The organism is Robbsia andropogonis (genome assembly GCF_000970345.1).
GTDB lineage: Bacteria > Pseudomonadota > Gammaproteobacteria > Burkholderiales > Burkholderiaceae > Robbsia > Robbsia andropogonis.
In genome coordinates this window covers 1-57,671 of sequence record NZ_LAQU01000021.1, presented here as the reverse complement: position 1 = coordinate 57,671, position 57,671 = coordinate 1, and the positions used below count along the sequence as shown (strand labels likewise).

48 protein-coding genes and 2 pseudogenes (1 of these 50 running past the window's edge) are annotated in these 57,671 nt (G+C 58.2%); 36 read left to right on the top strand and 14 right to left on the bottom strand.

Translation table 11 applies throughout. The annotated features are described in order from the left end of the window. The 5 genes from WM40_RS17935 to WM40_RS17915 all read left to right on the top strand — a co-directional run. On the top strand, positions 1-443 hold the final stretch of the coding sequence (locus tag WM40_RS17935; protein ID WP_082102915.1) for a cytochrome c. It extends 2,326 nt beyond the left edge of the window; 443 of the gene's 2,769 nt are visible here — the last part of the coding sequence; its start codon lies beyond the left edge, outside the window; it ends in the stop codon at positions 441-443. 31 nt (positions 444-474) lie between these two features. Continuing rightward, positions 475-978 (top strand): MarR family winged helix-turn-helix transcriptional regulator, encoded by a 504-nt coding sequence (locus WM40_RS17930; RefSeq protein WP_390174018.1) that lies wholly within the window; start codon positions 475-477, stop codon positions 976-978. A gap of 100 nt (positions 979-1,078) precedes the next feature. After that, complete coding sequence (locus WM40_RS17925) at positions 1,079-3,052, top strand: hydantoinase/carbamoylase family amidase (protein WP_046153576.1); 1,974 nt, start codon at positions 1,079-1,081, stop codon at positions 3,050-3,052. Between the two features lie 49 nt (positions 3,053-3,101). Beyond that, positions 3,102-4,325 carry an FAD-dependent monooxygenase gene (locus WM40_RS17920; RefSeq protein ID WP_046153575.1) on the top strand — a complete coding sequence of 408 codons (1,224 nt, stop codon included), beginning with the start codon at positions 3,102-3,104 and terminating at the stop codon, positions 4,323-4,325. Between the two features lie 33 nt (positions 4,326-4,358). After that, entirely contained in the window at positions 4,359-4,796 is a 438-nt protein-coding gene (locus WM40_RS17915) for a DUF3830 family protein (protein WP_024904577.1), read from the top strand. A gap of 145 nt (positions 4,797-4,941) precedes the next feature. Here WM40_RS17915 and pcaG read toward each other — a convergent pair whose 3' ends face one another. Both pcaG and pcaH read right to left on the bottom strand, forming a co-directional pair. Next, positions 4,942-5,583 (bottom strand): protocatechuate 3,4-dioxygenase subunit alpha, encoded by a 642-nt coding sequence (pcaG, locus tag WM40_RS17910; RefSeq protein WP_024904576.1) that lies wholly within the window; start codon positions 5,581-5,583, stop codon positions 4,942-4,944. A gap of 6 nt (positions 5,584-5,589) precedes the next feature. Continuing rightward, positions 5,590-6,291, bottom strand: a complete 702-nt coding sequence (gene pcaH / locus WM40_RS17905) for a protocatechuate 3,4-dioxygenase subunit beta (protein ID WP_024904575.1) — start codon at positions 6,289-6,291, stop codon at positions 5,590-5,592. Between the two features lie 229 nt (positions 6,292-6,520). Here pcaH and WM40_RS17900 point away from each other — a divergent pair, with 229 nt between their 5' ends. The 3 genes from WM40_RS17900 (at position 6,521) to pcaDC (ending at position 10,427) form a co-directional block, all read left to right on the top strand. Further along, entirely contained in the window at positions 6,521-7,447 is a 927-nt protein-coding gene (locus tag WM40_RS17900; protein ID WP_024904574.1) for a LysR substrate-binding domain-containing protein, read from the top strand. Positions 7,448-7,780: 333 nt separating this feature from the next. Then, positions 7,781-9,172 carry a 3-carboxy-cis,cis-muconate cycloisomerase gene (locus WM40_RS17895; RefSeq protein ID WP_046153560.1) on the top strand — a complete coding sequence of 464 codons (1,392 nt, stop codon included), beginning with the start codon at positions 7,781-7,783 and terminating at the stop codon, positions 9,170-9,172. Between the two features lie 37 nt (positions 9,173-9,209). Further along, complete coding sequence (pcaDC, locus tag WM40_RS17890; protein ID WP_046153559.1) at positions 9,210-10,427, top strand: bifunctional 3-oxoadipate enol-lactonase/4-carboxymuconolactone decarboxylase PcaDC; 1,218 nt, start codon at positions 9,210-9,212, stop codon at positions 10,425-10,427. 11 nt (positions 10,428-10,438) lie between these two features. Here the strand turns inward: pcaDC and WM40_RS17885 are convergent, their stop codons facing one another. The 5 genes from WM40_RS17885 to WM40_RS17865 all read right to left on the bottom strand — a co-directional run bounded on the left by WM40_RS17885 (position 10,439) and on the right by WM40_RS17865 (position 16,157). Next, positions 10,439-12,058, bottom strand: coding sequence for a DHA2 family efflux MFS transporter permease subunit (locus WM40_RS17885; RefSeq protein WP_046153558.1), 1,620 nt, complete (start codon positions 12,056-12,058; stop codon positions 10,439-10,441). Positions 12,059-12,427: 369 nt separating this feature from the next. Next, a complete protein-coding gene (locus tag WM40_RS17880; RefSeq protein ID WP_024904570.1) occupies positions 12,428-12,631 on the bottom strand; it encodes a cold-shock protein in 204 nt (67 codons plus the stop codon). A 640-nt stretch (positions 12,632-13,271) separates the two neighbouring features. Continuing rightward, entirely contained in the window at positions 13,272-14,252 is a 981-nt protein-coding gene (locus WM40_RS17875) for a threo-3-hydroxy-L-aspartate ammonia-lyase (RefSeq protein ID WP_036011482.1), read from the bottom strand. 61 nt (positions 14,253-14,313) lie between these two features. Beyond that, positions 14,314-15,666, bottom strand: coding sequence for an EAL domain-containing protein (locus tag WM40_RS17870; RefSeq protein WP_413783813.1), 1,353 nt, complete (start codon positions 15,664-15,666; stop codon positions 14,314-14,316). Then, entirely contained in the window at positions 15,648-16,157 is a 510-nt protein-coding gene (locus WM40_RS17865; protein ID WP_046153556.1) for a hypothetical protein, read from the bottom strand. The genes WM40_RS17870 and WM40_RS17865 overlap by 19 nt, the downstream gene beginning before the upstream one ends. Before the next feature lie 93 nt (positions 16,158-16,250). Here WM40_RS17865 and WM40_RS17860 point away from each other — a divergent pair, with 93 nt between their 5' ends. From WM40_RS17860 to WM40_RS17755, 22 genes and pseudogenes are all read left to right on the top strand, one after another. Continuing rightward, complete coding sequence (locus WM40_RS17860; RefSeq protein WP_052738393.1) at positions 16,251-17,300, top strand: LysR family transcriptional regulator; 1,050 nt, start codon at positions 16,251-16,253, stop codon at positions 17,298-17,300. Between the two features lie 462 nt (positions 17,301-17,762). Further along, positions 17,763-20,555 carry a sugar ABC transporter gene (locus WM40_RS17855; protein ID WP_157685842.1) on the top strand — a complete coding sequence of 931 codons (2,793 nt, stop codon included), beginning with the start codon at positions 17,763-17,765 and terminating at the stop codon, positions 20,553-20,555. Further along, on the top strand, positions 20,545-24,786 hold the full coding sequence (locus WM40_RS17850; RefSeq protein ID WP_082102913.1) for a tetratricopeptide repeat protein: 4,242 nt from the start codon (positions 20,545-20,547) through the stop codon (positions 24,784-24,786). The genes WM40_RS17855 and WM40_RS17850 overlap by 11 nt, the downstream gene beginning before the upstream one ends. Positions 24,787-24,855: 69 nt before the next feature. Continuing rightward, complete coding sequence (locus WM40_RS17845; protein ID WP_236693580.1) at positions 24,856-25,407, top strand: penicillin-binding protein activator LpoB; 552 nt, start codon at positions 24,856-24,858, stop codon at positions 25,405-25,407. Positions 25,408-25,448: 41 nt separating this feature from the next. Beyond that, positions 25,449-26,891, top strand: coding sequence for a PelD GGDEF domain-containing protein (locus tag WM40_RS17840; RefSeq protein WP_024904563.1), 1,443 nt, complete (start codon positions 25,449-25,451; stop codon positions 26,889-26,891). Then, positions 26,884-28,017, top strand: coding sequence for a hypothetical protein (locus tag WM40_RS17835; RefSeq protein ID WP_024904562.1), 1,134 nt, complete (start codon positions 26,884-26,886; stop codon positions 28,015-28,017). Before WM40_RS17840 ends, WM40_RS17835 begins: the two co-directional genes overlap by 8 nt. Further along, a pseudogene (pelF, locus tag WM40_RS17830) lies at positions 28,014-29,543 on the top strand (GT4 family glycosyltransferase PelF); the annotation flags it as partial. The gene WM40_RS17835 and the pseudogene pelF, both read left to right, overlap by 4 nt. Before the next feature lie 405 nt (positions 29,544-29,948). Further along, a pseudogene (pelG, locus tag WM40_RS17825) lies at positions 29,949-31,321 on the top strand (exopolysaccharide Pel transporter PelG). A gap of 70 nt (positions 31,322-31,391) precedes the next feature. Next, on the top strand, positions 31,392-32,309 hold the full coding sequence (locus WM40_RS17820) for an endo alpha-1,4 polygalactosaminidase (RefSeq protein WP_024904559.1): 918 nt from the start codon (positions 31,392-31,394) through the stop codon (positions 32,307-32,309). Positions 32,310-32,715: 406 nt separating this feature from the next. Beyond that, positions 32,716-32,898 carry a Flp family type IVb pilin gene (locus WM40_RS17815; protein ID WP_024904558.1) on the top strand — a complete coding sequence of 61 codons (183 nt, stop codon included), beginning with the start codon at positions 32,716-32,718 and terminating at the stop codon, positions 32,896-32,898. A gap of 71 nt (positions 32,899-32,969) precedes the next feature. Next, on the top strand, positions 32,970-33,512 hold the full coding sequence (locus tag WM40_RS17810; RefSeq protein ID WP_157685841.1) for an A24 family peptidase: 543 nt from the start codon (positions 32,970-32,972) through the stop codon (positions 33,510-33,512). A 19-nt stretch (positions 33,513-33,531) separates the two neighbouring features. Then, complete coding sequence (gene cpaB / locus WM40_RS17805; RefSeq protein ID WP_046153554.1) at positions 33,532-34,518, top strand: Flp pilus assembly protein CpaB; 987 nt, start codon at positions 33,532-33,534, stop codon at positions 34,516-34,518. Positions 34,519-34,905: 387 nt separating this feature from the next. Continuing rightward, the gene (locus WM40_RS17800) at positions 34,906-36,231 is read left to right on the top strand and encodes a type II and III secretion system protein family protein (protein ID WP_046153568.1); all 1,326 of its coding nucleotides are present in this window, start codon (positions 34,906-34,908) and stop codon (positions 36,229-36,231) included. A 10-nt stretch (positions 36,232-36,241) separates the two neighbouring features. Continuing rightward, positions 36,242-36,652, top strand: coding sequence for a CpaD family pilus assembly lipoprotein (locus WM40_RS17795; protein WP_046153567.1), 411 nt, complete (start codon positions 36,242-36,244; stop codon positions 36,650-36,652). Positions 36,653-36,758: 106 nt separating this feature from the next. Next, a complete protein-coding gene (locus WM40_RS17790; RefSeq protein ID WP_046153553.1) occupies positions 36,759-37,982 on the top strand; it encodes an AAA family ATPase in 1,224 nt (407 codons plus the stop codon). After that, a complete protein-coding gene (locus tag WM40_RS17785; RefSeq protein ID WP_236693578.1) occupies positions 37,982-39,553 on the top strand; it encodes a CpaF family protein in 1,572 nt (523 codons plus the stop codon). Before WM40_RS17790 ends, WM40_RS17785 begins: the two co-directional genes overlap by 1 nt. Next, complete coding sequence (locus WM40_RS17780; protein ID WP_046153552.1) at positions 39,550-40,533, top strand: type II secretion system F family protein; 984 nt, start codon at positions 39,550-39,552, stop codon at positions 40,531-40,533. Before WM40_RS17785 ends, WM40_RS17780 begins: the two co-directional genes overlap by 4 nt. Further along, on the top strand, positions 40,530-41,498 hold the full coding sequence (locus tag WM40_RS17775) for a type II secretion system F family protein (RefSeq protein WP_046153551.1): 969 nt from the start codon (positions 40,530-40,532) through the stop codon (positions 41,496-41,498). The genes WM40_RS17780 and WM40_RS17775 overlap by 4 nt, the downstream gene beginning before the upstream one ends. Then, positions 41,495-42,421, top strand: a complete 927-nt coding sequence (locus WM40_RS17770; protein ID WP_096349197.1) for a tetratricopeptide repeat protein — start codon at positions 41,495-41,497, stop codon at positions 42,419-42,421. The genes WM40_RS17775 and WM40_RS17770 overlap by 4 nt, the downstream gene beginning before the upstream one ends. Continuing rightward, positions 42,418-42,933, top strand: a complete 516-nt coding sequence (locus tag WM40_RS17765; RefSeq protein ID WP_046153549.1) for a TadE/TadG family type IV pilus assembly protein — start codon at positions 42,418-42,420, stop codon at positions 42,931-42,933. Before WM40_RS17770 ends, WM40_RS17765 begins: the two co-directional genes overlap by 4 nt. Next, positions 42,930-43,616 (top strand): TadE/TadG family type IV pilus assembly protein, encoded by a 687-nt coding sequence (locus WM40_RS17760; protein WP_024904547.1) that lies wholly within the window; start codon positions 42,930-42,932, stop codon positions 43,614-43,616. The genes WM40_RS17765 and WM40_RS17760 overlap by 4 nt, the downstream gene beginning before the upstream one ends. A gap of 3 nt (positions 43,617-43,619) precedes the next feature. Next, a complete protein-coding gene (locus WM40_RS17755; RefSeq protein ID WP_052738389.1) occupies positions 43,620-45,452 on the top strand; it encodes a vWA domain-containing protein in 1,833 nt (610 codons plus the stop codon). 87 nt (positions 45,453-45,539) lie between these two features. Here WM40_RS17755 and WM40_RS17750 read toward each other — a convergent pair whose 3' ends face one another. Further along, positions 45,540-46,280, bottom strand: coding sequence for a TerC family protein (locus WM40_RS17750; protein WP_024904545.1), 741 nt, complete (start codon positions 46,278-46,280; stop codon positions 45,540-45,542). A gap of 308 nt (positions 46,281-46,588) precedes the next feature. On the opposite strand from WM40_RS17750, the gene WM40_RS17745 reads away from it, so the two are divergent. Further along, on the top strand, positions 46,589-46,759 hold the full coding sequence (locus WM40_RS17745; RefSeq protein WP_024904544.1) for a Flp family type IVb pilin: 171 nt from the start codon (positions 46,589-46,591) through the stop codon (positions 46,757-46,759). A gap of 45 nt (positions 46,760-46,804) precedes the next feature. On the opposite strand, the gene WM40_RS17740 is transcribed toward WM40_RS17745, so the two are convergent. The 3 genes from WM40_RS17740 to WM40_RS17730 all read right to left on the bottom strand — a co-directional run bounded on the left by WM40_RS17740 (position 46,805) and on the right by WM40_RS17730 (position 49,869). Then, positions 46,805-47,575, bottom strand: a complete 771-nt coding sequence (locus tag WM40_RS17740; protein WP_024904543.1) for an SDR family NAD(P)-dependent oxidoreductase — start codon at positions 47,573-47,575, stop codon at positions 46,805-46,807. A gap of 72 nt (positions 47,576-47,647) precedes the next feature. After that, complete coding sequence (rhaT, locus tag WM40_RS17735) at positions 47,648-48,706, bottom strand: L-rhamnose/proton symporter RhaT (protein ID WP_024904542.1); 1,059 nt, start codon at positions 48,704-48,706, stop codon at positions 47,648-47,650. 260 nt (positions 48,707-48,966) lie between these two features. Further along, positions 48,967-49,869 (bottom strand): amidohydrolase family protein, encoded by a 903-nt coding sequence (locus tag WM40_RS17730; RefSeq protein ID WP_046153548.1) that lies wholly within the window; start codon positions 49,867-49,869, stop codon positions 48,967-48,969. Between the two features lie 698 nt (positions 49,870-50,567). Between WM40_RS17730 and WM40_RS17725 the strand changes: the two genes are divergently transcribed. Continuing rightward, entirely contained in the window at positions 50,568-50,780 is a 213-nt protein-coding gene (locus WM40_RS17725) for a hypothetical protein (protein WP_024904540.1), read from the top strand. A gap of 161 nt (positions 50,781-50,941) precedes the next feature. After that, positions 50,942-51,166 carry a hypothetical protein gene (locus WM40_RS30225; RefSeq protein WP_236693577.1) on the top strand — a complete coding sequence of 75 codons (225 nt, stop codon included), beginning with the start codon at positions 50,942-50,944 and terminating at the stop codon, positions 51,164-51,166. Positions 51,167-51,180: 14 nt separating this feature from the next. Here the strand turns inward: WM40_RS30225 and WM40_RS17720 are convergent, their stop codons facing one another. Together WM40_RS17720 and WM40_RS17715 are read right to left on the bottom strand one after the other, a co-directional pair. Continuing rightward, complete coding sequence (locus WM40_RS17720; protein WP_024904539.1) at positions 51,181-52,047, bottom strand: NADPH-dependent oxidoreductase; 867 nt, start codon at positions 52,045-52,047, stop codon at positions 51,181-51,183. An 81-nt stretch (positions 52,048-52,128) separates the two neighbouring features. Next, positions 52,129-53,028 carry a LysR family transcriptional regulator gene (locus tag WM40_RS17715; RefSeq protein WP_046153547.1) on the bottom strand — a complete coding sequence of 300 codons (900 nt, stop codon included), beginning with the start codon at positions 53,026-53,028 and terminating at the stop codon, positions 52,129-52,131. Positions 53,029-53,253: 225 nt separating this feature from the next. Here WM40_RS17715 and WM40_RS17710 point away from each other — a divergent pair, with 225 nt between their 5' ends. From WM40_RS17710 to WM40_RS17700, 3 genes are all read left to right on the top strand, one after another. Then, a complete protein-coding gene (locus WM40_RS17710) occupies positions 53,254-54,453 on the top strand; it encodes an alpha/beta fold hydrolase (protein WP_081765046.1) in 1,200 nt (399 codons plus the stop codon). A 48-nt stretch (positions 54,454-54,501) separates the two neighbouring features. After that, on the top strand, positions 54,502-55,881 hold the full coding sequence (locus WM40_RS17705; RefSeq protein ID WP_046153545.1) for an MFS transporter: 1,380 nt from the start codon (positions 54,502-54,504) through the stop codon (positions 55,879-55,881). A 263-nt stretch (positions 55,882-56,144) separates the two neighbouring features. Next, a complete protein-coding gene (locus WM40_RS17700; RefSeq protein ID WP_313905206.1) occupies positions 56,145-56,939 on the top strand; it encodes a hypothetical protein in 795 nt (264 codons plus the stop codon). Positions 56,940-57,015: 76 nt separating this feature from the next. On the opposite strand, the gene WM40_RS17695 is transcribed toward WM40_RS17700, so the two are convergent. Beyond that, positions 57,016-57,671, bottom strand: a 656-nt coding sequence (locus WM40_RS17695) for a GNAT family N-acetyltransferase (RefSeq protein ID WP_046153544.1), incomplete at its 5' end; no start/stop codon positions are given.

Sequence of the window (57,671 nt, the reverse complement as noted above, 5' to 3'; positions counted from 1 at the left end):
CGTCGGAGGCGGCGGTGGAACGATCAGCGACAACGACGCTGGCGACGCCCACCGATAGGGTTCGACCCTCGCGCACCATGGTGTCGCACGCTGCGTTGCAATCCGGAAAGCGTGTTTTCGAGGCCGCGTGCGCCGTCTGCCACGTGCCGCAAACGGGGGTCGGTCATTTCGGCGTACGTCCCGAAATGCATTTGAACAGCAGTATCCAAGCAGATAGTCCCGATAACCTGCTACGCGTGATTCTCGCGGGTATAGACGTGCCGGCCACACCGGAGCTGGGTTTCATGCCCGGCTTCGCGGATGCCTATGACGACACGCAGATTGCCGCGCTTGCCGGCTATCTCCGGGCGGAACATGCGCCAACGCGGGGCGCCTGGACGGACCTGCGTGCCGCTTCCGCGCGCGTACGTGCCGCGTTGATTCACGAACACGCAACGCGGTAGATCCACCACGTCGATCGACTACAATCGCGCCATGCAGACCGAATCCTCTCCCCGCTCCCTTTTTCCGTCCGATGCAGAACCGGATCGCCCCGATGCCAAGATGCCGGCGGACTACGACGTGCAGCAGCAGATCGGCCATCTGTTACGCAAGGCCTATCAACGTCACCTCGCGATCTTCAGTCAAAACATCGCAGATCCACAACTCACCGCCGTGCAATTCGCGGTGCTGAGCGCCAGCCGGCGCATGGGGCCGTCATCGATGAGCGACTTGGGGAAGGCGACGGCGATCGACGCGGCGACCGCACGCGGCATCATCGAGCGACTGCGCGCCCGTGGCCTTATCGCGCTGCGTACCGATGCGTCGGACCGGCGCAAGACTGTCGTCGAACTGACCGAGGCCGGCGTGCAACGGGTGGCCGAGGCAACGCCATCGGCCGCGCGCATCAGCGAACTGACAATGGCCGAACTGACTGCGGTGGAGCGAGTGGCGGTGCTGTTCCTGCTGAGAAAACTCGCCGGGGGCGATGCGGGCTGATGTTCCGCACCCCTGGGCGCGCGTTTTCAGCAACACCAATGCAGTGAGCCTGACGCCAGGGCCGCGCTTGAGCGATAATGCGGCGCAGCGGGGGAAGGCCATGATGAAGCGAAAAATCACGATCGAACAGTTGAATGCGGAGGACGACGACGGGTTCCTCGTCGCATTGCAAGGGTTGTACGCCCACAATGAATGGGTCATTCGTCGCATCTCTGTGGCGCGCCCGTTTGTCAGTGCGCCTGCGTTGCTGCACGCATTGTGGCGCTGCGTGTCGACCGCCACCGAGGACGAGCAGTTGACCGTGATTCGGGCACACGCGGACCTTGCGGACGGGGCGGCGACGCTGGATGACGATTGGACCGTGCCCGCCACGGCCGCGAGATCGACTGTCCATGATGGAAATCCGGATGTGCCAGGAGACGCTTCCGCCGCTGCGAAAGCGCGGCGCGAGGCGTTGGCCGCGGAAAAGCGGGCCTATCACAAGCGATTCGGTTTTCCGTTCGTCCTGGCCGTGGAAGGTCATGACAGCCGTGCTGCTTCCGGGTGGTCTGACGGCGCGGGGCAAGGATCACGGGACGCGGAATGGACCGCCGGCATATCGTTTGACTCGGTACTCGCGACGCTGCGGCGACGGATGCGTGCGCAACGTCGCGATGAACTTGCGGAGGCCGTCCGCCAGGTCAATCGCATCGCCGAATTGCGGCTGAACCACTTGCTTGGCCGTCAGGCGTTTCATGGCCGGGAGGTCATGCGCTGGTGCGAATTGCTGGCCGAGCATAGCGAGGACCGCCCCGGCGACGGAGCGGATGGCACTCCGGTACTTACCTGTACCTACCTGACTCCGACGCATCGCGCCTGTGCCGTCTTGATCATGGGGTGGATGCTGCAAGCCGGCATGCAAGCGCATGTCGATGTATTTGGCAACGTCATCGGCCGATATCGGTCGTCGGTGGCGGGGGCGCGCACGCTTATCACGGGCTCGCATTACGATACGGTACGCAATGGCGGCAAGTATGACGGTCGCGTGGGCATCCTGTTGCCGATATCGCTGATCGCCGAAATGCATCGGCGCGGCGAACAATTCCCGTTTCATATCGATGTGATCGCGTTCGCCGAAGAGGAAGGCGTCCGTTTCAAGACGTCGTTTCTCGGCAGTAGCGCGCTGACCGGCAATATCGACGATACGGTGCTTGCGCGCGCGGACGAAACCGGTCAGACGCTGCGTGATGTCATCGTCACGCACGCGGCGCAACTTGCCGAGGCGGGGCGGCCGAACGGTCGCGTTATCGATGATCCCGCTACGTTGTTGCATCTGGCGCTACGTGAAGCGAAGCGAGATCCGGCCACCCTAGTGGCGTTCCTGGAAGTGCATATCGAACAGGGACCCGTACTGTTCACCGAGCAATTGCCGGTAGGCGTGGTAACGGCGATATCTGGTAGCAAGCGCTATTTGGTACACCTGACCGGCGTGGCCGGACATGCCGGTGCCATGCCGATGGATTTGCGGCGTGACGCCGCTGCCGCGGCAGCGGAAATCACCCTGTATGTAGAGCAGCGCTGTAGCGGTGTGCCGACGTTGGTCGGGACGGTGGGACGGTTGGAGGTGCCGAACGGGTCGGTCAATGTGGTGCCGGGCCGCTGTTTGTTGTCGGTCGATATCCGCGCGGGAGACGACGTGGTGCGCGATGCCGCAGTGTCGGATGTCATGACACGGATACAGGCAATTTGCAATCGCCGTGGTGTGCTTGTGGAGACGGAACTGATATTGGCATCGGACACGGTGCCGTGCGCGGCGGGGTTGCAGTCCCGGTTTGGCCGGGCATTGGATCGACTGGGCGTGCCTGTGCGTTACCTGCCGTCGGGGGCGGGGCACGATGCGGTGGAAATGAGCCGCATCGCGGATGTCGGGATGTTATTTGTTCGTTGCGGTAACGGCGGTATCAGCCATAATCCACTGGAGACCGTGTCAGCCGAGGATCTCGATCTTGCGGGCGAAGCGTTTCGGGACACGGTGGATGGCCTGGCTGCCGAGGAATGGCGGAGTGTGGCGGAGCTGGATCGCATTCGAACCTGATCCGTCGCGTTGTTTTCGAGACGTTGCATTGATCGTGAGAGATGCCGCAATGGATACGAACAAACCACTCGATATCATTATCGCGGGAGCGGGCATCGCCGGGTTGAGCGCGGCGCTCGCATTACGCCGCGCAGGTCACTTGGTTCGTGTTTTCGAGCGCACCCGTGCGCTGCAGCCGATTGGAGCCGCCATCTCCGTCTGGCCGAACGGTGTGAAGGTGCTGCGCGCGCTCGGCTTGGGCGTCGGCATGGACGTCGCGGCAGGCACGATGAACACGATGAGCTATCGCGATCAGGGGGGGCATCTGATGACGCGTTTCGCGCTGCGGCCTCTCTACGAATCGGTACACGAGCGCGCCAAACCTATTGCGCGTACCGCGCTGCAGCGACTATTGCTCGAAGCGGTGGATCCGGCGCATGTGGTGCTTGGGGCGGCATGCGTCGGCTATTCGCAGGACGCCGATGGTGTGACCGTGACGCTGGACGACGGGGAAATGCACCGCGCGGACGTGTTCGTGGTGGCGGACGGCAATCGGTCCGGATTGCGCGACCAGGTGGCTGGCGTGCCGGTCCCGCGACGCTATCGGGGGTACGTCAATTGGAATGGGCGCATTCCAGTGTCGCGTGACCTGGCGGAGCCCGATGCGTGGGAGCAATTTGTTGGGGAAGGCAAGCGGGTGTCATTGATGCCGATGGGAACCGGAGGTCACCCTGGAGGACGCGGGGGGGCAATCGGCGAGTTTTACTTCTTTTTCGATGTACCCATGACGGAAGCCGAGGCGGACATGCCGGCGGAGACGGATCCGGAGCAACATCGTCGCGCGTTGGAAATGCATTTCGCGGGTTGGGCGCCGCAGGTGAAGCGTTTGATAGAGCGGCTCGACCCCGAGACGATTGCGCGGGTGGCGATTTATGATACGGACCCGGTTCCCCGGATGAACGACGGTCGCGTGGTCATGATCGGCGATGCGGCGCATGCGATGGCACCGGACCTCGGCCAGGGCGGTTGCCTCGCAATGGAGGATGCGTGGCTGCTGGCGCGAGCGTTGGACGCGGGACGGCACGATGACTTGCCGGAGGCATTGCAGATATTTGCGCAAGCACGCTTGCCGCGCGTCAGGCAGGTGATTGAGCGCGCCCGCGCCCGCGCCGCATTGCTTCACGGGAGCGACGCGACCGCGACACAAGCCTGGTACGATGAGTTGCGTACGGAAAGCGGCGAAGGCATCATTGCCGGGTTGCATAAAACAGCGGTGTCCGGCCCGTTTGGCTAGGCCCGCGCTCGATACGAACACCACACCACTACCATGACCCGAATCAAGATCACCTCTGGCGACGACGTATTCATTGCTGAAACCCACCCCGATGCACCGCATACGGTCAAGGCCTTCCTATCGTTGCTACCGTACGAACAAAAGCTGATCCATGTCCGGTGGAGCGGCGAGGGTTGCTGGGTACCGCTGGGTGATTGGAAACTGGAACTCGACGGACAGCCCGTGGGTTTCGAGAATCACACGAGCCATCCGTCCGTCGGCGACGTGTTGTTCTATCCGGGCGGCTATAGCGAGACCGAAATCATTCTTGCATATGGTTCCTGCTGCTTTGCCAGCAAGCTAGGGCAACTGGCCGGCAATCACTTCCTGACCATCGTCGAAGGCAAGGAGAAGCTGCGTGACCTGGGCGTGCGCACGCTATGGGAAGGTGCTCAGCCAGTTCGCTTCGAATTGGCGAACGCCGACGAATAAGGCGGTGCCCCACGCGCCGACGCGAGTCGTCCGGGGGTCTTGAATAAAAGGAAAGGGGCCGGGACGCATGATCCCGGCCTCTTTCCTTTCATCATGCTATCTCTCGCCACGATAGGCCATGAGCGAGATAACCGACGTTGTCGCGTTACAGGTCGAAAAACACGGTTTCCCCATCGCCTTGCATGCGGACATCGAATCGATAGGTCTTCTTGCCGGAAATCGGTTCGCGCTTGGCGATCAGTGTCGCACGGCGTTCGGCGGGCACCGTGCTCAACACCGGGTCATTGCTGTTCGCGGCCGCTTCGTCATCGAAGTAGATGCGCGTGAACGCATGCACCAGCAGACCGCGCATCAGCACGATGACATTGATGTGCGGCGCGTCTCCCGCGACGGCAACGCCTGGCTTCAACGTGTCGATCGTATAACGTGCCTTCGGGTCCGTTCCGGTACCAACGCGACCGAAGCCGCTGAAGCCGGTTTCAGCGGCTTCCTGCGGCGTGCCGATATATCGACCTTCGCTATTCGGTTGCAGAAATTCCAGCAGGGCATCAGCGATGGGCACCCCGTTCGCATCGAACACCTGTCCCGTGATCGTGATGTGTTCGCCCTTTGCCTCAGGCTGGGCGATGACGGGCGTGAACAGGCTTTCGAAGCCATAGTTATACTGCGTCGGCGTCAAGCCATAGGCAAAATACGGACCGACAGTCTGCGACGGTGTCTGCTTGAGCGGATGATCCGACGTCGTGCTGTGCTTGGCCGAGGTGGCGTTTTGTGTGGTTGTGGTCATGTCGGCTTACTCCATCGGCGTTTGTTGCGGACCGCGCAGGACGATATCGAATTGATATGCCAGGGCGAAGTCGGGCTCCGTCGTATCCAGATCGAAGCGTGCGACCAGCCGGTCGCGATAGGCTTCCGGCGTACCTTGATAGATAGGATCGAATGCAAACAGCGGATCCCCCGGAAAATACATCTGGGTCACCAGCCGCGAGGCAAAGTAATCGCCGAACAATGAAAAATGGATATGCTGCGGGCGCCACGCATTCGGATGGTTGCCCCACGGGTACGCGCCCGGCTTGATCGTCATGAAACGGTAGCGTCCATCGTTGTCGGTCATGCATCGCCCGGCGCCGAGGAAATTCGGATCGAGCGGTGCACCGTGCTGATCCACTTTGTGCACGTAGCGTCCGGCGGCGTTCGCTTGCCAGACTTCGACCAAGGTGTTGCGGACTGGTTGGCCGCCTTCGTCCAGCACACGTCCCGTGACAATGATGCGTTCGCCGAGAGGCTCACCGTTACGGGCCGCGTTGCGCGTCAAGTCGTGATCGAGCGCACCAAGCCGTTCAGCGCCATAGACCGGCGCACGCAGGTCACGCAGTTTCGCAGGGAGCGGAATCAACCCGTGGCTCGGCGCGCGCAGTGCGGTTGAGCGATAAGGGGGCGTGGAATACGCGGGCTGCGTTTCCCAATCGCGTGGGGTGATCAATACCGTGGACATGTCATGTCTCCTATTATTGGGGGCGCGTCGTGTATCCGAGCAGCGGAACGGTGCCGCTTATTGCGGGGTTTTTAATCGGCGCTGCAATGTCGACACTGTATGCTTAACTGATTCGCATGCAAAATGGTGTTTTTTCAGGGTTATCCAAACCGGCGGTTTCAGGGTGTTAACCCTTATATCGCAACCTATTCCCTTTAAAGCCACCCTGTTTCAAGTCGAAGCCGTTTTCATGAATACGCTCAATCGTATCAAGTTGCGTCATCTCCAATGTTTCCTGGCCGTCTTGCAACAGGGCAGCCTGCAGAAGGCCGCCGATGCCTTGTCGATCAGCCAACCCGCGGCCTCGAAGACTTTGACGGAGTTGGAAGACGCGCTGGGGGTATCGCTGTTTGCCCGCGGCCGTAACGGCGCGACCCCGACGCCGACGGCCATGGTCTTTCAACGACACGCCGCCGCCTGCATGATCAGTCTTCAGGATGGCGTGCATGCGGCGATGCATGCAGCGGATCTCGGTCCCGAACGCCTCCGGGTGGGTGTTTTGCCCACACTCGTCAGTGACTGGGTGAGTGACGCGATTTGTCGTTTCGGCGAAGCCTGGCCGCATGTCACGTTGTCACTGACTACCGGCACCAATCGCATGCTGTTGGACAGTATGCGCGACGCGGAGCTCGATATGGCGCTGGGGCGTATTGCTGATCCGGCGGCCATGGCCGGGCTCAATTTCGAATTCCTGCGCAGCGAGCCGCTGTGCGCGTGCGTGTCCCCGACGCATCCATTGCTATCGGAAGGCCGTATCACGGCCACGCTATTGCAGCGCCATCCGTTGATATTGCCGCCAGCGGGCACGTTGATAAGGGAAGCGGCCAATCGCATCCTCGCAACGCTGCAGGATGGCGCCGCGCTGGCCAATGGGCCGAATATCGAGACAGTATCGGTTTCGGTAGGTCGCCAGCTGACTCGCGAGCATCATTTTGTCTGGTTTGTGCCCCATAGTGCGGTGAGACTAGATGTGACACGGGGTGTGCTCGCCACCCTTCCGATTTCCACCGCCGGCTCCGAAGAGCCTGTCGGGATGATCTTGCCAGTGGATCGTCAAGCTCCCGCTGCATTGCTGGGCTGGCTGAGCTGCCTGCGCGACGCTGCTAAATTAAGATAGCGCGAATGGGTAGTGCAGTGTGTTTCGGCATGCCGGATGCAAGCGTTCCGGTCGGAACGGCGAGCATCTGGCCAGAAAAGCGGACCGATGACGCACCTCGCTGGCGTTGCGGTACGTTTGCTTGATCCACCGATGCATTTCATGCGATTGCCCGACATCGGGCTGTGCCAAGAGGCGGTGCCTATGGTTTACCCGTGAAACGGGAAAAATCACGGTGATTCTTCTCCTTGCACGATTGCGTCCGTTGACAACGGTCTTGGCGGACCCCTACTATAAAAAACTTGTTCGCTTAAAGAATATACGTTCGCTGTTCGAACATACACGAGTTTATTCATGCATCCGATATCCGAGACTCCGCATTCCGGTAAGGCAAAAGCCAGCGGGCGCCTGACCGACACGCTTTACGGTGGCCGGGCGCTGCTGCCGATCTGGGATGTCGAAGCCACGCTACAACGCATGCTTGATGTGGAAGCGGCGTTGACGCGGGCCAGCGCGGAAGTCGGTGTCGTGCCACGATCGGCGGTAGAGCCGATTGCCGCCGCGTGTCGTGTCGAGAACTTCGACATACCCGCACTGCTGGATGCCAGCGCGACGGCCGGTAACACAGCCATTCCCTTGGTCAAACAGTTGACAGCGGTGGTCAAGGTCCGCGACGCGGATGCTTCGCGCTTCGTGCATTGGGGCGCGACGAGCCAGGACATCATCGATACGGCGACCGTCCTGCAGGCACTGGAAAGCTGTGACGTGATCGACGCCGCGTTGCAGCGCCTCAGCCACCAGCTCGCGACGCTGGCACGCGCCCATCGTGACACGCCGCAAGTCGGGCGAACGTGGCTGCAGCAGGCACTACCGATCACATTGGGGCTGAAGTTCGCGCAAGCGCTCGATGCGATGTTGCGCCATCGCGCCCGGCTCGCAAGCGCTCGCGAGCAAGTGCGCGTGTTGCAGTTCGGGGGGGCCGCGGGGACGTTGGCCAGTCTTGGGGCGCTTGCGCAGCCGGTGCTCGTCACCTTGGCGCGGATGCTTGATCTGCGGGTGCCGGATGTGTCCTGGCATACTCAGCGCGATCGCTTGGCCGAGTTGGCATGCGGCTGGGGCATGCTGACAGGGAGTCTAGGCAAACTTGCCAATGACGTCGCCTTGCAGATGCAAACCGAGATAGGTGAATTGGCGGAGCCTGCCGGCGCGGGCAAAGGCGGTTCGTCGACGATGCCCCATAAGCGCAATCCTGTCGGCTGCGCTGCGGTGCTGACCGCGGCGCACCGGGTGCCGCCGCTGGTGGCTACGATGCTGGGTGGCATGGTGCAGCAACACGAGCGGGCCTTGGGGGGATGGCAAGCCGAGTGGGACGCGCTCCCCGACATCGCACGGCTGACCAGCGGCGCGCTGGATGCGACAAACGCGATGCTTGATGGGTTGAATGTGGATACGGCGCGGCTGTCGGCGAATCTGGAGCTGACCCGCGGTTTGATTCTCGGCGAGGCGGTAATGCTGGCGTTGGGCGAGCGCCTGGGCCGAATGGAAGCGCATCATCTCGTGGAAGCCGCTTCAAAAGCGGCGGTAGCGCAAAAGCGGCCACTGCGTGATCTGCTACAGGAGCAGCCGGAAGTCCGCGCACAATTGTCCGAGTCGCAACTTGCGCGGTTGCTGGACCCGGCGCACTACACGGGCCAGGCCGGCGCGTTCGTCGATGCCGTGCTCGCCCGATTTGACGCTGCAAACTGATACACCAACATTCGCATATTCTGACTGGAGACAATCGATGGAGCCAAACGCGACGGATCGCGCGACACCTCAGGTGCAAGACCAATGGGCGGACGTCAATGGTGTGCGCCTGCGCTATCGTGTCGAAGGACCCGACGGTGCGCCGTGGTTGACGTTCTCTAATTCATTGGGAACGGACTTGACGATGTGGTGGTCACAAGCCGATGTGCTATCGCGTTATTTCCGCGTGCTGCGCTATGACACGCGGGGACACGGCCAGTCGAGCGCGCCGCAGGGCCCCTATACGATCGAGCAATTACGCGACGACGTCATCGCGCTATGGGATCATCTCGGCGTGACGCGTAGCCATTTTTGCGGTATCTCGATGGGAGGGTTGACCGGGCTTGCGTTGGCGATCCATCATCCGGATCGCCTGGACCGACTGGTATTGAGCAACACCGCGGCGAAGGTCGGCACGGACGCATCCTGGCAAACGCGTGTCGATACGGTGCGGGAAAAGACGCTGGCGGGGTTTGCCGATACGATCCTGTCGCGATGGTTCACGGAAGGGTTTCAGGCCGCGCATCCTGAAGCATTGACACCGTTGCGTGCCGTCCTGAAGTCCACGTCGCAGGACGGCTATTGCGCGAACTGCGGCGCGCTGGCGAGCGCAGATCTGCGTGAGCAGGCGGCCTTGGTCAAGACACCTACGCTCGTCATCGCCGGCACCTATGATTTATCGACCAGTGCCGAGCAGGGCCGTTGGCTGCATGCGCAGATAGCAGGCGCGCGGTACAAGGAGCTGGCAACCGGCCATATTGCCAATATCGAGCAAGCCTCTAACTATACGCAAGTGCTGCTGGACTTTCTCGATCGTGGCGCCTTGCAGGAAAAGACCCGCTACCAAATGGGACTGGCGGTACGCCGTGAAGTCCTTGGTTCGGCGCACGTCGATCGATCGCTTACGCATCTCACACCGTTCAACGAGGAATTCCAGGATCTGATCACCCGCTACGCATGGGGCGGCATCTGGACCCGCGACGGCTTGCCGCGGCATACCCGCAGTCTGTTGACCATTGGGTTGATGATCGCGTTGAACCGGGGCGAGGAGTTGGCGCTACATCTGCGTGCCGCGCGCAACAACGGCGTGTCGCGCGAGGAGGTCAAGGAGGTGTTATTGCAGTGCGCGATTTATTGCGGCGTCCCTGCTGCAAACTCGGCCTTCCATTTGGCCGAAAAGATCTGGCAGGAGCAGGACCAGCAGGCCAACGACTGAAATCGGGCCAGTTAGTGCGCACCAGCCGCGGTATCCGTGCTGGCCGCGCTGCCTGAACGGTAACGCTTGGTGATCCAGATAAGCGGAATGATCGCCAGGAAGATGATGGCCGAGATGAAGAAAATATCGTTCAAGCCCATCATCGCGGCCTGCGCCGTCAGATTGAGATCGAATAAACCCCGTGCTTGTGCTTCGTTGATATGTAGCAGTTGCTGCGACTGTTGCAACGATTGCTGGAATGTCGGGTTATAGATGTTCGCCTGTTCGGTAAGCCGCTCATGATGGAGGGCGATACGATTGTTCCACTCATTGCCTGCGAGCGACGTGCCCACCGCACCGCAGAAGACCCGCACGAAATTCGACAGGCCTGCTGCCGCTGGAATGCGGCTTGGCGGTAAGCCGCTCAACGCGATCGAGGTCAACGGGACAAAGAACATCGCCATTGGGATACCCTGCAACAAGGTGGGCAAGACGAGATGGAACGTATCCACCTCCAGCACGTAGTTCGCGCGCATGAAGAAACAGATCGCGAACCCGACGAACGCCGCCGTCGCAATGATCCGGGCGTCCATTTTAGGTAGCACCTTGCCGATGATAGGGGACATGATCAAAGCAAAAATCCCCAAGGGCGCGGTCACCAGTCCGGCGTCCACCGATCGATAATTGAGGTACTGCTGCATCCATTGCGGCAGTAACACGAGATTACCGAAGAACACGCCATACGCAACACCCACAGCCGCGGTGCCGCCAAAGAAGTTTCGACCGCGGAAGAGCCGCAGGTCCACTACGGGATTCTTTTCTGTCAGCTCCCATACAACGAAGAACGCAAACCCAATCACCGCGCAGATAGCCAAAATGCGGATCACGGGGGAGGCGAACCAATCGAGGTCCCGGCCTTTGTCGAGCATGATCTGCAAGGATGCGACCCAGGTGATCAACAATGCCAGACCTATCAGGTCAATAGGGACTTTGCGCGTGGGCGTATCGCGTTTCCGGTACAGCATCCACGTTACACCCGCCGAGAAGATGCCGACGGGGATATTGATATAGAAAATCCAGGACCAGCTATAGCTGTCCGTAATCCAGCCGCCCAATGACGGTCCCGCAATAGGGCCTACCACCGCGGTCATTCCCCATAGCGCAAGCGCCATGGACGATTTCTCCTTGGGATAGGAGCTGAGTAGGATTGATTGCGACATCGGGATCAGCGGTCCGGCGACGGCCCCCTGCAAGATACGCGCCGCCAACAGGACGGGCAGGTTCGGCGCCAGACCGCATAGCCAGGAGGAGATCACGAACAGCACGATCGAGCCGACGAAGAGCTTGACCTGTCCAAGCCGTTGCGTGAGAAAGCCCGTCAAAGGAATAGAGACGGCATTGGCGGCGGCGAATACCGTGACTACCCACGTACCTTCGTCCACGGAAACACCGAGATTGCCGGAAATGGTCGGAATGGCGACGTTCGCAATCGATGAATCGAGCACGTTCATGAACGTTGCCAACGCGACCGCGAGGGTGGCCAAAATAAGCTTGCCACCGGTAAACGGGGCAGGCGCGGCAGGTGTCTGGGCACTGGCATGCGAAGGCGAACCGACGCTTGTCGAGGGAGATGTGGGAGGAGATACGCTCATGAATGTCGATCGGCCACGGAACGGCGTAAGTGTGACAGCTTTGGCGCATTGCTGCTTGGCACCAGCAGGCTAACGTCCCAGAAGAACAGAGAGATGCAGCGAGGCGGGTATGACAGGATGGTGAAAGCGGTGGGAGATTTGAAGGGTGACGCGAGGGTAAGGTGCTTTCGCGGTAATGAGTGCGCTCATGCGGGAGCCATGATGAGCGGTACCAACGGATGACGCACTGCAGCAGCGGTGCCACCCCTCACCCATCGGACCCTGAAGGCGTTACTCGGCGGCGAGTCGTAACGGTAAACCGCAAGCAACTCGCAGGAAGGTGTCCACCACAAGCGGACCTTCAGGGCGGGCTGTCCGGACGTATCGGGTTCAGATCGCCTGGATGTTCGACGCTTGCTTGCCCTTCGGGCCTTGCTTCACGTCGAAGCTGACCTTCTGGTTTTCCTGCAACGACTTGAAGCCGTCAGCACGGATTTCCGAGAAGTGCGCGAACAGATCTTCGCCACCATCGTCAGGCGTAATGAAGCCGAAACCCTTCGCGTCGTTGAACCACTTAACAATACCGGTTGCCATGTTTCATCCAAGTTGTGCATTGAGACGGACAGCGCGGAACAATCGATATGGAAAGCGCGCCGCCACAAAATGAGTACTGCGTGTGTATTGTTGGCAAATGTCTTTGAGACGTCAATAAGAAAATGCGACGAACCATGACACGTGTAGTTGGCCTAGCGGTATCAACGGTACGAATCTCGTAGGACGATTCGTACAATCATTCCGTTGTTGTCACGTAAATCAATGAATAAATTGAGATAAATATCTTTAAAGATTTTGTCTCCAGCGAATGGTGGGGACATATCATTTTTTCCGAAATGCAAAGATCGGTGAGGGATTTGTTAATTTTTTTGGGAATCGAGGACTGAACCATGACGCGAGACGGTTTGCGGAAACAAATCTCCAGCGCATGTGGCTTTTAAGAACGATACGGCAAGACTTGAAATAGTGTCCTGATGATGACGACTGTCAAAAAAACGGTGAATGGCGAATAACAGCGCGAGTGGTAATGTCGTCTGGATGCAATTTCTGGTAAGTCTGTTCGCCCTGACGCCTCCAGGATGCGTCCAATGCACGGTAAGAAAAGATTGGCGCCGGACGGCATGCATCTGCTTTTCGTCGGCGTGTTGGGGTGTTGGTGACTTTAAAAGCGGCGCAAGTATTATTGTGCGAGAAGCGCGCAGTAGCGCTGCATGTCCACGTTGCCGCCACTAAGGATGATGCCTACGCGCTTGCCGGCCCATTGCGCTTTCGCGGCAAGGGCGGCCGCATAACCCAGGCAACCCGTCGGTTCGACGATCAGCTTCATATAACTGCCGATCTCCCTCATGGCCGCCACCAATTGTGCGTCGCTGGCCGTGAGCACGTCATCGACGTTTTGACGTACCAACGCGAACGTGTACTGGCCCAGATGCTGAGTTTGGGCACCATCGGCAATTGTTTTCGGTGTATCGATATGAACGATCCGGCCGGAGCGAAATGATTGTTGGCCATCATTGCCGGCTTCCGGTTCCACGCCGAACACCTTGCATTGTGGTGCGAGCGCCCGGGCCGCAAGCGCGCTGCCGGACAGCAGGCCGCCGCCGCCCATGCAGACGAACAAGGCGTCCAGTGGGCCGACGTCTTCAAATAACTCTTTGGCGGCTGTTCCCTGCCCGGCAATGACGTCTGGATGATCGTAGGGCGGAATCAGCGTGAGGTTGCGGGCGGACGCCAGGGCGCGACCGATGGCTTCCCGGTCTTCGGTATAGCGATCGTAGAAAACGACCTCCGCGCCATAGCCTTTCGTCGCCGCCACCTTCACTTCAGGAGCATCCTCCGGCATGACGATCGTCGCGGGAATGCCAAGCAACTTCGCCGACAGTGCGATTGCTTGCGCATGATTGCCTGAGGAGAAGGCGATCACGCCGGCACGGCGTTGTGCGTCGTTGAATCGGGACAGGGCATTGAAGGCGCCGCGGAATTTGAAGGCCCCGATCCGCTGTAGGTTTTCACATTTGAAAAACAAGTGCATGCCTGATCCCTCGTCCAGGATACGTGACGTCATGACCGGCGTGCGATGCGCATGGCCGGTAATACGGTTGCTTGCGGCGACCACGTCGTCATAGGTCGGGAGGGTGATGGAAGCGGGGGAGTCGGGCATGATGGGCGTCATCGGCAAGTGGGTCGGATTGCCGATTGTAGACGAGTCACATCGTATTGTTCTATGCCAACGACGCGTGGATGCTCGCCGTGGTGGGTTCGTTCTTCGGCGGTTGGCAGTGACAATGTGCGGCGATATGGGCTGCCGGCATGGCGCGTGCAAAGAGCCAACCCTGTCCCAGTGGCGGCGGATAGAGATGCTGGAACCACACCGCCTGCGGGGCGTGTTCTATCCCCTCGACGATCAAGTCGAGTTTCAGCGCCGCCACCATTGCGGCGATACGCGAGGCGACGACGCCGAGCTTTTCGTCTTCCGGCAGCCCACGGCAGAAAGACTTGTCGAGTTTGACCGCGGTGACCGGTAGCGACGACAGGTAGGACAGGCTGGAATATTGCGTGCCGAAATCGTCGATATAAACGGCGTGTCCGTTATCGCGAAGGCGTTTGATGCCACGTGCAAGTACCGAGTGTTCCGCGGTGGTCCGCTCGGTGATTTCGAAAGCGATCGATGAAGGTGCGACGTTGGCGGCAGCCAGCCGCAGCGCGACCCACGCGGGGAAACTGGCCGTCAAGACATCGGTTGCGGAGATATTGATCGCGACTTTGAAGTCGGGGCGGGCGCGTAGCGTGTCGCCCAGTTCATCGAGAACTCGCGTCACCACATAGCGTGAAACTTCCTGGATAAAGCCTTCGTCCTCGGCAAGCTGAATAAAAAGGTCCGGATTGATGTGGCGGCCATTGGTTTCGGTCCAGCGCAGCAACGCCTCCGCCCCGACCCATTGACCATCGGCAAGTCGCACGACGGGCTGGTATTCAAGTGTCAACTTGCCGTGCTTCAAGTCACGTCGCATCCGCCGTGCCATTGAATTCGCGCGGCGCATCGCGGAACACAGCCCCATGCCGATGCCGAAACCGGCCATCATCCCCAACGTCAGGAAGCCCAATAGTTCGGGACTCAAGCCGAGGCCGGACGCGGAAGATGCATCGCGCATGCGCGCCAGAATACATTCGTCGCCCCCCTGCGTGCAGCGTACTTCGAAGCGATGGTTCGCAAGGCGAACCGGTGTCTTGTCATGCAGCACGATGCCGGACGGCAATGCGCTGACCTCGGAGCTGGTCAACAAAAAACGTTGCGTGCCTTGAATACTGACGCCCATATAGTCGACACGCGGGTCGACGATGACGTCGTACGCGGGGTAATGGATAGCGATCGCGGCGTGCCCCTGCCGGATTACAATGGCTTGCGCACCGCTCACACCGTCAACGTTCGGGTTCAGCAAAATCTGCTGTCCCTTGCTGTTGACGAAATCGACAGTGGGAACCGTTATGGGATCATCAGCGCGGCCATCCGTGGATGTGCAGATGATTTTGCCGTCTCGCTCTCTGGCGGCACTCTTCAGGAACCGTGACTCCAGAACAATCGCACGGAGATGCGCAATGTCGGCATCGGAGCAAAGGGGGCGGGATACTGGTTGATGGCTGCCAGCGCACGGTCTGCTTCAGCGCCGATCTCCTTTACGCGGCGTAGCCATAACTGCGCGAGCACGCCAGCTTCCGTACGCTGTTGGGCGACGGCGGTCGTCTGGCCAATGCCAGTGCCGATGGCCGCACCGGCCAACGTGCAAAACACGACGATCAGTATTGATCCGATCATCGCCGGAGTACGCAACAAAAGCGGGCGGGGCATGCGACAGGGCGCGACGATAGGTGGGGAACCCGCACAGGCATCGAGCACACCGGTAAAAAGATGGCTGTCATCGCGCCTGGGCGGATACGCGCTACAAAAACATGCAATCCAGCGCAATCGCGCCGGGTGCAGCCGAATTCTACCTGTATCCCCACCTGGGGCGGTGTAATCCATCACATTTTCCTTGCTGAGCGTTGACTCGCCGCGACGACGATCCATTCCGCGCGCCTGTCATGACTTCACCGACGCGGATACGCTACACTCACGCACACGGCGCCATCCTGTCAGGCACCGTTTTGGGCATCTTATAATTTGACGAAGCGGCATGCCGTGGGGGTGTTGGCGTGGACGCTCGCCTGGCGCGTATTCCGGGACGCCGCGCGACGTACATCGGATGTGAACAAGGGAACGTTGGTGGCTATCAATTTGTTGAACGCGATGCAGGTTTTTGTCCGTGTGGCGGAGACGGGCAGTTTCACAAGGGCTGCCGATGCGTTACAGATGGAGGTGCCCCGCGTCACCCGGGCCGTGCAGTCGCTGGAAGCGCACCTCAATACCCGCCTGCTGAATCGTTCGACCCGCCATGTCAGCGTGACCGAGCATGGCAAGCGCTGTCTTGCGCATTGCCGCGCTGTTCTGGAGCACCTGCACACGCTAGAAGACGAGATGATCGACGCGGATGCCTCGCCGCGAGGGGTTTTGCGGGTCGACTTGCCGGCAATCGTGGCACACCACATCGTCATTCCCGCTTTGCCTGACTTTCTTGCGCGTTATCCCGACTTGCGTGTCGAGTTAAGCACGACTGATCGGCGCGTGGATTTGGTCAAGGAAGGGCTCGATTGCATTGTTCGGACGGGCATGCTAGATGACATTGATCTGGTGGCAAAGCCGCTCGGGGCGGCGACAACCCTGGTGTGCGCGACACCGGACTATCTGGCCCGGCATGGCACGCCTCTGACGCTTGCCGATCTGGCGCATCATCGCGCGGTGAATTATCGGTCGGCCCAGACAGGGCGGATTCGTCCATGGTCCTTGCGCGATGACGCCGGTGCCGATGTCTTGATCGATATGAAGGATGCCGTGGTCGTCTCGGATGCGAATGCATTTGCACAATGCGCCTTGTCTGGCTTGGGGTTGGTCATGACGTCCTTGTTCTCCCTGCAAAAACACCTGGACGATGGCACGCTGCGTGAAGTATTAAGCACATACCGGCCACCGCCGCGGCGTATGTGGCTGCTTCGCGCGCCGGGTACGCCGCTGCGTAAAGTCGTGGCGTTTTCTGATTGGCTAAGCGAATTGTGTCTTGGTATCCCTTCATTGCAGCCGCCGCCGGGCATGACGTCGACGTCCACGTTGCTTTGACGTTCGACATTCTTCATGCCTTTTGTCATGAACGTCGTTGTGTCGTCTACCCTCGTGATAACTGACAAGCGTGTGTTTGACCATGGTGCCGGGGGAGGAGTGGAACAACGATGTTGTCTCGAAACGACGACAGTTTGTTTGCCGCATGCTGCCATATCCGCTCGGACGACGCATAATCGATGCGTCTACAAAAATTGGTAACGAAGGGCGGCGCTCCGATATTGACCGGTGGTCGATCGGACGTGTGATACGGGGTGATGGGCGCGTTGCGTACCCTACCGCGTGCTGCGCAAGGGGTCATGGACCGGGCTCTTGAACAGCGAATATCGTATGCTGGATGTCGCTCCGACTTTGTACCTCGACGAACCACGCATCGGGCTCTAACACGTGGCAGAGAATCATGCTTTACAGGTCCGCCAGGAATGGCGGGCGATCGGTCCTAGCCGGCACCGGCCCATCCAGATGGCATCTTTCTGGACACGCGGCATCTTGCTGGCACTCGCGCTCACGTTTCCGTCTGCGTTCACAGTGGCCGCCACCGACGGCAATCAAACGTTCAATGCAAACGGCGGTGTGACGACCGGAGGGTCGACGACCGTAACCGGCCCCCTGGCAACGCCGAATATTGCGTTCTACTACGGTGCGCAGGCGCCAGTCGGAATGCTGCAGGCTTTCGATGCCGTCGTGCTCGATCCGCGTAATGCGTTTGACCCCGGCACGCGCCCTTTGCCGCACACGACATGGATCGCCCGTGTGTCTCCAAACTCGTCCGCCGCGTCGGGCGCGGATGCCGCGGCGTTGATACAGAATGTCCTTCAGCCGTTGTGGCAACGTGGATTTCGCGGTTTCATGCTGGATGACACGGTGGGCGGCGACGTTATCGCACGCGTTCACGCGCAGTATCCAGATGCCAAGCTGATGGTGGCAGGTGATGAAGCGGTCACGCGCGCGGCCGGGTATGCGGCGTCGCTGTATGCCGTGGTAGGCCCGTCGCTGATCCTGGAGGTGGATCGCGGTGGCGCATTGGTTCCGGTGTCCGATGACGCGCGTGCGCAGCGCCTCGCCGCATCGCGCGCGTTCACCGCAAAGACCGGTGTGCCGGTCATCGATGTCGAATTTTGCGACGGACCGGATCGTGACTGCGCGCGTCGTGTTGCAAAACAGGTGGTTGGCACGGGTGGCTCCCCCTATGTTACGGATCGTGCGTTCGATGTAGTGGGTATGGGCCGCATCGAGGTGATGCCGCGCAAGGTTCTGGTCGTTCAAGACCGAAATACCAATGAGGCGCTGGATCTTGCTGTACGTGTTCACAATATTGCCGCGCCGCTGAATTACCTTGGCTATGAAGCGGAATACGCGGATCTGGATAAACCGTTCCCTGAGAATGTCAATCCGGATCGTTACGCCGGTATTGTTGTCTGGATCGACGATGAGAACGTACCGAATGTGCAGGCGTGGCGTGAATGGATTGGCGGGCGTATTGATGCGCATGTACCGATCGCCTTTTTGGGACGATTCGGTTTCAACTTGAATGATGGTGCGGGGCAGGCGTTGGGCTTACGTTCCGTGCAAGGTCCTTTCACTGCCCCGGTCAACGTGGTGCACAGTGATCCGTTGGTGGGCTTTGAGATTCAACCAAATGTTGATCCGCGGGACATTCAAGGGGTGCGGATCACGGACCCGCAAGGACAGTCGTTACTGCGTTTGAATGTCAACGGCCAGCAGGTCGATGAAATCGGGATGATGCCGTGGGGCGGATATGCACTCGCGCCCTATAAAGTGGTGTCACTGAATGGTATCGAGTTGCAGCGCTGGGCCATCAATCCCCTCAGTTTCCTGACACGTGCCCTGCGGTTGCCGACGTTGCCGTCGCCGAGCCTGACCACCGAGAATGGCTTGCGACTGCTCATGACGCACGTCGATGGAGACGGTTTCGCCTCGCGGGCCGAATTCCCGGGCCCTGATTATTCCGGGCAGGCGTTGTACGACCGTATCTTCACGCGTTACAAGATACCGATGTTGCTATCGGTGATCGAGGGGGAAGTGGGGCCCACGGGGCTCTATCCGAAGATCTCGCCTCGATTGGAGCAGATCGCGAAAGCGATGTTCGCCTTGCCGAATGTACAGATCGGCAGCCACACATACTCGCATCCATTCCAGTGGGACGAGGTCGATGCGGAGACGGGCGCCAAGACCGATGCCGGCGGTGGCGACGCGGCTTTCTCACTGAATATCCCGAACTATACGTTCAACCTGGATCGCGAGATTGGTGGGTCGATTGATTACATCAATACGCGTCTCGCACCACCCGGAAAGAAGGTCGAGGTACTGCAATGGTCCGGCGATTGCCACCCGCCAGCGCTGGCGATTCGCAAGGTGTACGAAGCCGGAGTCTATAATTTTAACGGCGGCGATACCGTCATTACGAAATCGGCGAACAGCTGGACCAATATCTCACCGGTAGGTGTTGACAAGGGGCCGGGTGCTTACCAGGTCTATGCGCCAAATCAAGACGAAAATGTCTATACGAATGACTGGCAAGGGCCGTTCTATGGTTTTTCGCGCGTGCTCGAAACGTTTGCAATGACCGATGCACCGCTGCGTTTCAAGCCTATCGATATCTATTACCACATGTACACCGGCACGAAGGAGGCATCGCTTCATTCGTTGGAACAGATTTTCGATGCCGTGCTGAAGCAGCCAGTACTGCCGGTGTATGTGACGGAATATATCCAGAAAGTGCTCGACTGGCGTTCCTTCGCCGTGTCGCGCGATGTTCAGGCGGATGCAACCGGTCAAGCGGCATGGCGATTCCGTGGTAACGGTGCCGTGCGCGAGGTGCATTGGCAGCCGGGCGGCGCGCCGGATCTGCGCCATGCTTACAACGTGACCGGCTATGCGCCCGGCCCGGACGGCATCTACATCCATATAGAGGATGGCGATGCGCGCGTGGCGATCAATCCGAACGCGTCGGCGCGACCGACCCAGCCTTATATTTCGTTCGCCCGGGGGTTTGTGAAGGATGCTGTCGTGCGGCCTGACGGCATGCGGTTTTCTTTCGCGGGGCACTATGAACCCTATATCCGAGTTGAAAACGCCGGTCAGTGTTCGGTAACGGTAAACGGACAACGTCGTGACGCGCGGCGCGAAGCGGGCACGGACGGCTTGGCCGGTAGTGCGTTGCGGATCGACCTGCCGGCGCAGTTGCCGGAGAAGATGCAGTACGACCAGGTAGATTTGCACTGTGGCCGCTAAACGTCTGCGCATCGCGCCTACCTGGCTTGTCGGTGTGATGTCGGTTTCCGTCGTCGGCTTGCTCTATGTCGCGCATCCGCGGGGCGGTATCCAGGCGCGTCTGGCGGCGACCGATTCGCCTACGGCGCTAAGCATCGCGTATCTCGAAGCGTTGCTGCGTTCGAAGCCCACCGACGTCGATTTGCTGACTTTCCTCGGGAACCAGTATTACGAGGTAGGACGTGACAACGATGCGCGGAATATCGCCAATCGGCTGGCGACCATGCCTGGTGACGGGGTCAAGCGCACCGCCGTGCTGTTGAAGATCGCCGTAGATGTCCGGACTGCCAACGCGTTGAAGGAAAGCGATCCGGGGCGAGCCGTGAAGTTGAATATCGTGCGCCAGGAGCTGGCGGATGCCGCGCGACTGAACTGGTCGACGCCGGAACTGCAGCGTCTGGCGGCGACCGCGGCGTCGACGAATGCGCAGCAGGTGGCCAAGCAGTTATATGCCCGCCTCGAAAATCAGGACAAGGCGAATGCCCAGCGCTGGAACGCCGAGGTGATCCGCTATGCCATGTTCGACGGCGACTATCGTACCGCCGCCGACGGCTGGTTCCGCGCGCAGCAGCGGGCGACGGATGTCAACGAGCAGCGCCGCTGTTTCATCGCCGGCATCCGTGTGCTGCAGTCCGGCAATATGCTCGACGCTGCATTGGGCGCTGCTGACCGCTATGGCGGTGCATTCATGCACGATCGGCAGGTGCTTATCGTGCTGTTGAATCTCGCGCGCGCGGCCCGGGCGACCGATCGGGTCGACCGATATGCGAAGGCCCTGGCCGGATACGCGCAGGCGACCCCTGCACCGGATGCGGCATTGCTGGCCGCCGCGCCGGAGATAAAAGATGATGGGCACGGCAGCCGGATTATTGTCATGTCCGGCGCGTGGTATGACGCGCTCGGCTTGGCCAGACCCTCGCTGCATGCGGCGCGTGAGGGCGGGTATCTGGACGGCACGCATCCTGCCGGCTACCGTGTGCGCGCGCGCTCGCCTGCGGCGCCTCGCACGGCGATGGACGAGGCAGAAGGGGCGATTGTCCGGGTACAGTTTGTCGTGGACCCGCGTGACCCGAACCGAATCCGGGCCGCGACCAATACGTCGTCGGATGGCCCAGTGAAGCCGCAGGCCGCATCGGCGGTGCCCGGCGTGCCGCCGGCCAACACGGGGGCGACCAAGCCCACGGCGGCGTCGGACGCGGCGCAGTCAGGAGTGGGACATGAGGGCGATGTGCCCTCCCTGCTGTACCAATCGTTCCTTGAGGCAAGCGATTTGGCCAGTGCGCAACGCCTTGCCAACGAACAGCTAGCAAAGCATCCGGATGATCCGATCTGGACCCGTCGCCTGGCGCAGGTTGCCGAATGGAACCGTGCGCCAACCGTTGCGTTGCAGATGTGGATGGCTTACGCGGAGCGTACGCAGGACCCCGAAGGCTGGCAGAACGTCCTGCGCCTAGCACCGATGCTGAATGACGATCATGCCTATCTGGCCGCGGTAACCCGGGCATCGAACGCCCGTCCTGACGACTTGAAACTGCTGGATGCGGTTACGGCGACCTATGAGCGACTGGGTCGTCCCGACGATGGCATTGCGTATCTGAAGGCCCGGATGAAAGTACGGCGTGGCGCGGCGTTGATTGCCGTGGAGAGCCGGATGGCGACCCTGCAGACGCGTGCGGGTCATGACGACGACGCCATTGCGACGTATCAGGATCTGTTGCGCCGCGACCCCGCGAATGCGGAACACGCGTTGCGCATGGCCAACCTGCAGTATCGTCACGGCGATTACGCAACCGCGTTGCAGACATTGGTGTCGGTGCGCGGAAATATTGCCGCCAACGATGACAATGCCGCCCTCTATTGGCGGGCAGTGGCGGAACTCGCCCGACTCCAGCAAAAGGATGAGATTGCCAATGACGCGTACCGACGTTTATTGGCGACCGGCAAGGTGGTGCCGGATGATCTTGCCGCGATGACGTTCTTCTACGATCCATTCCCGATCGATGCCGCGCGCACCGCGGAGGCACAGTATCGTTTGGATCACTCGTCGCAATCGTTGCAGGCGGCGTTGCATTACTACACGGATGCCCGGGCGCTTGACGCTGCCAGGGATCTTCTCGACGGCATTGCGCCCGATCGTCTGCCGCCGTTGGAGAGCGATCCGCAATTCCTGCGCGTGCGCTCCGATTACTATCGGGCGATCGGCGCACCGGACAAGGCATTGGCGGATCTCGATCGCGCCGTCAAGCTGCCTGGTGCAACGCAGGACGTGCAAGTGTCCTGGCTCTGGTCGCTCGTTGACTACGGCACGAATGACGATATCCGTCGTGCATTGGCTACCTGGCCGGATGGCGTTCAGTCCGCGCCACCATTGTGGGGACCATTTGCCGCTGCGCAATTGCGCTTGAATCGCCCCGATGCCGCGTTGCGTTATTTCCGCTTGCAGGCGGCATCGATGTCGCGTGATCCGCTGTGGCTGATGGCGTATGCGGAGGCGTTGGACCAGGCTGGTCACGACGAGCAGGCCTGGACACTGCGCCGCACGGTGTGGCGCGGCATGCGTGATGCCATGGCAAAAGGTGGCGATGGTTCCGGCCCGCTGGGCGTGCAACGTACCGCGACGGACGCTGGTGGGCGGCCAACGTCGGGACGTCTTGCCGCAGAAGCCGAGGCGCGCGAACAGATCATCGGCCAGCAGGCCTCGCTGGCCGCGATTTTTGAGAATGCCGATGCGTCGCGCGCCTTGTTGCGCGATGTGCTGGACAGCGACGCCGGTCGCCGCGACATGACAGGCCAGGCGAATGCGGCACGCGCGTCGATGATCGGCGATCCGCCGGGGTTGGCGCCCTTACGCGCGGCGCTGCGTGGTACGGGGTTCGCCGCCGCCGATGCAGCGACCGACGTCGGCGCCGCTGGCAAAGACGTTGCCAGCGACAAGTTAACGTCGTCGGTGGCAAAGGATGTGGCACTGGCATGGGCCTTGTCACATGAAGGCAATGGCATTGCACGCCGCTGGCTCGCGCGACAGTACGCCGGTGCGTTGATGATTCCGCGGGAACAGGCGATGGCCATTGCGCTGGCCGATGATGACAAGCCCCGCATCCAGCAGTTATTGGATCAGGGAAAAGGTAATTTGTCGGTCACTGGCGCCATTGACGCGGCCATCGCGCTGGATCGTCCGGCGCAGGCGGAACAATTGGCCTATCGGGGGCTCGATGGCGCGTCGGCGTCGGACGTGTTGCACAACCGTTTGCTCGATACCGCGATGAACTGGCCGCAGTCGTTGAGCGCCGGTGTCGACAGCACGACGGCGCACCCTTTGGATACGATTGAACAGCGCGCGTCGGGCAGTGTGAAGATTGGCGAGCATTACATGGTAGGCGTCGACAACGTCCAACGTTTTCAACGTTCGGCCGACAGCACGCAGTTGACCAACGTTCCAGGCCTCGATACCACCACGAGCGTGTATGTGCGACGCCAGACGCAATCGACGGCTGTGCAAGCAAGCGCAGGGGTTCGCCATGGCGCGTCGACCGTCTATCCGATGTCGGTGTCGGCCGAGGTGAACCGGGGCGGCGTCTTGTCCGGCCAGGTCAGCCTTGGGCGGGATCAGGCGGCAAACGAATCGCAAATTCTATCGGTGGGGGGCGTCAAGGACAATGCCACCGTCAGTGCTCGGTGGAATGCGACGAACCGGATTTACGCATCGGCCACGTTCGAAGCAGCGCGTTACTACAGTCAAGCCCGGAATAATGTGGGTAGCGGCACCAACGTGTCCGCGGAATTGGGATATCGCGTCCGGACGACCTATCCTGATTACACGGTGCGTGTGATCGGTGTGCGGGGGGACTATCACGCGAGCGGATCGCCTGACGGCTTGTTGGGTCGCTTGATCCCGTCGGATGCCGGCACGCCGACGTCGGCCACCGTGATGCCGCAGAGTTATACGCAATACGGCGCCTTCATCGGCTTTGGCACCGATGCGCGCGACACGTATTCGCGGTCGTGGCGTCCGTACGCCGATATTGGCATCGTGCACGACTCGAATCAGGGCTGGGGCCCTCAGGCAAGCGTGGGTATCGGCGGATCAGTATTTGGCGGCGATCGGCTGGTGTTTTATTTCTCGCGCCAGCAGGTATCCGGTGTGGGTACGGCGGTGACGCTGATGGGCGTCAACTATATCTATTTTTATTAGGCGTGACGTTGTTGAGGTAGGCGACAGTACGTAACGACCGTAAGTGACGACAAGCGAGGAAGTCGAGACATGATGACGAAACTGATGCAGCGCGGCGCACAGGCCGCAACGGTGATAATGCTGGCCGTCGCGTTGGCGGCGTGCGGAACCGTGCGGCAAAGTGGTGCGCCGGCCCTGAGCGGCAGTGACCAGATCGTGCTGGCGACGATGGCAAACTTTACGGAGACGCCCGATGCCGGACATAGCGCCGAGTCCATTACGGCCAATGCGCTGCGGGCATCCGGTATCGACGTGCGCCTTGCGCCGGTTGCAACGGGCAATGGCAGCGCCAGTGCATTGTTCACGGCAAGCGCCCGGGCGGATGTCGAGCGTACGATGACGTGGGCACGTACGCAGAAGGCACGTTATGTATTGAGTGGCGCGGTGGAAGAGTGGCGTTATAAGACCGGCGTGGACGGCGAGCCGGTCGTGGGGGTGACATACGAACTGACCGATGTGGATTCCGGCAAGGTGGTCTGGAGCGCCACGGGGACGAAGAGCGGCTTCAGCCGTTCGAGCCTGTCGACGGTTGCCACGCGCTTGATCTTCAAGACGCTGGCGCCGCTGGCGCGGCAACGCTGATCGGCGACACGGCAGGTTCCAACGGAATAGACGGATACATCATGGCCATTCCCACGCCACAGCAGGCGTCCAAGGGCGAAGGGCGCACCGCAGGTGCCGCCGACGCACCCACGGAGGGTAGCGCGCTGCGAAAGACCGGCGCCTTCGGTAACGTCGGCCGCATCCGGCGCATGATCGCGCCGGCGGTGCAGCGTCCGTTCGCGTTGGTGGAAAGTGCCGCCTTCATGCTGATCGTCCTGACGATCCTGGCCATGCTGCGTCCTCATGATCCGCTCGCCCTGGCTGCGGCATTCCCGTGGATATGGTTGGCGCCAATGGTGCTGGCGTTGCGCTATGGCACATTGCTCGGGCTGTTCGGAGGGGCCTTCATGCTGGTGGAATGGGTGTTGATAGGACACTCGGGTGTAGGAAGCGGTGCGTTCCCGGTGGGATTCTTCGCCGGTGGGATGGTGCAGGTGATCGTCGTCGGCCATTTCGGTGATACGTGGGGTGCCCGTGCCATCCAGGCCGGTGCGAAAAACGACTATCTCAGCGATCGACTCGTCGCGCTGACGAACAATCATTACTTGTTGCGGATGTCGCACGATCGTCTCGAAAAGGACCTGCTGTCGCAGCCAACGACCTTGCGCGACTCGATCGTCGAGCTGCGGAGGATGTCGGTGCAAGGCGGCTTGCAAGACCCCGGTGAAAGTAAGATGTCGGCCGAACAGTTGATGCGGTATATCGCGCCGATCTGTCGTCTCGAACAGGCCGCGTTTTATACCGTGCGCAATGGCCGTGTCAGCACCGTCGCGATGGCCATCGTGGGCGATCCGTTCGACCTGGTGCCCGGCGATGCACTGATCACGCATGCATTGGAGAACGGCGCGCTCGCCCATTTGAAAATGGACGAGGGGGAATTGCCTGATAGCCTCTATTTGGTCTGTGCGCCGTTGTTGGCGGCCGACGGCTCGATTCGTGGTGTGTTGGTGATCAGACGGATGCCATTCCTGTCGCTGACATTTGACAACCTACAGTTGATCCAGGTATTGCTTGGTTATTTTGGCGATGGTCTGGAGCATGCCGAACTGGTGCGCCACGTCATTGACGTGGTGCCCGATTGTCCTGTGGAGTTCGCGCTCGAATTAAGCCGCCTCGGGCGAATGGCGGCGCGTACCGGCGTACATTCATCACTGGTATCGTTGACGTTCCCGCGGACCGAAGCCAGCGACTCGCTGTTCGAGCATGTTTCGCGCCGACGACGGGCGTTGGATGTTTTCTGGGAAATCCAGACGGCCGAGCACTCGATCGTCGTAAACCTGATGCCGGTCACCGACATGGGCGGCATCAACGGGTATCTGGCGCGGATCGAATCCAGCTTGCGCGCGCAGTTTGCGATGGACCTTGAAACCGCGCGTGTCGCCGTGCACACACAGTTGCTCGGAGACTTGGACCCGGCGCTGGCTTTACAACGTATTCTGACCCTCAGCGGCGTTGATGACTAAGCCAACCCCTACCGATCGGGCCACCGGAGAAGCTGGGGCACCTGCTCCGTCTGAGACAGGGCATCGTGATGCCAACGACCCAGTCGGCACCGCGCATGCCGAGGAAAAACGTGCCCGGCGCATATTGCTTTTCGTGTTGGGTTTTGTCGGCACGATCATCGCGCAATCAGTTGCTGTCTCCATTTTGGTGCGCGGTATCGACGTCTCGAGCGATCGCACGCCGTTCCTGCTGTATTTCGGATGGCAATGTGTCGCGGGCCTTGCTGAAGCGGTCATGTTTCGCGAGTGCTTGCCGCTTGCGTATCGGTTTCCCCGCAAGGCCACGTTCCTGTTGCTATGGCTGACTTGCACCCTTGTGCCGTTGATCGGCGGCTTCGTGATCTTGTTCGCCTGCGGATGGGCGAAGTGGTTCCCAGGTCGGGTACCGAGCGTACAGATCGTATCGGTGCCGCGTCCGACATTTGTCTCCAATCTCGTCTCTCAAGTGACGCATGGCAGTGGCGCCCGCTTGCAGGCTCGCGTATCCAATGTCGCGGTGCCAGCGTCGGATCGTTTGTCCGCGCTGGTTGCCATTCAGCAGATGCCCACGCGGACAACCAGCCCCTTACTGCGTGAACTGCTGACAGACCCGTTGGAGGATGTACGCCTGATCGCTTATGGTCGGATGGACCAGGCGGAAAATGAAATCATGCAGAAGATCTTCGCGGCGCGTAAGCAGATAGCCTATGCTGCAAATGAAGCGCAACTGCAAGCCGTGCACCGCTTGCTTGCGGAGCTCTATTTCGAATTGGCGTATCAAAATATCGTGCAGGGTGCGGTTCAGACCCACGCATTGCAACAGGCGGACCAGCATGCGCAGGCCGCGCTCGCGATCGGCGGCGGCGACGCCGCATTATGGTTACGCCGCGGCCGCCTGGCACTTGTCAACGGTGATCCGGTACTTGCCAGGGAAGCGTTCGAGCACGCGCGCGAGTTGGGTTTCCCGAGTGATCGGTTGGCGCCTTGGATGGCCGAAGCGGCCTTCCTCAACCGCGACTACGCGTCCGTGCATGTGCTGCTGGAAGCGTTGCGGGGCCGAAATGCCTTGCCTGTTTTCAAACCCGTCGTGGAGTACTGGTCGACATGAAAGCACTCCCTGAACGTCGATCGGCGCATGCCGATGTCTGCCTGTTGCTGGAAGGCACGTTCCCATATGTTCGCGGTGGCGTGTCCAGCTGGGTGAACGAGATGATCCGTGCATTTCCAGATATCCGTTTCGCGATTGTCTTCATTGGAAGCCAGCGGTCGGACTACGGTGCGCCCGCTTATGAGTTACCTGACAATGTGGTGCATATAGAGACGCACTTCCTGTATGCACCGGTGGCGGTCGATGCGGCTCGACCATTTGCGGTGGACGGTAATCACGATGCCTTTGAACGTGCGTCCGCGTTGCATGACGCCATGCGTGATCCGCGAGGGGGGCAGACGATCGGTAGCTTGATTGCCGATTTGATTCCGATGTTGAGTGCCGATGGGGGCTTGAGTGAAGCACACTTCCTGAACAGTCGGCGTGCATGGGAATCGATTGTCGATCGCTACGAACGGTTCTGCACGGACCCATCATTCACCGATTATTTCTGGACGGTGCGTACCATGCATCGTCCGCTATGGTTACTGGCCGAGGTGGCCCGCACGGTGCCGAAGGCGCAGGTATATCACACGGTCTCGACGGGCTATGCGGGCTTCCTGGGCGCGTTGTTGCATTATCGATCGGGACGGCCACTGCTGATCTCGGAACACGGCATCTACACGAAGGAGCGCAAGATCGACTTGCTTCAGAGCCAGTGGATACGCGATAACCGTGGGCTCTTCGAACGCGATATTTCTCGCGTTAGTTATTTTCGAGAATTGTGGGTGCGGTTCTTCGAGGCGATCGGCCGACTTGCTTACGATGCATCGTCGGATATCGTCGCGCTATATGAGACGAATCGTTTGCGGCAAGTCGCCGACGGCGCGCGCGCGGAGCGCACCCGCAGCATTCCAAACGGGATCGACGTCGAACGGCTCGCGCCTTTGATCGCCAAGCGTACGCAAGGGCGCCGCCGGATTGTCGGGCTGATTGGGCGTGTGGTTCCCATCAAGGACATCAAGACCTTCATTCGCGGTATTTTCATCGCATCGCGGTCAATGCCTGATATCGAGGGGTGGATCATCGGACCGGAAGAAGAGGATCCCGAGTACGCCAAGGAGTGTCGGGCCTTGGTTGAAAGCCTCGGTTTGCAGTCACGCCTGAAATTCATGGGATTCCAGCGCATCGACGACATGATGCCGCAGATCGACCTGATCGCGCTGACGTCCATCAGCGAAGCGTTGCCCCTGGTGTTGCTGGAAGGGTTCGCGTCCGGTGTTCCCGCTATTACGACCGATGTCGGTTCATGCCGGCAGTTGATCGAGGGTAACGATGAAGCTGACCGCGCGCTTGGCGCATCCGGCGTGGTAGTGCAAATCGCCAATCCCGCCATGTTCGCGCAAGCCACCGTTGCGTTGCTCGGCGACGAAACCCGGTGGCTCGAGGCACAGCAGGCAGGGATCGCGCGAGTACGCCGATACTACACAAAGGCGCAGATGGTGGGCAGCTATCGGGATTTATACGACAAGCTGTCACGCGCGCCGACGCTGTCGATGCCGATGGCTCCGTCCGGCGGAAATGATTCCGGCTCCGATGGGGGCGGGGCTGGTGATGCATCGAAACGTGGGACGTCTCGGCGTCGGTTTGCTTTCTGGTTCAATACGAGCGCTCGGGATAAGCACGTCGCGAAAACCGATGCGGGTATTGCGGCATTGAACGCGTTTGTCGCCGCTGGAAATACACGTCTTCCGATGGACACCACACCAGGCCGGGTAAATGCGATGGGAGGCGGTCAATGTCCGATGGGGTTCGGTCGAAGTGGCCAGGTGATCGAGGCGGAAGATGCTGAGCGTGACGTCGCCCGCATTGCCGCCAGGTTGAAAGCGCTCTTCATGCCGGCTTTACGTTCGCGGAATGACGCATCCCTTGAATCCGGGAGTGTGACGTAAATGGCCGGCATCGGATTCGAACTGCGCAAGATCTTGCGCCGGGAAACGCTTGCCGGTGCTGCGCGCGCTTACGCGTACGCGGGGCTGATCAGTTCAGGACCGCTGATTCTGTCGATCTTTGGCATTCTGATCATTGGTCTGCTGAGCATTGCCACCGTCGTACCGAAATTCGCCATTGTGCAGTTTCAGGTGTCGGTGACGTATCTCATTGCGTTGAGCTTGATATTGACCGGCCCGTTGCAATTGTCATTCACCCGTTTCATTTCGGATCGTCTGTTCGAGAAGCGTCACGATCTGGTGCTGTCGAACTACAACGCCGTGGTATTGGTGGCGGCGATCTTGTCCGGAATCGTTGGCGTCGGGGCGATGGTATTCAGTTTTCACGAGACGCCGTTGACGTATCGGGTTTTGATGGTCATCGGATTCACCGTGGTGAGCAACATCTGGATTGCGGTGATTTTTCTCTCGAGCGTCAAGCAGTATCGGCAGATACTGATTGTCTTCGCGATCGGCTATGGCTGTGTGGTCGGACTTGCGCTGGCGTTGAACCGGTATGGGCTGGTGGGGCTGCTCGCGGGTTTCGTCATTGGTCATATCGTGCTTCTCGGAGGACTGAATGCGTTGATCTATCGCGATTATCGTAGTCACCGGTTCGTCTCGTTCGAGGTGTTCGACCGGCAATTCACCTACCCGACACTGGCGTGGGTCGGTTTTCTGTTCAATCTTGGCGTGTGGATCGACAAGTTCATGTTCTGGTTCTGGCCGGCCACCAGCAGCCCGGTGATCGGACCATTGCGGGCATCGGTAATCTACGACATCCCGATTTTCATTGCCTATGTCTGCGTGATGCCCGGGATGGCGGCCTTCCTTGTGCGTATCGAAGCCGACTTTGTCGAGTTCTACGATGGCTTCTACGATGCGGTGCGTAATGGTGCGACCTATGCGCATATCCAGGACATGCGTAACATGATGGTATCCAGCGTACGTGCAGGGTTGTACGAGATCATCAAGGTGCAATTGCTGGTGATGCTGTTGATCGCCGCCATCGGCGTTCCGTTGTTGAACGCATTGAATATCACGCCTCTCTATTTACCCTTGCTGGTGATCGACGTCGTGTCCGCAAGCCTGCAGGTGTTACTGCTAGGATTGCTGAACGTATTTTTTATTTGGACCGCCGCCGTACCGTATTGTTTCTGACGGCGCTGTTCGCGGTATTGAACGCGCTCTTCACCGGTATTACCCTGGTCATCGGTCCTGATGCGTTCGGTTATGGATTCGCGGCGGCATTGTTGATCGTGGTGATGCTATCGGTACGCATTCTGGATCGCCAGTTCAGCACGCTGGAATACGAGACCTATATGCTGCATCGTTGAAGCGCGACGATCGGCGGGGCGGGTCTTGCTCTCCGTATGGCGCTGTTCTGTTCTGAAGGAGAATGAGTTGATGCCGTTGTATCGCAGCACCGCCACGTCACGTGGCATCGGACATATCGCCAATGTTGCCATGGCATTGCTTGCCGTGCTCTTTCCGGCGAAGTTCGCCACGGCCGATGCTAGCGCGCCGTTGCCATCAGTGGCGCTGTACTACGGTGTCACGCCGCCGATCGATGACCTCAGCCGCTTCGATATCGTCGTGTTGGACCCGGATGCGCAATTTGATCCGCGGACGCAATCCGTCGGCCATACAAAGTGGTATGCCTATGTAAGCGTTGGTGAGGTTCATCCAAATCGCAGTTACTACAAAGCTATTCCAAAATCGTGGCGACCATCTCAAAACAAGGCATGGGCGTCGGATGTCATCGACCAGACCGCCCCGGGTTGGCCAGCTTTCTTTGTCGACAAGGTCGTGACGCCACTCTGGAAGAAAGGCTATCGCGGTTTTTTCCTTGATACGCTGGATTCCTTCCAATTGATCGCCACCACTGATGCCGAGCGTGCCGCGCAGAAAGACGGACTCGAGCGAGTCGTGCGTCTGATGGCACGACGCTACCCGCAGGCCAAACTGATATTCAATCGTGGCTTCGAAATCTTGCCCGATGTGCATTCACTCGTGCAGATGGTCGCGTTCGAATCGTTGTATCAAGGATGGAACGCATCAGAAAAACGTTATGTGGCGGTACCCCAAAATGATCGTGACTGGCTGCTCGGGCAAGTGAATAAAATTCGTGAGCAATATAAAATACCTATTATCGCAATAGACTATTGTTCTATTGATAACGCTAATTGCAGGAAAGAAACGGTAATAAAAATTGTCCAGCTAGGTTTTATCCCTTATGTGACCGATGGTGGCTTGACAAGCGTTGGTTTGGGAGCCGAATCCGTCATCGAGCCGAACCCCGCCGTTTCTCCAATTCGTCAATAAAAGCCTGAAAAACCTCGCACTTAGCGCAATTGCCCGCGCGTGACCAAATATATACTCAAGTTCATCGGGGGTGGGCCGTTATCGAGTAGGTCAGTCCCGGTGAAATCGGTGTGACGCGTCGGAGACAGGTCGAGCAATAAGGGATATTAGGTAATTTTTGCGACATGGCGTCATGTTGCATAAAATTCACTTCCTTGGCGTAAGTGCTTGTATATAATGCGGTCGAATTCAACGTAACCATCAGAATACGTAAATTCTTCAGCAAATGTGTGCGCTGCATGTTGGTTTGCTGAAAAGCGATCGGGATAAATTACTGATCCTTTCGGCGATGCGGTACGGGTTGGTGTGACAGTGGCACCGAAAGGCTGCTCTATTCAAGTTGTATTTATTTATTGGGGAATCCCAGATGTCAAAGTTCTTCAAGGCTTTTGTTCGTGACGAGCGCGGTGTCAGTGCAATGGAATACGCAGTGCTGGCAGGTATCGTCGTTTTGGCGCTGGCAGGTATCGGCACCTCCTTCAAGACGCAAGTAAGCACGATGTTCGCCACGCTGTTCAGCAAGGCAAACACGACGCAGAGCGGCAGCTAATCGCTGGTTTGGCGCACACAGCATCCTTCTCGTCGGAGGAGGATGCCAACACGAGCACCCGGGGCGATATCGTGACAATTCAATTGGTCTCATCGGGTCTGCGGGTATTCGTGTTGGCAGGGTTGCTCTGGCTGGCCGTGTCGGATGTCAGGTATCGTCGTCTGGCCAATGCATGGGTCGTGGCGATTGGTGCTGCGTTTCTGATATTTGCAGCTTTGCAGCAGCTTGGATGGCATGCGTTCGGCATGCATCTGCTATCTGGTGGTGTCGCACTGCTAATCGGTTTGGCTTTATTCGCGTTGCGCGTATTGGGCGGCGGCGACGCAAAATTGTTGTCCGTCTTGTTTCTTTGGTCCGGCCCGCTTCTTGCCGCACCGATGCTGACCGTGATCTCGCTGACGGGGACCGTCGTGGGCATTTTGAGTTTCGCCACACGACGCCTCGAACCGGGCAAAGGGAGCGGCGTCGTACGCGTGCTGGCGTTGTTTTCGGCCGTCCGCGGTGTACCTTACGGGGTGGCGATAGCCTCCGGGGGAAGCTGCATGGTACTGTGGCCATGGATACTGCCTGGGCTTATGCCGTTGCTGATGACCCAGCAGTATCCGCTCCACTGACGCCCACGCTCAGGTTGTCATGTCGAATGTCATCAAGTTGTTGTTATTGCTGGTGGGCTCGGTCCTCGTGCTGTTCATTGCGAAGACGGTGATCTCGCTAAGCACGCGTGGTCCGGAGCAGGCGCCCCCCGAACCCAAAATTCGCGTCAGTGCCGCCGACTTGCCGCAAGGTTTGTTGCTGCGCGATGACGACCTCCAGTGGAAGAACGTTCCCGCCGATCGGGTACCATCCGATGCCATCATCCTTGGCGCGGCGGGCGCACCGGATTTGAAAGGCGCATTGCTGCGTCATGCCGTTGTCGCAGGCACGGTGCTCCATGCCGCCGATGTGATTCTCCCGAATGCCCCTGGCTTTCTTGCCGCGACGTTGAAGCCCGGCATGTTGGCGGTGTCGGTTGCCGTGGATGATGTGTCCGGCAATGCGGGGCTCATCGAACCCGGTGACTACGTCGATCTTCTCCTTACCCAGCAAGCACCGGATTACGATAACAGCGGCAATGCGCATTCGTATGTCAGCGAGACCGTCCTGCAGCATGTCCGCGTGTTGGCGTCCGGCTCGGAACTGGAGCGTCCCAAAAATCCGGATGGCAGTAGCGATCAACGGCGTTCCGCGCGAACGGTCACTTTGGAGGTCACGCCGCATATGAGTGAAGTGGTCTCCGTGGCGGGGCGCCTTGGCAGCTTGTCGTTGGCATTGCGTAGCTTTGCCACCACGAGTCGGGATAACCCTGGTTTGCTGGCGGCAAGCGGGCTGCAAGGTATCACGCCTGTCGGGCCGACGACCGATGCGCTGCCGCCGCCTGTATGGTCACGCGATGTGACGCGGGCGTTGCAAGCCCCGGCGCCGCCGCCGTCAGGGGCGCCTGCTAGCGTCGCACCCGTGCAACGCCCGGTCGTGATTTACCGCGGGTCGTCGGCGGGCACCGATACCGCGGTTGGATCGATGTCCGGTGGCGCAGGCACACCGCCGTTACCGCAGGGCATGATGACGCCCCGCGCGCAATGATGGGGTATCGCCAGCAGTCATGGGTCGCTTGGCGAGGTTATGCAGCACGGTATAGTGCGTGAAAGCAGCACCGCCGCATAGATATCCGCGCGGCTTCGCTGTCGGCTTGGCCAACCCGGCAGCCTTATTCGTGTCGGTAGGTCCGACACGCCGCTTTTCGAGACGCCGGTCTGGCGTCGGTCAGTCTGGATGTCATCTCACATGAGCAAGTCTTGTAATACGCATCGGATGGCCCCGTACTGCTTGCTCGCGCTGGCCAGCGCGAGCGTGTGGACGTTGCCGGTGCTTGCGGCGCCGGGTGTCACGATCATGAGTGGGACGGGCAGTACCGTCGATACCTCGTCGCCGGCACCCGTGGTTGGCAAGGGCGCAATCAACAGTCCGGGCATGGGCATCAATGCGGTGCCGGCCAAAGTGTTATCGCTGGAAGTGGGCAAGGGCGCGATGCTGACGTTGCCGGCCCCCGCTGCATCCGTTTTTGTCGTGGACCCGGCGATTGCGGACGTACAGGCCCCTACGGCGCGCAACCTGTTCGTGCTCGGCAAGAAATGGGGTACCACCACGGTGTATGTGATGGCTGCTGATGGACGGACGATCTTGGAGCGGGCCGTGCAAGTCGGACCGGCGCTCGACAGCTTGCGCGAGGTGCTTCGGACCCGTTTCCCGTCGATGCCGGTGCGAATGGATGTCACTGATGGTGCGATCATCTTGACGGGTTCCGCGCCCACTGCGTCGGATGCGGATGCTGTGGTGCAGGCAGTGAAGCAATACGCGAACAACACGACCAGTGTCGTGAATCGCATGACGGTCAGTCAATCGCAGCAAATCCAGTTGCGCGTGCGGATCACGGAAGTGGATCGTAATGTCACGCAGCAGTTGGGCATCAATTGGAACGCCTTCGGCACCGCGGCGGGAAAGTTTATTGGCGGAGTGTATAACGGACGGTCGATTTACGATTATTCGCAGACAGTCACGGGTCAGGCGGCAGGTACGTATCCTGTCACGATCCAGTCCGGCAACGTGTACTCGTTCCTTGGAGGATTCAAGGTGGGCAATACCGATATCGAAGGCGTGCTTGATGCGCTGAACGAGGAAGGGCTGATCTCCGTGCTGGCCGAGCCGAATCTGGTGGCGTTGTCGGGACAGACCGCGAGCTTTCTTGCCGGCGGCGAGTATCCGGTGCCGGTATCGGAGACGAACGGTGCGATCGGCGTGTCATTCAAGCAGTATGGCGTCAAACTCGATTTCACGCCGACCGTCCTCAATGATGGCCGAATCAGCCTGAAGGTTCGTCCCGAGGTCAGCCAGATCGATTCGACCGTGAGTGTGACGAGTAATTCGATCACGATTCCCGGACTCTCGGTGCGCCGCGCGGATACTACGGTGGAACTGGCGAGCGGCCAGAGTTTCGCGATCGCCGGTTTGTTGCAAGCGATGTCGAGCGATACGGTATCGCAGGTGCCAGGTTTGGGGTCGATTCCGATTATCGGCAAGCTATTCACGTCGAAGAAGTATACGAATAATAAGACCGAGTTAGTCATCACGGTCACCCCTTATCTGGCGAAGCCGACCGATCCGGGGCAATTGCGCAATCCACTCGACAGCTTGACCGGTATTCGTAATGACGCCGAGTACAGCATGGGCCGCGCGAGCGGCGCGTCACCGGATGACAACGCGCCGCGTCTGCGCGGCAGCGCCGGTTACGTGTATTGAGATGAAGATCATGAAGACTCCTACTTATACCGATTCCCGTACCCGGCGCGGAAGATCTCGTCGGGCACGGTTGTCGATCCTGGCCGCACTGCTGGTGTGCGGTTGCGCCGAGCCCCCGCTTGGGATGCGTGACGTCGACGTGATCGGCTATGACGGCAAGCACGCGGTTGCACCGGATTGCTCTCAATTGTCGGAGGATTCGGTGGTCTTCGGCGGCACGACACCGCGACCGAAGATGGCCTGGGGTTGTGCGACATATACGAATCTGGCCGCGCAATTGGCGCAGCCATCAGACTTGGTTGCCCCGCATGCCTTGACGCCTGCGGATGCAGCGGTTGCGGCAAGTGCGGTGCATCGGTATCAGAACGGCGCGGTCATGCCGTTGAAGGACAATAATTCGGTGAAACCGGGCGGGTCATAAGCCACGCCATGTCGCATGCCTGACCTTCCGGGGGCATGTAGCAGGCAAGGGTCGGGCTGTCCCTATTTCGGAATCGATCACTACTGTTTAAAAAGCGTTGCAAAAGATGAGTCCAGCTATTCCTGTTACCGGCAAAGCAAGCGCTGCACGCGTGGCGGACTTTGTCGCGTTCGTCTCCGACAAGGAAACGGAACAGGTATTACGGCGTTACGTGCTGGATCAGGCGTTACCGCATGTGCATGTCGCGATAGGGACGATCGATGAAGCCATCGCCTATCTCGCGAAGGTCGACAGATCGCCGATGTTGTTGATGATCGACCTGCATGGTTCGGCAATGCCGTTGTCTGATCTGATGCGATTGTCCGAGGTTTGCGAGCCGTCAGTGCAAGTGGTTGCATTGGGTGAGCGCAACGACGTCGGCCTTTATCGCAGCTTGCTGAAGATTGGATTACGTGATTATCTGGTCAAGCCGCTGACCGTCGAACTGCTTACTCGTACGTTCGACTTTTCTGAGGGGCGTGTGCGGGATGTCGCGTCGTCGCGCACCGGCAAGATCATCACCTTCACGGGTACTCGCGGTGGTGTGGGCGTGACAACGTTGGCCGTTGGCCTCGCCCGACATCTGTCCGGCCGCACGCACCGCCGTGTCGTTTACGTCGACCTCGACCTGCATGGTGGCGGTGCAAATGCGATGCTCGGCCTTAAAAGCAATGGTGGACTGGTTGATGTACTGGAAAACGCGCACCGACTGGACCCGCAATATGTCGAACGCACGTTGACGTCGAATCAAAATCGCTTGTTCATGCTGAGCGCCGAGCTGGATCTGGACAAGCAAGCGAATTTTGCGGGGCAGTCGTTGACACGGGTCTTGGAGTTGTTGAGCAACAGCTTTCACTATGTGCTCATGGACGCGCCGCGTACGCTGACGCCGCTGATCGAGGAAGCATTCGATCGATCGGCTCGCGTCTATGTGGTGTCGGACCGCACGGTGCATTCGGCACGCCAAACCGTGCGCTTGCTAAAGCATATCGAACAACGCGATCACAACCCGCAGACATCGGTGTTGGTCAACAATCCGAATGGCGCCGTGGCGGGAAAAGTGGATATCAGTGATCTGGATGCGGCGCTGGGACGTACTACGTTGCAGGAGTTCCGGTTCGAGCCGAAGACGCTGATGGTTGCGGAGAACCTGGGAGAGGCGCCGAAAGACGGTGGTGGCAGCCAGTTCAATCAGGCGATCACCACGTTGGCGAACGACTTGACTGGCCAGCGCACGGAAAAGACGCTCAGTTGGATGGACAAGATGAAAGGCAAGCTGAAGAGGGCGTGATGTTCGGACAGAGACGCGCGAAAGCGATTAATTTGGAGGCGCCGGAGTCCACCAGCATGGTGGACGAGACACTCGTTTCCGCTGAAATCGACGCATCGGCAACCGAGATGGCGACGCAGGCCATGCTGGCGCTTGCAACTTCGTCCAGCGCCATGACGCCAGCGATGGAAGCGCAATCCGTGATGCCGGTTCCCGTGAAGCCTGTTTCACCGCCAGCGGCGAGCGCGCCTGGCACTGGCGCCGCGACCAAGTTGGTCACTCCCCCCACTAGCGCCGCTTCGCAAACGCAGCCCGGCGAAGGCAATGCCGCACTGATCCGATCGGAAGAATATAAAGCTATCCGGCAGGGCGTTTTTGTTTCAATGAACGCTTCCGCTGCGGTGGGCCGCACGCGCGAGCAGATGCAGCCGGTTGTCGATCAACTCGTTGCGACCATCGCGCAGCGTGAGCAACTGAATATCACGATGACCGAGCAGCGCCAGATTGTTGGCGAATTGCTCAACGATATGTTCGGGCTCGGCCCGATCGAGCCATTGCTTGCTGACGAAGCTGTGACCGACATCATGGTGAATGGCCCCGACCAGATTTATGTCGAGCGGGGTGGCAAGCTCGAGCTGAGTCCGTATAAATTCCGAGACAACAGCCATGTCGTGACGGTTGCGCAGCGGATTGCCGCGAACGTCGGGCGTCGCGTGGACGAAAGCAGTCCCATGGTGGACGCTCGCCTCGCCGACGGCAGCCGGGTCAACGTGGTGCTGCCGCCCTTGGCGATTCATGGGGCTTGTATCTCGATTCGTAAGTTCTCGAAGCGCAACATTACGTTGTTCCGAATGGCGCAACAAGGCAACTTGTCCGAAGGAATGGCGAATGTCTTGAAATTGGCAAGTACCTGTCGGCTCAATATCTTGATTTCCGGCGGTACCGGGTCCGGGAAAACAACACTGCTCAACGCACTGTCGCATTTCATCGGTCTCGGTGAGCGGACGTTGACCATCGAGGATGCAGCTGAACTGCAATTGGTGCAACCCCACGTGGTCAGTCTGGAGACGCGGCCAGAGAATACAGAAGGTCTCGGTGCGGTAAATCAACGCGATCTTGTAAAGAACGCGCTGCGGATGCGGCCGGACAGAATTATTCTGGGTGAAACCCGGGGCGCGGAAGCGTTCGACGTGCTGCAGGCCATGAACACGGGGCACGATGGCTCGATGACGACGATCCACGCGAACTCACCACGTGACGCCATCACGCGTCTCGAAAGCATGGTGATGATGGCGAATGGCAACTTGCCGCTACTGTCGATTCGTCGCCAGATCGCCAGTGCTGTCCATATGATTCTGCAGGTTGAGCGGATGCGTGACGGGATGCGTCGGGTTACGCGACTCACCGAAATTGTCGGTATGGAGGGTGACGTGATCATCACGCAAGATCTGTTTGCATTCAAGTACGATGCGTCCGCATACAGCGAGGAAGTGAAGGGGACGTTCGAGTGCGCGGCGATTCGCCCGGCGTTCATGCCACGCGCGGCATATTACGGTTTGGAACAGGCGCTGATGGATGCGATGCGCGCATGACGCTCGATACGATCATCCCGCTGCTTGCTGCGCTGCTGACGTTCATTGTCGGCGCGATGGTGCTGTTGTTACAGGACTTGCGCAAGCAACTACCCGATGCCCGCATCCGGCAGCGGGTGGAAGGCGAATTCGGCATCGAGAAGGAAAAATCGAGGCGTTCCAGGAAACCAAAACAGGACGAAGTGCTGTTCACCGTCGACAGGCCGGAAGAGGGTTTGTGGGCAACGTACATGACGCCAAAACTGATCCGTTTATCGACGGTGGCCGGAAAGAATGGCCTGAAGATCATTTTCGGTGTGGCAATAATCGTTCTTGTCGAGTCGTTGATCGCCGCGAAGCTCGTACCGATTCCAGGCTGGGTGCGTGTGATATCGGTCGTCGTGGAGATGCCGTTGGCGGTGATTGCAACCTATCGTATGCTGGTGGAGCGATTCCGTCGTCGGTTCCTAGAAGCGTTTCCGGATGCCATCGATACGATTCTCCGTGCAGTTCGCGCCGGTGTTCCCGTCACGCAGGTGATCGCCACCGTGGCGGATGAATCGCCGGCGCCGCTGAGCGGCGAGTTCCGCATCATGGCGGACTCATTGCAAGTGGGGCGTGATATCACGGACGTGTTGGAGACGGCGACACGCCGTATTGAAATAGCCGATTTTGCGTTCTTCTGCGTGTGCCTGACATTGCAGCGTGAAACAGGCGGTCAGTTGGGCGAGACGTTGGATAATCTCGCCAACATCGTCCGTACGCGCCGCGAAATCCGACAGAAGACCAAGGCGCTGACCGGTGAAGCGCGAATCACGACCAAGATCCTTATTGCATTGCCCTTCGCGGTGATGGGTGGGATGTACTTCCTTAACTACGATTACCTGCTCGTGCTCTTCACCACGGAGTCCGGACACAAGCTGCTGAGCGCCGCCGCTATCGCGATGATCTTTGGTGTGATCGTCATTACGAAGATGTCGAAATTGGATACCTCGCGATGAAACATGAACTCGATATCTTGATTAATTTGTCGATCATGCTTGCCGGTTTTCTTGCATTGGCTGTGTGGTGGATGGTGAAGCATGGTAGTGCGCGTAGCCGCATCGGAGAACGCGCGCGACTGGCCGCAATCGATCAACAAGACGAGAACGCATTGGCGGTCCTCGAGGACGAACATGCCGGGGGATCAGGGCGCTTTAGCGGATTGGCGCGTCGCCTCGCCACGTTTGGCGACAAGATGCCGTTGTTCGACGCAAAGACCCGTGCGAAATTGCAAGGCACGGTCCTGAAAGCCGGCATGCGGAGTCGGAACGCGGTGTCGATCGTGTTGGCGATCAAATTCTCGTTTGGCGTCATTGTTGCCGTGACGACTATCTTGATGGGGTCCCGCTTGCCACTCGTCGGCAGCTTTCCCGCTGCGCGGGGCGTGGCGATGCTCGGCGCGTTCATGGTTGGCATGATCCTCCCCGAATACGTCTTGATGTGGATTGGAGCACGTCGCATGAAGGCGATTTCCGGTTATTTGCCGGATGCGCTGGACTTGCTGGTGATTTGTACGAATGCCGGTAATAGCTTTGTATTGAGCTTGCGCCGTGTTGCCGATGAAATGACCAATATCTGCCCGCCGCTGGCGCAAGAGTTTGCCTTGACGGCCGACGAGCTGAAATTGTCCGGGGATACGGCCACGGCACTTCATGCCTTGGGAAAACGTGTGGATCTGCCTTCGATCAAAGCATTGATCGGGACATTGATTCAGTCGATGCGTTACGGGACGCCGATTACACAAGCGCTACGGACACTTTCGCGTACCGAGCGTCTGGCCCATATCGTGAATCTTGAAGAGAAGGCTGCGAAACTGGCGCCAAAGATGGTGTTACCGATGTTGGTTTTTATTTTGCCCGCAGTGGTCGTGATTTCGGCTGGCCCCGCGGTTATCCAGTTGCTCTCCTATGTGAATCAGCAATGAGCCAGAAACCCTCGATGCCGTGGTTGTCTCCTCTGCCGCGAAAGTGCTCTCGGCCGCTCTGGTTGATTGTCGGATGTGCATTCCTGATCGCAACGAGCGCTTGCACGACGCAAATGACGGTGCATGCCTCGGGAACGGCGTCAGGACCGCTGAAGTCGCAGGCAACACCGGCCGAAGAAGTACGGATTGCGAAAATTGCGCTGGCGCACGGCGATATGCAGATGGCGCGCACGATTTACGAACGGCTTGTCGCCAATAATCCGGATTCGGTCGAAGGGCTGGTGGGGCTGGGTGACACGCTGTATGCCGTCGGTGATTTCACGCGAGCGGCGGTGCTGTACGAACATGCGCATCAACTTGCCCCGAATGAGCTTGAGCCGATTGTCGATCTCGGACGCATAGCAATTCGTCAACGTAAGTTCGACGAAGCGATTCGGATGTATCGCTTGGCGCTGACGATGTCCCCGAATAATTCCGCGGCCGCCGCGGGTCTGGGTACCGCGTTGGACATGAGCGGTGATCATGCCGGGGCGCAAGCCGTTTTACGGCAAGCACTCGTTGCAAATCCCGGTGACCCTTATTTGGCGACAAACCTTGGTATGTCGTTACTGAGCGGGGGCGATCCAAAGGCCGCGACCGTTGTGCTATTGGACGTTACACGCTTTCCCGCGGCGCCACCGCAGGCGAAAGATGACCTGGCGCTGGCTTACGCCATGCTGGGTGATGACAAAGTGGCAACGGAACTTTTGACACAACAGAACATGTCGCGGGAAGACGTCAACAATAACTTGAAGTACTACGAATATCTGCGCACTCATCGTGGCTATCACAGCGCGGCATCGCCGGACGGGCAGTCTGGCGTGATTTCCGCACCGTTGACGCAACTGCGTGGTCCCTTGACTGATACGCGGGATATGAAATGAGGTCTTCTTGCCACCGGTTTGGCGTCGTGCCACGTCTGCGCGATCTCGTTAGCAAGTTTGCTCGCGAGGAGCGCGGTGTTACGGCTATCGAGTTTGCGGTGGCTGCGCCATTCATGATGCTGGTCGTACTGGCGTCGTTCGAAATCAGTTTCGACATGATGATGGACGCGACTCTCCAGACAGCAACCCAGCAAGCCGGGCGGGCTGGCATGACTACAACGGTGCCAGCGAACAGCACGCGTGACGCGCAAACCCTGGCGGTACTGAATCGCGTTATGGGACCTTGGTTGAAGCTGCCCGGCACGACAATGTCTTACTCCACCGTCTCGTATTCTAGCTATGGCGCGGCGAGCGCAGGGACAGGAGGCACGTCGGGTAGCCAAGGTACGTACGGCGATATTGTCGTGTATTCGGTCACGTTGACTACTACAGGGATGACCGGGATATTGAAAGTATTCGGTATCAATACCCTGACTTTCTCGCGTAAGTTCATGGTGCAGAACGAAAAATGACCCATTTCTCCATTGAAAGGCGGCAGGCGGATGTCCTGCGCATCGGGGCCAGGGGACGTCGCGTGAGGCGTGGGTCGCTGTTGGAGCGCGGCGCCGCGTCGCTCGAACTTGCCATCATCATGCCACTTATGCTGATGGTGCTGTTGGGCTTTCTCGACATTTATAATTTCATGCGGACCCAGAGTACGGTCGAACACACGGCCTTTATGTTGGCCGATTCACTGTCGATGATGACGACTGTGTTCAATGACACCGGGACAACCAACGCGAATGCCCTCGGATCGGTATGGAACGCTGCTAATTTGATCGCCCAGCCACTCGCACTGTCGACAAATGGTGGCGTGATCATCACTTCCGTATGTGACAGTCCACTTTGTACCTCTACGACACCCAATACCGCTACGACGGCGGGCACCCCCAAGATCTGGTGGCAGGCATCGGCACCATGGAACACATCCAAGGCGGTGACCAAGGAAACGACGTCGACGATTCTGCCGACGTATTGGCCATTCCGCAGTGGCGATTCGGCAATCGTCGTTGAAGTGTTCTATGTCTACGATCCGTTCCCGCTGGTGCGCGGCTTCTGGCCTTCGGCACCGGGGAAAACGACTTTGTACAAGCGCGTATACGCCAGGCCGCGTACGAATGTGCCCCTGCCACTGAAAGACCAAAGTCTGGAGTAAGCCATGAAGACAGTCTTCGCTCCAGCACCGGTGCTGCGTGACACGACATCGGGTAGTATTGCACCGCAATCCACATGGGTGGCGGACGAAGGTGGCGCCGTCACCCTGATGTTTGCCGTGATGGGTGGCATGCTCGTGCTGGCGATGACCGGAATGGTGTCGCTGATCGAGTATGGCTGGAGTCAGTCGCGAACGCAAAACGCCATCGACGTCGCATCTATCGCGACGGCGTTATCGGCTAGAAAGACCTCGCTTACTACGGCACAACTGCAAGCGGATGCGGCAAATTACTATAAAGCCAACGCCCAAGGAGATGGCGCCGACTCCTCTATCCCGGCATCGAATTTTGTCCTCACAATCAGTGGGACGCCGTCAACCCAGCAGACCTTCTCACTGAAGGTAACGGGCACCGTCGGGTTGATTGCGCCCAATGCAGTCACGAGTGCGTTTGGTTTGCAAGGTAGTTCGGTTATCGGCACGAGTTCCACTTCCGGCTCGACCGCGAATCTGACGGTAACGAACACCGTCGTCAGCATCCCGCAAAGTACGCTTGAACTGGTCATGGTCCTCGATAACACGGGATCGATGGCACAAGCAGCGGCCACTGGCTCAAGCGCGAGCAAGATGGATGGCCTGAAGGCCGCCGCGAACACGTTGATCGCTAATCTATTGACGTCCACTTCGACGAATACGTACATTGGCCTCGTACCCTTCGCTAGCACCGTCAACGTGAAGGGTGCATTGTCTACCAGCGGGTCTTGGTTGTCGCAGACGTTCAGCTACAACAGCAACGGCGTGAACATGGCTAACTGGGGCGGTTGCGTGGCTGAACCGCGGACAGCATCGACCAAGTATCTGTACCCGCAGGCCTATACACCGAATTCGTCGACGAAGTTTACGCCTTATTACTACAACGTTCCACCTAGCGGTCTGACAACACGTGACTACTCCCGTTCAATCGGGCGAAATGGTATTAGCAACGGTACCTTGTGTACCAATACCTTCAACGCATCGACTGTGTATGGTCTGCCAATAGGCGGTTCCATAACGTTGTCCAACGGGGTGCCCAACTATTGTGGGTTTTCTGGGGACGCTGTTGGCAATGGCATTACGTATTACTGGGATACTTCATCGTCGTACAACCTTTACGATGAATCAGTGTCTCAGAATACGGACTGTATTTCTCAGCCTGTGACGTTCCTGACCAGTAACTCGAACACATTGAAGACAGCGATCAGCAACATGACGCCTAATGGTTCGACCATTATTCCGGTCGGTGTGCTGTGGGGCTGGCGCATGCTTTCGTCCACCTGGTCGCAAGCGATTGCCGGTTCCGGAAATGGGTGGGTGAACACCGATACAAGTTTCCCTAAGCCGGAAACGACAACCGGCCTGCAACGGGTAATGATCGTGTTGACTGATGGCGAAAACGATGTAGGGGTGCAATACCTTACACCGAATGATCTCTATTTCAACGGTCTATCGGGTGTGGGTGACGGAACATTGACTGCCCCAACAGTGGTCCGGAATGACGGCACGACGCTCTCCAACGGTCGGATGGATTCGATCGAGCTGCATAACAACACGTTGCAATCGGGCGGTGACGGCTGGCCGGACGATATCAATACCTTCCAGCTAGCCGCGTGTACGGCGATCAAGAATAGCGGCATTACGATCTATGCCATCACGTTTGGATCGGTGTCAAACGTGGCTCAGGCGACCATGCAAAGTTGTGCCACCAGCGGCAACTACTATCACGCACCAGATAACGCTTCATTGAATACGATCTTCAACCAGATCGCAGGTAACCTGGGAATATTGCGCCTGACGCAGTAATCGTCGAAAGGCTTTTGCGCTTGCGCATTGGCGCGCCACGGTGCAGTAAGATTACTCGCTTGTGTGATAAAGATGCGCTGTAATTGGCTAATGTCCGTGGAGACGTTGTATCCATCGCAACGTCTCCTGGAACCAGGAATCCGCGACGGCTACGCTGATGCCGGCCCATGCAAGGAGCACCGCGCCGCCCCAGGTCAGCCAGCGCGATCGATTGAGCACAGGGGCGATCGCGACAGCACTTGTCAGCACCAACGGGATACTGATGGCGACAGCGGTGGCGGCATACAAGAGTCCCATGATCGATACCGAGAGAGTGGATGCGCCGGAGCCTATGGTGTCTTGAAAAACGGGCGTGAGCACCATGTTCGCGCCCTGCAGCGCGTGAATTGCCGCAGCGAGTGCAATAACGTTGTCGATACTTAATGACGCATCGACAAAGGCAATGGTCCCGGCGATACGCCACTGATTCCTTGTAGGGCGGATGACGGGGATCGAGTCCGCCACGGGTTCGCGATGTGGGCGGTGCTCCACAACGAGGCGATAGGCAAGGTAGCAGAGGTAGATACCCGCAAAAAACGACAGGTGTGGTACCAGCGTCAACGCTTGCGCAGCCGTTAGCATTGTCACCCGTAATAGAAATGCACTGATACAAGCGCGCACCAGCACGCGACGGCGTTGGCCACGGGGTATCGACGCACATACCGGAGCGATACCAACAATATTGTTTAGTCCGAGCGTGATGTCGAGAATAAGCAATTGGAGGATCAGGCTCCACTGGACGCCTGCAAATGCGAAATGATACGCATCGGCCTGCGACGGGAAATTCATAAGCGAAAGGGAATGTGACAAGGAGTAAATCAGACCGTACCGCATTTTGCCGGGCACTGGGTTAATTGTGCAAGGCGATCATTCCCAAAAATGGCGCATATTGCCAAACAGCGGCCGAGAATGCGTTGCGGCGTAACATCGACCGCTGCACGATCTAAAATTACATTTGCTTACACTGTAGGGCGAGTTCGGTATAATCCGTCGAACGCCGGACTTTTCGAAACGAAGTCTAACACCCGTTTTTCCGGGGCGTTTATTATCTTCCCGAGTCGTTGGGTAACGTGGGCTTTGCTCCCTGGAATGGCGTCATGTCGAAGTTTCTAAAATTGTTCGTCCGTGACGAACGCGGCATCAGCGCAATTGAATATACCTTGCTAGCTGGAATCGCCGTGATGGCGCTCGTTGGTCTGGGTACGAACTATAGGACGACAATCGCGGGCCTGATTTCCAATCTGTTCACGTTTGTACGGAACAGCTGAGCGCACTTTGTGCGCTGAAAGGCCATATTGGCACGTTTTTCTGTTTTATTGCAAATTCACAAAACACCCGCCGTCCACCAAGAGGGATGCGCCCGTAACATAGCGCGCCATATCGGAGGCCAGGAAAACGATTGGTCCTGCCAGATCTTCCGGTTCTCCCAGGCGCCCAAGCGGCGTTCGCTGGATCATTCTTTCTCGTTTCTCCACGTCGCTCAGATCCTCTTTATTGATATCGGTGGCGATTGTGCCTGGTAGCACCGCATTACAGCGAATGCCGTAAGGGCCGAGCGCGATGGCGCAGGATTGCATCAGGGACAGCAGACCGGCTTTCGTCGGCGTGTAATGCGTTTGCATACCGCCGCCGACCAAGGCACTGATCGAGCTGACGGCAATGATTGCACCGCCTCGCCCTTGCTGTTTCATCTGTTTTGCCGCTGCCTGTACGGCGAAGTAGGCACCGCTCATATTCGTGTCTACCGTTTTCAGATAAATCTCGCGTGGCATATCGAGAAATGAATGAAATGGGCAGATTCCGGCATTGTTTACGAACACATCGACACTACCAAATGCATCCACGGCTGCGTCGACCAGACGGTCGCCGGTACCGAGATCGGCCGCATCGGAACCAACCTCAACGGCGCGAGCGCCAATGGCGGTAATGTCGTCGATCAATGAAGCTGCGGCGCGTTTGCCGCCATCGCTGCCGCTATGGCCTATTACGACCATCGCGCCTTGGCGTGCGCACTCCAATGCGGCAGCACGGCCAATGCCGCGCGATGCGCCGGTGATGATGACTGTTTTGTCTTTGAGAAGCATCGCAACTCCTTAATGCGTAAGCAAACAGGGTAACTGCCTGATACGGGGGTACTACCTACCATGCTATTGCCATCAACTCAGGTAGTTGCCGTAACCGACCATGCAGATGGAGCCGAGAATGACGGCTATGCCGAACATCAGGACCCTTTGCGTGCGCCGACTTGTGCCACGCCATTCGCGGAAAACCAGGCCCCACAGGTTCGAGACGATGATGATGAATGACATGTGTAGCACCCATGAGCTGGCGTCGTTATGCATTCGGCTCGCGCCCATCCCATAAAAGAAGAACTGCAAGAACCACAGTGTTCCCGCGCAAGCCGCCAATACGTAATTGGCAAGTAAAGGTGTTTGACGGTTCCTATAATCGCTGAAGCTTTTGTTGCGAACGTTCAGGAAGGCGCACCAGATTGCGTTTGTGGTCAACCCTCCCCACATGATCACCATGAACGTAACGTTGTTCTGAAATAAACTGTTTGCGCCGTGCGCGATTGCCGCATCGGCAAGGGGTTTGCCGGAGGAGATGCCGTAGCTGAAGCAGGCACTCAGGATGCCTGAAATCAATGCGACAATCATGCCTTTGATCAGGGCGAATTCGGCGACGCTTTCAAACTTTGTTTCGTCCGGGACTTCTTTTTCCTTGATTGCGCCGGCACGTCCACATAAGGCAATGCCGAGCAAAGATACCGCGACGCCAAACAAGACCCATTGCCCACCAATGGAATGAAACATGGCGGTCAAGGTGCCATGTCGCTCGGACGTAAACAAGTCGCGGTACAGTGGCGGCATCAATGCGCCCAAGGCCGACGTCAGTCCGAGCACTATCGACATACCCAGCGATAAGCCAAGGTAGCGCATCGTGAGGCCAAATGTTAAACCACCAAATCCCCATAGTACACCGAACAAATATGTCCATAGCAATGTGCCGCTATCTGCATCCCGAATGATCTGTGTGAAATCCGGGACCGTCAATGTGGCTGCGATGTATGGTACGACCAACCATGAAAATAGGCCGCCGACAATCCAGTAGCTCTCCCAGGACCATCCTCTGATTTTTTTATAAGGGATATAAAAACTGCCTGATGCGAAGCCGCCGATGAAATGCAGCAGCACGCCGAGAAATATAACTTCCATCTGTCTCCTACTTTTTTATGGAGAGTCGCACCAGGCGGCCCCTGCCAGCCAGGGTTCAGTACCGTCTGCGGTGGCGCGATGTCCCGTCTCGGATCGGCCAAGCGTACGCCCGCCGATTCGTAAGAGGAGTCTAATCGACGGTGACTTGTATCTTCCAATCACAAAAATATGGAAACCGATCCGAAAATGTTATCGATGGATGTCTAACGAAAACGGGGGATGTTTGGCTCACGTTTTTGTCGAGGGATAGATCGCGTTGGCTAACGCGGTTCGGTCTTACGGGATGTAAGCTTGTAAGTGCGCTCGGCGTTATCTGCGAAGAACTTTCGGCACGCCTCCCTGGTTCGTTGCAGCATCAGTTGCTTTGTAAGCGTCACGGTATTGTCAAATGACGCCAGTGCATTGCTGTTAGGCCAATCACTGCCGAACATTACCCGGTCTTCACCGAAACAGTCGAACAGGTCATCAAAGCGCGTCTGGTAACCGGTAACGTCCAAATTCGTCTTTCCATCTACTTGCTTTGGAATTTCTGATAATTTTGCAAACACAGTGGGGCGGTCAGCGAGTTCCAGGAGGTCGTGTTCGTAACTCGTACGCTCCTTTTCAGGAACGTTTGCATTGGGCAGGTGATCGACAATGACGGTTAAATCCGGAACGGCATCGGTTGCATGCAATAACGCCTTGATCAACTTCGGATCTGGGTTGGCGCTATCGAATGCATATCCACCGGCCGCCAGCGTGCGCAAGGCTGCGACGCAGTGTGGGCGTTGCAGATCGTTTAGTGGATCACGCCCCCAAAGATTGCCATAACGAATACCGAGGAAGTGCGGTAGTTGCAGCAGTTCGCCGAGCCTTTGGCAGGGTGACATATCGCGAAGATCGAGATTACCAACGAAGCCCGCCATTTCGACGCCATTGTTGATAAGTCCAGTCCGGGCGCCTTGAATGATTCGAGAAAGCCAGAGATTGTCGTCATACCATGGACTTGCTTCAATAACGATTGCGCGTTGGATTCTGTGCGACGCGGCAAGCGGACCGTAGTGTTCGGGCAGGCTGGGGTGAAAACGCACATCGCCTGGCTCTGGCCACGGAATACCTTGGGGACGACGTGTGTCAAATAGATGAATATGTGAATCTACGACTGGACCGTCGTATAACGTCATGCTTGTCTCCACCTTGATTCCTTTATTTCATCATACGCTTTTGCGTTTTCTACATGTGGATTGAGGGGTTGATCTTAGGCAGGTTCGATTTTTACATCGGCTGATCTATTTTTAGACGCGTATCGATAAACGCGCTAATGGCAGCAAATATCAGGCGCTGCCCGTTCAAGAGAGAGCGTAGCGACATGACAGCGCAGAGATTGTCTTATCTGAAATCTGTTTGATCGGCACATGGTTCCTCGTGCTGTTGAAGCTGCCCAAGCGCCGCAATCGAATCGTATAAGCGGTCAAGATCCAAAGACGGAGGAAAGCACGTGCGGTTTGCTTGCCGGCTCATTTGAAAGCTGATCACGGCTTTTAGTACGGGCGTCGCTATTCGTTTTTCGCTGTAACTTATGCAACTAACAGACTTTATTGAGCGACATAAAAATATGGACGACCTATCGCTAATGCATGCGACGACGCTGTGCATGTAAGAGGTTCGGCAGGCATCGCACGGAGCGGCAACGCAGCGCGCTGCGTTATCAATGACAGGGGACATCTGAGGTCAGATCGCTGTATGCATTGTGGCTTGACATCAATGAGTCATTTTTGGAAGACAGCGACGCCGCAGTTGTATCGGTCGTGTTTATCCGCGCGCGCGTTGTGGACGTCGCGACCAAAAATGGGTACCGGAACGTGAAGGAATTGATCACAGCGTGCTGATTGTTGACGGGCAGAGCGGGACGGCCTTTGCTTTCGCATTGCAACGCGCGGGCATTGATCGGGACAGCATTGTCGACGCGGCGCCGAACGCAAGCCTCACAGGTGTCTGGTTGCCTCGCGTCCGAATGAAGAAGTTGCGAACGCCAAAGATCTTGGTTGGGCGTGAGGGCGCAATAGCAGAGTTGGGCTTTCAAGCATGGCACTAAGCGCGACATAGCGAGGCTGCATATAACGCCTTAGATCGCGCGACGCGTCAGGATTGGGCCGAATACTTGGCGTGGTACCGTACGTTTTTGGATATTCCCGTACGTTACGCTACACGGGTGTAGGGAGTGCGCACAAATACCTCGAAAAAACACCGGGCATGGTGCCTTATTTAAAACACATCCATGTCTACAACCCAGCTGGATTTGTAAGTGGTGGTGTTCCCATCGGTGACGTGCCGAGTATGCGAAGAGATATTCCCGCAATCGTTCGCCGTATCAGTCGGGATCTGTTTTTAGCAGATATCGAGAAACATACGCAGCGCTTGGCGTTGGATGTGCCAAGCGATTTCGAATTTGCAGACTATGCGGCGCGTGTATGGCAATGAAAATATCGGCCGGCCTAAACCAGAGGCACGCCAAGTTTCGCCAGTGCCTGTCGCAGACGATCCCGACCTTTCAATGCGGAAATAGGGCCTAAGCGACCCAGAATCAACTGGCTCCATGATTGCGGCGGCAAACCCTGCTCGTCGCGGAACGCTGCCGTTGCCCTGTCGTGGTCGGCAATAGCAGTGTGTTGGTCTGGCTGGTATCGCTCCCTATGCAGTACGGCACGCTGCGGCAAACGCGGCTTCACGGCGGTTTGCACGGCAGGGTCTGGATGGCCCACGACAAGCCCCGCGACGGCCCATGCGCGCTGCGGCAAACCGAGCAAGGCCGCAACGCGTTCCGGATCATTGCGTAGTGCACCGATATAGACGGTGCCAAGCCCTAACGATTCCGCTGCGGTAAGCGCGTTTTGCGCCGCGAGAGCGGCATCGACGATGGCGACAATCGCCGTTTCAGTGAAGTCGAGCGACTGGAGCTTCTGGCCTGCAGCGGCACCAATCGCGTCGGCGCGGGCCAGGTCTGCAATCCAGACCAGGATCAATGGCGCATCCACGATATGACGCTGATTACCGGCAACCTCTGAAAGTTGCGCGCGTGTTACGGGGTCCGTGACTGCGACAACACTCCACGCTTGTACATTCGATGAAGTCGGTGCCGATGATGCTGCCGCAACGAGTGCTTCTATCGTGCCTTCAGGTAAGGGAGTTGAAAGAAAGCTTCGTATAGATCGATGTTGCAACAGCAAAGAAAGTGTTTCGTTCCACTGTTGAGTGGGTAATGCCTCACGGTATCGCTGGAAGTACATGGACCGGATGGATTCCGGCGTGACGTCGGCGGAACGATGGGCATGCGCTTGCGCGCTGTTTGAATGATCGGTCATCGGGAAGGCTCCTTGCTATTGTGACGATATTATGCCGTGCTCTTTCCCAATAGGTTTTGTAGGGGTTAAGAACGTTTGTACTTATCGATATTTCCTGGCTTTTTCACGAAGGAGTTCCGCGACCTTTGCGGCGGCCTCGTTCGCTTGGTCACGAAGCGTTGCCATATGAAGCGGCGCTCCGATCCGCGAATCGGCCGCGAATGGCCGATAGACCACTCCATGTTGGCCATATCGTTGCATCGACGCCGGTACCAATGTGATGCCCAAGCCAGCCGCGACTTGGTTGATGGCCGCGCCCATTCGAGGCACTTCCTGAAGGACCCTTGGCTCGAAGCCCTGCAATTGGCACGCGGCGATGAAATCCGCGTACAGGCCCGGTGCTCCGGGTCGACGCACCAGCACGAAGCCTTCGCCACGCAACGCTTCCAACGTGATGTCATTGTCGTTGGCGCAGCGATGGGCTTCCGGCAGAACAACGACCATTTCTTCATCAACCAATGGAGTGAATACAATCTCATCCGGCGTATTGGTCGGTTTTCTGAGAATGGCTACCTGTACGCGATTAAGCAGCATGCGTTCGATAATCTCGGCTGCATTGAGTTCTAGCAGATCGACCGTGACGTCTTTATATTGCTGACGAAACAGACGGACGGTGGACAAAGACAGCGGATGAAATGTCGCGGAGCTTGTCATCGCCATCGTGACCTGGCCCAACTCGCCTTGCGCAATCCGGCCAGCTTTGCGCACGGCGCGATCGAGCATTACAAGAATATCCCGGACATCTCCTTCCAATGAGACGGCAGCCGGGGTAGGCTCTGCGCCTCGCGGTAAGCGGGAGAATAGGGAAAACCCGAGTTCCGCTTCAAGCGCCTTGATTTGTTGTGAAAGGGGCGGCTGCTCGATGAACAGGCGCGAGGCGGCGCGCGTGAACTGTTTTTCTTCAGCCACTGCAAGAAAGTATCGTAGCTGCCTTAATTCCATGAAGTGACTCCCAAATCCCGAAGAAGGAACTTGCATGCCTTTGGTATATGGACATTGCTGTCATATAAATATCATATGGCAGGTGCCATTTTTATGTATTTTACATCCGGCATCCAGGTTTCTAAGATGATGTTGTTCCTCGATATGCATGAGGCATCGTAAAGATCGCGCGCTGCGGCTATAAGTAATCGCGGGGATGGAAAAATCGATAAAAAGGGAGACGGCATGTGGCATTGGAAAGTTCACGCTCGTAAGCGGTTGCATGCGAAATGTCCTTTTATTGCCCGTCATGTGGCGGCGTGGGCGGCAGCACTCGCCTTGAGCGGTCCTTATGTTGCCGGTTCATCGGCGTTGGCAGCGTCCCGGGATGCGCATCAATCGCATTTGCGGCCCGTCCAAGCCGTTTCCCATACCACGCTGACCGTCGCGGGCGGAGCGCTGGCCTATTACGCGTCGGAGGATTTGCAGCAGCCGCAGCCAAACATCCGGCGCGCGATTATCGTGATCCACGGCAAGCTGCGCAATGCTGACCAATACTACGCGAACATGCATGAGGAGGCGGCGCAGGTGGAGGGCACGTCGGCCTCTCGTGAAATCTTGGTTATCGCGCCGCAATTCCTGTCAATGCTGGACACGGCACCGAATCACGTTGCGCCTGATGTGCTGCGTTGGCGGGGGAATGGGTGGATGGCCGGTGAACCTGCGGTGGCGCCCTCACCGGTGAGTTCATATGCCGCCTTGGATGCATTTCTTAAAATATTATCCGATCGATCACGTTTTCCACAGTTGCGGGAGGTCGTGTTGGCCGGTCATTCGGGGGGCGCCCAGGTGGTACAGCGCTACGCGTTTGCGTCGCAGGCCGCGGCCGCACTGACGCGGCAAGGGATTCCCGTCCGTTTTCTTGTTGCCAGCCCATCGAGCTATCTGTATTTCGATGAAAAGCGTCCGGTAAGCACACCGGATGTGTCAGCGCCCAGTCCTTCGGAGGTAGCGGCAGGCTATGAGAAGACAGCGCCGTTGTCCGTGAATTTCGAACCGTTTGACGGCGCGCATTGCCCAAATTTTAACGACTGGAAATACGGCACGAATGCGCTATCGCCGTATGTTCGGGATCAGTGGGCACAGACAAAAGAGGGCGCGGAAAAGCGCGAGCAAGCGTATATGCGGCTTGACCTGACCTATCTGGTGGGCGGTAACGATGACGATCCGCAGCAAAGCGCATTGGACAAGAGTTGCGCCGCGGAGGCGCAAGGGCCGCAGCGCGTCGCGCGTGCGGCAGCATATCAAGCCTATTTGCATCAACGGGACAATTTGACGGTAGCGCAACCGTTCTACATTGTGCCGGGTGTCGGCCATAACGAATCAAGGATGTTCAAATCGGTATGCGCGCGCCATGTACTTTTCGGTACGGCGGGATGTGATTGAAAGCAATAGAACGATAGAAGCCCAATATGGCAGCACGGAGACAAGAAGATGAACGACACCATCGATACCGGGACACTTGACTCAGCTCCCTCCATGCTGACCCGACGGCAGATTCAGCGCGCAATTGTGACGTCGGTTATCGGAAACGGGCTGGAATGGTTCGATTTCCTCGCCTATGGTTATTTTGCAAAAACCATCGCGAATGTGTTTTTCCCGAGTGCAAATGGTTTTGTCTCACTCGCGTTGACATTGGCGACGTTTGCCATTGGATTCATTGTGCGGCCGTTGGGAGGCGTATTGTTCGGTCTATATGCCGACCGATGCGGTCGGACACGTGCGATGTCCGTGCTGATCATGATGATGGCCACGGGCACATTCCTGATGGGCATCACACCGGGTTATACATCGATCGGTCTGGCGGCGCCGCTGATTATCGTTTTTGCACGATTGATTCAGGGGCTGGCGGTTGGCGGACAGTTCGCGACGGCATCCGCAATGCTGGTAGAGTTCGCGCCGCCCGGCAAGAAGATGTTTTATGGCAGTTTCAATATGGCGTCACAGGCATTGGCGTTACTGCTGTCATCTGGGTGCGGCTGGCTGTTGACCACGGGTCTGTCGCACGATGCGTTGATCGCATGGGGCTGGCGTGTGCCGTTCCTGCTTGGCTCGTTGGTCGGACCATTGGGCTTTTATATTAGGCATCGCGTGGACGAGTCGCCGGAATTTCTCGCGTTGCAGGCTCAAAGCGCTTCCCATCCTCGATCGAAAATGACGGTCGGTCAATTTTTTCGAGAAAATGGTGATGCTGCATTGTGCGCGATGGGCGTGATCATCGTTGGCGCTGCTACAAACTATATATGGCATTCCTATATACCTGTATATGCCGAGCGTGAATTGCACCTGCCTTTGTCGTCCGCCCTGGTCGGCGCTTTCGTATCGGGCTTCATGAATTTGTTTCTGTATCCCCTGGCGGGAAAGCTTGCGGATCGCTTCGGCGGGTATCGATTGTTCTATCCAGTCGTATTGTGCTGGGCCGCGTGCGTCTACCCACTATTCTGGTTTGTAGTGTCCGCACCGTCTCCAGGGCGTTTAATGTTCGCGCAGGTTGTTTCCACGGTGTTTTTGGCAGCGATGTCGGGTTCCCATCCAGGTATGCTGGCTATGATCTTTCCTGTTCGCTCTCGTTCCACCGGCGTTGCGTTGTCGTACAACATTGCCGTTACGTTGTTTGGCGGGCTTGCGCCGCTGAGTGTCGCTACACTAATAAACTGGACTGGTAGCGCAATGATGCCGGCTTTCTATATCATTTTCGCGGCGGTCGTGTCGCTGGGGCTGGTGCATTTCACGCGTACCGGAAAAGGCGCGTTGCGTGTCGACCAAGGGCATTCGATCGACTTTTCTGCAAAAACGGAAATTGCTTCCCGATGACCGCTCATTCCGATATGTTTTCCAACGCATTAGATCGTAATGATGAACGCGCTCCCAACGAACGTCCGGTAGAAACGGTTGCAAGGTCCTTCTTGACAGTGGACGCAACGCATTGTGTGCCTGTTTACGCCTCGTCGGCGTGGTCGTCTTGCGCCGTCGCGTCGACCGTCGACACGGCTTTGATTATCCTGCATGGTCGGCTACGTAACGCGGATGCGTACTACGCCTCCGCGTTACGTGCAGTAAAAGCTGCTGGACGATCATTGGATAATACGGTTGTGGTCGTGCCGCAATATCTTGCGCATGCTGACATCGAACGACATAACTTACCGAGCAATGTTCTGCATTGGGAATGGACAAGCTGGATGGGCGGGGATACATCGCTTGGCCCGGTTCCGGTCAGTTCCTTTGAAGTGCTGGACGCGATCGTGGAACAGATTGCAACGGCCGGGCGCTTTCCATCGTTGCGACAAGTTATTATTGCGGGCCATTCCGGCGGCGCGCAGGTGGTGCATCGATATGCCGTCGTTACCCGTGTCGGGGCAGTTCTGGCGACGCATCGTCTGCGTGCACGGTTTGTGATAGCAAATCCGTCGTCTTATGTATATTTTGACGACCAAAGGCCATGCGCCGATGGCGTGTTCGTGCCATTCGATGCGTCACGCTGCCCTGCGTTCAATCATTGGAAGTATGGTCCGAAGGCCGTCCCGAAGTACATCGGTGATCGCGACTTTGCCTTATTGGAACGCGAATATATGCGTCGCGATGTCTGGTATCTTCTAGGAGAGCATGATTGTTCTCCGACACATCCTGCGCTTGATGTATCCTGCGCAGCCATGGCACAAGGTCCACATCGGTTAGCGCGTGGACAATACTATTTTCGATATCTTCAGAGACGACATGCGAATACACGTGCCGGCATCACCGATACGATGGCAAGTCCAGACGATGCCCGGCAAATAGCGCATCATCTGAAGGTCGTGCCCGGCGTCGGACATGATGGAGACAGCATGTTGACGTCGGAAGAAGGTGTCGCGGCGTTGTTTGGTGATCTATAAGAACGTGTATCGACGGTTGCAATACTTCGCTGACAAGGCTGCTCGATTCAACCCGGATGAGATGAAAGTGCTGAGTTCACGCGAGAACAAGGTTTTTTTCCAATACAACAAAGTTGAGATCGTCACGTAGCGGTGTGCCAAATCGATTATCGTCGTAAGGGAATTCCCATCTTTCACCCGTATCACGATATCCGCGCCGTTCATACCATTCGATCAACTTATCGCGCACATTCACGACCGTCATTTGGACCAGGGTACCCCCGTGCTCCAGAACCCACTGTTCGGCGCAATAGAGCAAGGCTTGGCCCAGACCACGGTTCTGCTGTTGTGGATCGACGGTCAGCGAGCCGAGATACCAGATGTCCTTTTCCCGCGGTTCAAGCCATACACACCCTTTTAACGGCATCCCAGGACAGTCACGCCATGTTAAAAGCGACCCGGTTGGGCTATCGCGTATCTCCGTGCGGAGTAATACCTCGCTCGTGCGATCTCCGGAGATGTATGCCGCTTCGGTTGCCCAGTTGGATTCGGAGCCCGATCCACGATAGGCTTGGTTCATCATCAAGACAATTGTCGGGATGTCGCTTTCGTTCGCGGGTGTTAATTGGCGCGCGGCGATCTGTCGTGATCGCTCTTCGAGCGATAGATCGGCAAGTGCCTTTTCGATGGTCGAGAGCTGATTCAGCAACGGGCCCGACAGACCATCGGCGACTTGTTTGACCGCGGCTTCCA

Excerpts from the sequence above, each read along its gene's own strand:
- WM40_RS17780 (WP_046153552.1), top strand. The coding sequence starts at position 39,550 with ATGACGCTCGATACGATCATCCCGCTGCTTGCTGCGCTGCTGACGTTC.
- WM40_RS17785 (WP_236693578.1), top strand. The coding sequence starts at position 37,982 with ATGTTCGGACAGAGACGCGCGAAAGCGATTAATTTGGAGGCGCCGGAG.
- WM40_RS17845 (WP_236693580.1), top strand. The coding sequence starts at position 24,856 with ATGATGACGAAACTGATGCAGCGCGGCGCACAGGCCGCAACGGTGATA.
- WM40_RS17815 (WP_024904558.1), top strand. The coding sequence starts at position 32,716 with ATGTCAAAGTTCTTCAAGGCTTTTGTTCGTGACGAGCGCGGTGTCAGT.
- WM40_RS17875 (WP_036011482.1), bottom strand. The coding sequence starts at position 14,252 with ATGCCCGACTCCCCCGCTTCCATCACCCTCCCGACCTATGACGACGTG.
- rhaT (WP_024904542.1), bottom strand. The coding sequence starts at position 48,706 with ATGGAAGTTATATTTCTCGGCGTGCTGCTGCATTTCATCGGCGGCTTC.
- WM40_RS17755 (WP_052738389.1), top strand. The coding sequence starts at position 43,620 with ATGAAGACAGTCTTCGCTCCAGCACCGGTGCTGCGTGACACGACATCG.
- WM40_RS17835 (WP_024904562.1), top strand. The coding sequence starts at position 26,884 with ATGACTAAGCCAACCCCTACCGATCGGGCCACCGGAGAAGCTGGGGCA.
- WM40_RS17740 (WP_024904543.1), bottom strand. The coding sequence starts at position 47,575 with ATGCTTCTCAAAGACAAAACAGTCATCATCACCGGCGCATCGCGCGGC.
- WM40_RS17795 (WP_046153567.1), top strand. The coding sequence starts at position 36,242 with ATGAAGACTCCTACTTATACCGATTCCCGTACCCGGCGCGGAAGATCT.
- WM40_RS17790 (WP_046153553.1), top strand. The coding sequence starts at position 36,759 with ATGAGTCCAGCTATTCCTGTTACCGGCAAAGCAAGCGCTGCACGCGTG.
- WM40_RS17895 (WP_046153560.1), top strand. The coding sequence starts at position 7,781 with ATGCATCCGATATCCGAGACTCCGCATTCCGGTAAGGCAAAAGCCAGC.
- pcaDC (WP_046153559.1), top strand. The coding sequence starts at position 9,210 with ATGGAGCCAAACGCGACGGATCGCGCGACACCTCAGGTGCAAGACCAA.
- WM40_RS17920 (WP_046153575.1), top strand. The coding sequence starts at position 3,102 with ATGGATACGAACAAACCACTCGATATCATTATCGCGGGAGCGGGCATC.
- WM40_RS17865 (WP_046153556.1), bottom strand. The coding sequence starts at position 16,157 with ATGGATCGTCGTCGCGGCGAGTCAACGCTCAGCAAGGAAAATGTGATG.
- WM40_RS17925 (WP_046153576.1), top strand. The coding sequence starts at position 1,079 with ATGATGAAGCGAAAAATCACGATCGAACAGTTGAATGCGGAGGACGAC.
- WM40_RS17915 (WP_024904577.1), top strand. The coding sequence starts at position 4,359 with ATGACCCGAATCAAGATCACCTCTGGCGACGACGTATTCATTGCTGAA.
- WM40_RS17855 (WP_157685842.1), top strand. The coding sequence starts at position 17,763 with ATGGCATCTTTCTGGACACGCGGCATCTTGCTGGCACTCGCGCTCACG.
- WM40_RS17900 (WP_024904574.1), top strand. The coding sequence starts at position 6,521 with ATGAATACGCTCAATCGTATCAAGTTGCGTCATCTCCAATGTTTCCTG.
- WM40_RS17775 (WP_046153551.1), top strand. The coding sequence starts at position 40,530 with ATGAAACATGAACTCGATATCTTGATTAATTTGTCGATCATGCTTGCC.
- WM40_RS17750 (WP_024904545.1), bottom strand. The coding sequence starts at position 46,280 with ATGAATTTCCCGTCGCAGGCCGATGCGTATCATTTCGCATTTGCAGGC.
- pcaG (WP_024904576.1), bottom strand. The coding sequence starts at position 5,583 with ATGACCACAACCACACAAAACGCCACCTCGGCCAAGCACAGCACGACG.
- cpaB (WP_046153554.1), top strand. The coding sequence starts at position 33,532 with ATGTCGAATGTCATCAAGTTGTTGTTATTGCTGGTGGGCTCGGTCCTC.
- WM40_RS17765 (WP_046153549.1), top strand. The coding sequence starts at position 42,418 with ATGAGGTCTTCTTGCCACCGGTTTGGCGTCGTGCCACGTCTGCGCGAT.
- WM40_RS17745 (WP_024904544.1), top strand. The coding sequence starts at position 46,589 with ATGTCGAAGTTTCTAAAATTGTTCGTCCGTGACGAACGCGGCATCAGC.
- pcaH (WP_024904575.1), bottom strand. The coding sequence starts at position 6,291 with ATGTCCACGGTATTGATCACCCCACGCGATTGGGAAACGCAGCCCGCG.
- WM40_RS17820 (WP_024904559.1), top strand. The coding sequence starts at position 31,392 with ATGCCGTTGTATCGCAGCACCGCCACGTCACGTGGCATCGGACATATC.
- WM40_RS17730 (WP_046153548.1), bottom strand. The coding sequence starts at position 49,869 with ATGACGTTATACGACGGTCCAGTCGTAGATTCACATATTCATCTATTT.
- WM40_RS17930 (WP_390174018.1), top strand. The coding sequence starts at position 475 with ATGCAGACCGAATCCTCTCCCCGCTCCCTTTTTCCGTCCGATGCAGAA.
- WM40_RS17840 (WP_024904563.1), top strand. The coding sequence starts at position 25,449 with ATGGCCATTCCCACGCCACAGCAGGCGTCCAAGGGCGAAGGGCGCACC.
- WM40_RS17880 (WP_024904570.1), bottom strand. The coding sequence starts at position 12,631 with ATGGCAACCGGTATTGTTAAGTGGTTCAACGACGCGAAGGGTTTCGGC.
- WM40_RS17705 (WP_046153545.1), top strand. The coding sequence starts at position 54,502 with ATGAACGACACCATCGATACCGGGACACTTGACTCAGCTCCCTCCATG.
- WM40_RS17770 (WP_096349197.1), top strand. The coding sequence starts at position 41,495 with ATGAGCCAGAAACCCTCGATGCCGTGGTTGTCTCCTCTGCCGCGAAAG.
- WM40_RS17885 (WP_046153558.1), bottom strand. The coding sequence starts at position 12,058 with ATGAGCGTATCTCCTCCCACATCTCCCTCGACAAGCGTCGGTTCGCCT.
- WM40_RS17715 (WP_046153547.1), bottom strand. The coding sequence starts at position 53,028 with ATGGAATTAAGGCAGCTACGATACTTTCTTGCAGTGGCTGAAGAAAAA.
- WM40_RS17710 (WP_081765046.1), top strand. The coding sequence starts at position 53,254 with ATGTGGCATTGGAAAGTTCACGCTCGTAAGCGGTTGCATGCGAAATGT.
- WM40_RS17720 (WP_024904539.1), bottom strand. The coding sequence starts at position 52,047 with ATGACCGATCATTCAAACAGCGCGCAAGCGCATGCCCATCGTTCCGCC.
- WM40_RS17760 (WP_024904547.1), top strand. The coding sequence starts at position 42,930 with ATGACCCATTTCTCCATTGAAAGGCGGCAGGCGGATGTCCTGCGCATC.
- WM40_RS17800 (WP_046153568.1), top strand. The coding sequence starts at position 34,906 with ATGGGCATCAATGCGGTGCCGGCCAAAGTGTTATCGCTGGAAGTGGGC.